The 57,671-nt window shown below is 46.4% G+C and carries 53 protein-coding genes, 1 tRNA gene, 1 rRNA gene and 1 riboswitch (1 of these 56 running past the window's edge); of the genes, 17 read left to right on the top strand and 38 right to left on the bottom strand.

Going from position 1 to position 57,671, the window contains the following annotated elements; all coding sequences use genetic code 11:
- A protein-coding gene (gene rpoE / locus MH117_RS25340) for a DNA-directed RNA polymerase subunit delta (protein WP_239333745.1) crosses the window boundary here: on the bottom strand, positions 1 to 131 show its beginning. The gene continues 424 nt to the left of window position 1, outside the view; 131 of the gene's 555 nt are visible here — the first part of the coding sequence; its start codon is at positions 129 to 131; the stop codon falls past the left edge of the window.
- Positions 132 to 519: 388 nt separating this feature from the next.
- On the opposite strand from rpoE, the gene MH117_RS25335 reads away from it, so the two are divergent.
- Complete coding sequence (locus tag MH117_RS25335; RefSeq protein WP_239333743.1) at positions 520 to 1,671, top strand: S8 family peptidase; 1,152 nt, start codon at positions 520 to 522, stop codon at positions 1,669 to 1,671.
- 165 nt (positions 1,672 to 1,836) lie between these two features.
- Here the strand turns inward: MH117_RS25335 and argS are convergent, their stop codons facing one another.
- Together argS and MH117_RS25325 are read right to left on the bottom strand one after the other, a co-directional pair.
- The gene (gene argS, locus MH117_RS25330) at positions 1,837 to 3,492 is read right to left on the bottom strand and encodes an arginine--tRNA ligase (protein WP_481857299.1); all 1,656 of its coding nucleotides are present in this window, start codon (positions 3,490 to 3,492) and stop codon (positions 1,837 to 1,839) included.
- Between the two features lie 38 nt (positions 3,493 to 3,530).
- Complete coding sequence (locus MH117_RS25325) at positions 3,531 to 4,040, bottom strand: YwiB family protein (RefSeq protein WP_239333739.1); 510 nt, start codon at positions 4,038 to 4,040, stop codon at positions 3,531 to 3,533.
- A 321-nt stretch (positions 4,041 to 4,361) separates the two neighbouring features.
- Between MH117_RS25325 and MH117_RS25320 the strand changes: the two genes are divergently transcribed.
- Together MH117_RS25320 and MH117_RS25315 are read left to right on the top strand one after the other, a co-directional pair.
- Positions 4,362 to 4,631, top strand: a complete 270-nt coding sequence (locus MH117_RS25320) for a hypothetical protein (protein ID WP_239333738.1) — start codon at positions 4,362 to 4,364, stop codon at positions 4,629 to 4,631.
- A gap of 275 nt (positions 4,632 to 4,906) precedes the next feature.
- Entirely contained in the window at positions 4,907 to 6,319 is a 1,413-nt protein-coding gene (locus MH117_RS25315; protein ID WP_481857298.1) for an alpha-L-fucosidase, read from the top strand.
- A gap of 231 nt (positions 6,320 to 6,550) precedes the next feature.
- On the opposite strand, the gene speB is transcribed toward MH117_RS25315, so the two are convergent.
- Together speB and speE are read right to left on the bottom strand one after the other, a co-directional pair.
- Entirely contained in the window at positions 6,551 to 7,420 is an 870-nt protein-coding gene (gene speB / locus MH117_RS25310; RefSeq protein ID WP_239333734.1) for an agmatinase, read from the bottom strand.
- A gap of 16 nt (positions 7,421 to 7,436) precedes the next feature.
- On the bottom strand, positions 7,437 to 8,264 hold the full coding sequence (gene speE / locus MH117_RS25305; RefSeq protein ID WP_239333779.1) for a polyamine aminopropyltransferase: 828 nt from the start codon (positions 8,262 to 8,264) through the stop codon (positions 7,437 to 7,439).
- 265 nt (positions 8,265 to 8,529) lie between these two features.
- On the opposite strand from speE, the gene MH117_RS25300 reads away from it, so the two are divergent.
- Positions 8,530 to 10,599 (top strand): transglycosylase domain-containing protein, encoded by a 2,070-nt coding sequence (locus MH117_RS25300; RefSeq protein ID WP_239333732.1) that lies wholly within the window; start codon positions 8,530 to 8,532, stop codon positions 10,597 to 10,599.
- Positions 10,600 to 10,730: 131 nt separating this feature from the next.
- Here the strand turns inward: MH117_RS25300 and MH117_RS25295 are convergent, their stop codons facing one another.
- Complete coding sequence (locus MH117_RS25295) at positions 10,731 to 12,953, bottom strand: MMPL family transporter (RefSeq protein ID WP_239333730.1); 2,223 nt, start codon at positions 12,951 to 12,953, stop codon at positions 10,731 to 10,733.
- 186 nt (positions 12,954 to 13,139) lie between these two features.
- On the opposite strand from MH117_RS25295, the gene MH117_RS25290 reads away from it, so the two are divergent.
- The gene (locus tag MH117_RS25290; RefSeq protein WP_239333728.1) at positions 13,140 to 13,763 is read left to right on the top strand and encodes a TetR/AcrR family transcriptional regulator; all 624 of its coding nucleotides are present in this window, start codon (positions 13,140 to 13,142) and stop codon (positions 13,761 to 13,763) included.
- Positions 13,764 to 13,995: 232 nt separating this feature from the next.
- Here MH117_RS25290 and MH117_RS25285 read toward each other — a convergent pair whose 3' ends face one another.
- Positions 13,996 to 14,196, bottom strand: a complete 201-nt coding sequence (locus tag MH117_RS25285) for a YwbE family protein (protein WP_239333726.1) — start codon at positions 14,194 to 14,196, stop codon at positions 13,996 to 13,998.
- A gap of 201 nt (positions 14,197 to 14,397) precedes the next feature.
- Positions 14,398 to 14,895, bottom strand: a complete 498-nt coding sequence (locus tag MH117_RS25280; RefSeq protein ID WP_239333724.1) for a YwhD family protein — start codon at positions 14,893 to 14,895, stop codon at positions 14,398 to 14,400.
- Positions 14,896 to 15,051: 156 nt separating this feature from the next.
- On the opposite strand from MH117_RS25280, the gene MH117_RS25275 reads away from it, so the two are divergent.
- The 3 genes from MH117_RS25275 to MH117_RS25265 all read left to right on the top strand — a co-directional run bounded on the left by MH117_RS25275 (position 15,052) and on the right by MH117_RS25265 (position 18,686).
- The gene (locus MH117_RS25275) at positions 15,052 to 17,034 is read left to right on the top strand and encodes a M1 family metallopeptidase (protein WP_239333722.1); all 1,983 of its coding nucleotides are present in this window, start codon (positions 15,052 to 15,054) and stop codon (positions 17,032 to 17,034) included.
- On the top strand, positions 16,998 to 17,855 hold the full coding sequence (locus MH117_RS25270; protein WP_239333720.1) for a carbamoyl transferase: 858 nt from the start codon (positions 16,998 to 17,000) through the stop codon (positions 17,853 to 17,855). Before MH117_RS25275 ends, MH117_RS25270 begins: the two co-directional genes overlap by 37 nt.
- Before the next feature lie 209 nt (positions 17,856 to 18,064).
- Positions 18,065 to 18,208: riboswitch (cyclic di-AMP (ydaO/yuaA leader) on the top strand.
- A gap of 4 nt (positions 18,209 to 18,212) precedes the next feature.
- Positions 18,213 to 18,686 (top strand): C40 family peptidase, encoded by a 474-nt coding sequence (locus MH117_RS25265; protein ID WP_239333718.1) that lies wholly within the window; start codon positions 18,213 to 18,215, stop codon positions 18,684 to 18,686.
- A gap of 708 nt (positions 18,687 to 19,394) precedes the next feature.
- On the opposite strand, the gene MH117_RS25260 is transcribed toward MH117_RS25265, so the two are convergent.
- Complete coding sequence (locus MH117_RS25260) at positions 19,395 to 19,961, bottom strand: hypothetical protein (protein ID WP_239333716.1); 567 nt, start codon at positions 19,959 to 19,961, stop codon at positions 19,395 to 19,397.
- 280 nt (positions 19,962 to 20,241) lie between these two features.
- On the opposite strand from MH117_RS25260, the gene MH117_RS25255 reads away from it, so the two are divergent.
- From MH117_RS25255 to MH117_RS25240, 4 genes are all read left to right on the top strand, one after another.
- On the top strand, positions 20,242 to 21,129 hold the full coding sequence (locus tag MH117_RS25255; protein WP_239333714.1) for an ABC transporter ATP-binding protein: 888 nt from the start codon (positions 20,242 to 20,244) through the stop codon (positions 21,127 to 21,129).
- 141 nt (positions 21,130 to 21,270) lie between these two features.
- A complete protein-coding gene (locus MH117_RS25250; RefSeq protein ID WP_239333712.1) occupies positions 21,271 to 22,005 on the top strand; it encodes an ABC transporter permease in 735 nt (244 codons plus the stop codon).
- Positions 22,006 to 23,211, top strand: a complete 1,206-nt coding sequence (locus tag MH117_RS25245; RefSeq protein WP_239333710.1) for a sensor histidine kinase — start codon at positions 22,006 to 22,008, stop codon at positions 23,209 to 23,211.
- Positions 23,208 to 23,813: a response regulator transcription factor gene (locus tag MH117_RS25240; RefSeq protein WP_239333708.1), complete on the top strand. Its 606-nt coding sequence runs from the start codon at positions 23,208 to 23,210 to the stop codon at positions 23,811 to 23,813. The genes MH117_RS25245 and MH117_RS25240 overlap by 4 nt, the downstream gene beginning before the upstream one ends.
- Before the next feature lie 164 nt (positions 23,814 to 23,977).
- Here MH117_RS25240 and MH117_RS25235 read toward each other — a convergent pair whose 3' ends face one another.
- The 11 genes from MH117_RS25235 to MH117_RS25185 all read right to left on the bottom strand — a co-directional run bounded on the left by MH117_RS25235 (position 23,978) and on the right by MH117_RS25185 (position 36,533).
- Positions 23,978 to 24,517: a GNAT family N-acetyltransferase gene (locus MH117_RS25235; RefSeq protein WP_239333777.1), complete on the bottom strand. Its 540-nt coding sequence runs from the start codon at positions 24,515 to 24,517 to the stop codon at positions 23,978 to 23,980.
- A gap of 283 nt (positions 24,518 to 24,800) precedes the next feature.
- The gene (locus MH117_RS25230; protein ID WP_239333706.1) at positions 24,801 to 25,820 is read right to left on the bottom strand and encodes an ABC transporter substrate-binding protein; all 1,020 of its coding nucleotides are present in this window, start codon (positions 25,818 to 25,820) and stop codon (positions 24,801 to 24,803) included.
- Between the two features lie 89 nt (positions 25,821 to 25,909).
- The gene (locus MH117_RS25225; protein WP_239333704.1) at positions 25,910 to 27,535 is read right to left on the bottom strand and encodes an ABC transporter substrate-binding protein; all 1,626 of its coding nucleotides are present in this window, start codon (positions 27,533 to 27,535) and stop codon (positions 25,910 to 25,912) included.
- A 77-nt stretch (positions 27,536 to 27,612) separates the two neighbouring features.
- On the bottom strand, positions 27,613 to 29,604 hold the full coding sequence (locus MH117_RS25220) for an AraC family transcriptional regulator (RefSeq protein WP_239333701.1): 1,992 nt from the start codon (positions 29,602 to 29,604) through the stop codon (positions 27,613 to 27,615).
- Positions 29,605 to 29,906: 302 nt separating this feature from the next.
- A complete protein-coding gene (locus tag MH117_RS25215; protein ID WP_239333699.1) occupies positions 29,907 to 30,431 on the bottom strand; it encodes a hypothetical protein in 525 nt (174 codons plus the stop codon).
- Between the two features lie 42 nt (positions 30,432 to 30,473).
- A complete protein-coding gene (locus MH117_RS25210; RefSeq protein ID WP_239333775.1) occupies positions 30,474 to 31,475 on the bottom strand; it encodes an ABC transporter ATP-binding protein in 1,002 nt (333 codons plus the stop codon).
- Between the two features lie 11 nt (positions 31,476 to 31,486).
- The gene (locus tag MH117_RS25205; protein ID WP_239333697.1) at positions 31,487 to 32,482 is read right to left on the bottom strand and encodes an ABC transporter ATP-binding protein; all 996 of its coding nucleotides are present in this window, start codon (positions 32,480 to 32,482) and stop codon (positions 31,487 to 31,489) included.
- A gap of 23 nt (positions 32,483 to 32,505) precedes the next feature.
- Positions 32,506 to 33,351, bottom strand: a complete 846-nt coding sequence (locus MH117_RS25200; RefSeq protein WP_239333695.1) for an ABC transporter permease — start codon at positions 33,349 to 33,351, stop codon at positions 32,506 to 32,508.
- Between the two features lie 5 nt (positions 33,352 to 33,356).
- Positions 33,357 to 34,307 carry an ABC transporter permease gene (locus MH117_RS25195; RefSeq protein ID WP_239333693.1) on the bottom strand — a complete coding sequence of 317 codons (951 nt, stop codon included), beginning with the start codon at positions 34,305 to 34,307 and terminating at the stop codon, positions 33,357 to 33,359.
- A 47-nt stretch (positions 34,308 to 34,354) separates the two neighbouring features.
- Complete coding sequence (locus MH117_RS25190; RefSeq protein WP_239333691.1) at positions 34,355 to 35,932, bottom strand: ABC transporter substrate-binding protein; 1,578 nt, start codon at positions 35,930 to 35,932, stop codon at positions 34,355 to 34,357.
- Positions 35,933 to 36,080: 148 nt separating this feature from the next.
- Complete coding sequence (locus MH117_RS25185; protein ID WP_239333689.1) at positions 36,081 to 36,533, bottom strand: MarR family winged helix-turn-helix transcriptional regulator; 453 nt, start codon at positions 36,531 to 36,533, stop codon at positions 36,081 to 36,083.
- A gap of 332 nt (positions 36,534 to 36,865) precedes the next feature.
- Here MH117_RS25185 and MH117_RS25180 point away from each other — a divergent pair, with 332 nt between their 5' ends.
- Both MH117_RS25180 and MH117_RS25175 read left to right on the top strand, forming a co-directional pair.
- Positions 36,866 to 37,438, top strand: coding sequence for a hypothetical protein (locus MH117_RS25180; protein ID WP_239333687.1), 573 nt, complete (start codon positions 36,866 to 36,868; stop codon positions 37,436 to 37,438).
- Between the two features lie 600 nt (positions 37,439 to 38,038).
- Complete coding sequence (locus tag MH117_RS25175) at positions 38,039 to 38,776, top strand: bleomycin resistance protein (RefSeq protein WP_239333685.1); 738 nt, start codon at positions 38,039 to 38,041, stop codon at positions 38,774 to 38,776.
- A gap of 340 nt (positions 38,777 to 39,116) precedes the next feature.
- On the opposite strand, the gene MH117_RS25170 is transcribed toward MH117_RS25175, so the two are convergent.
- From MH117_RS25170 to MH117_RS25150, 5 genes are all read right to left on the bottom strand, one after another.
- Positions 39,117 to 40,103: a BtrH N-terminal domain-containing protein gene (locus tag MH117_RS25170; protein ID WP_239333683.1), complete on the bottom strand. Its 987-nt coding sequence runs from the start codon at positions 40,101 to 40,103 to the stop codon at positions 39,117 to 39,119.
- A complete protein-coding gene (locus MH117_RS25165) occupies positions 40,087 to 40,659 on the bottom strand; it encodes a PadR family transcriptional regulator (RefSeq protein WP_239333681.1) in 573 nt (190 codons plus the stop codon). Before MH117_RS25165 ends, MH117_RS25170 begins: the two co-directional genes overlap by 17 nt.
- Positions 40,660 to 40,704: 45 nt before the next feature.
- Entirely contained in the window at positions 40,705 to 40,929 is a 225-nt protein-coding gene (locus tag MH117_RS25160) for a hypothetical protein (RefSeq protein ID WP_239333679.1), read from the bottom strand.
- A gap of 61 nt (positions 40,930 to 40,990) precedes the next feature.
- A complete protein-coding gene (locus MH117_RS25155) occupies positions 40,991 to 41,917 on the bottom strand; it encodes a sulfurtransferase (RefSeq protein WP_343224485.1) in 927 nt (308 codons plus the stop codon).
- 267 nt (positions 41,918 to 42,184) lie between these two features.
- Entirely contained in the window at positions 42,185 to 42,481 is a 297-nt protein-coding gene (locus MH117_RS25150) for a hypothetical protein (RefSeq protein WP_239333677.1), read from the bottom strand.
- Between the two features lie 235 nt (positions 42,482 to 42,716).
- Here MH117_RS25150 and motA point away from each other — a divergent pair, with 235 nt between their 5' ends.
- Both motA and MH117_RS25140 read left to right on the top strand, forming a co-directional pair.
- Positions 42,717 to 43,508: a flagellar motor stator protein MotA gene (motA, locus tag MH117_RS25145; RefSeq protein ID WP_239333675.1), complete on the top strand. Its 792-nt coding sequence runs from the start codon at positions 42,717 to 42,719 to the stop codon at positions 43,506 to 43,508.
- Positions 43,501 to 44,319 carry a flagellar motor protein MotB gene (locus MH117_RS25140; RefSeq protein ID WP_239333673.1) on the top strand — a complete coding sequence of 273 codons (819 nt, stop codon included), beginning with the start codon at positions 43,501 to 43,503 and terminating at the stop codon, positions 44,317 to 44,319. The genes motA and MH117_RS25140 overlap by 8 nt, the downstream gene beginning before the upstream one ends.
- 95 nt (positions 44,320 to 44,414) lie before the next feature.
- Here the strand turns inward: MH117_RS25140 and MH117_RS25135 are convergent, their stop codons facing one another.
- The gene (locus tag MH117_RS25135) at positions 44,415 to 46,745 is read right to left on the bottom strand and encodes an ATP-binding protein (protein WP_239333671.1); all 2,331 of its coding nucleotides are present in this window, start codon (positions 46,743 to 46,745) and stop codon (positions 44,415 to 44,417) included.
- Positions 46,746 to 47,096: 351 nt separating this feature from the next.
- On the opposite strand from MH117_RS25135, the gene tadA reads away from it, so the two are divergent.
- A complete protein-coding gene (gene tadA, locus MH117_RS25130; protein WP_239333669.1) occupies positions 47,097 to 47,642 on the top strand; it encodes a tRNA adenosine(34) deaminase TadA in 546 nt (181 codons plus the stop codon).
- An 84-nt stretch (positions 47,643 to 47,726) separates the two neighbouring features.
- On the opposite strand, the gene MH117_RS25125 is transcribed toward tadA, so the two are convergent.
- From MH117_RS25125 to rrf, 12 genes are all read right to left on the bottom strand, one after another.
- On the bottom strand, positions 47,727 to 48,794 hold the full coding sequence (locus tag MH117_RS25125; protein WP_239333667.1) for a hypothetical protein: 1,068 nt from the start codon (positions 48,792 to 48,794) through the stop codon (positions 47,727 to 47,729).
- A gap of 157 nt (positions 48,795 to 48,951) precedes the next feature.
- Complete coding sequence (locus MH117_RS25120; protein WP_239333771.1) at positions 48,952 to 49,797, bottom strand: YitT family protein; 846 nt, start codon at positions 49,795 to 49,797, stop codon at positions 48,952 to 48,954.
- 278 nt (positions 49,798 to 50,075) lie between these two features.
- Positions 50,076 to 50,240 (bottom strand): small acid-soluble spore protein P, encoded by a 165-nt coding sequence (locus tag MH117_RS25115; protein ID WP_239333665.1) that lies wholly within the window; start codon positions 50,238 to 50,240, stop codon positions 50,076 to 50,078.
- 24 nt (positions 50,241 to 50,264) lie between these two features.
- Positions 50,265 to 50,432: a hypothetical protein gene (locus MH117_RS25110; protein WP_239333663.1), complete on the bottom strand. Its 168-nt coding sequence runs from the start codon at positions 50,430 to 50,432 to the stop codon at positions 50,265 to 50,267.
- Between the two features lie 26 nt (positions 50,433 to 50,458).
- The gene (locus MH117_RS25105) at positions 50,459 to 50,803 is read right to left on the bottom strand and encodes a hypothetical protein (protein ID WP_239333661.1); all 345 of its coding nucleotides are present in this window, start codon (positions 50,801 to 50,803) and stop codon (positions 50,459 to 50,461) included.
- A 221-nt stretch (positions 50,804 to 51,024) separates the two neighbouring features.
- Positions 51,025 to 51,113, bottom strand: a tRNA-Ser gene (locus tag MH117_RS25100).
- A 78-nt stretch (positions 51,114 to 51,191) separates the two neighbouring features.
- Positions 51,192 to 52,472 carry a serine--tRNA ligase gene (gene serS / locus MH117_RS25095; RefSeq protein WP_239333659.1) on the bottom strand — a complete coding sequence of 427 codons (1,281 nt, stop codon included), beginning with the start codon at positions 52,470 to 52,472 and terminating at the stop codon, positions 51,192 to 51,194.
- Positions 52,473 to 52,641: 169 nt separating this feature from the next.
- A complete protein-coding gene (gene pdxT / locus MH117_RS25090; protein ID WP_239333657.1) occupies positions 52,642 to 53,235 on the bottom strand; it encodes a pyridoxal 5'-phosphate synthase glutaminase subunit PdxT in 594 nt (197 codons plus the stop codon).
- A 76-nt stretch (positions 53,236 to 53,311) separates the two neighbouring features.
- On the bottom strand, positions 53,312 to 54,193 hold the full coding sequence (gene pdxS / locus MH117_RS25085; RefSeq protein WP_028543409.1) for a pyridoxal 5'-phosphate synthase lyase subunit PdxS: 882 nt from the start codon (positions 54,191 to 54,193) through the stop codon (positions 53,312 to 53,314).
- A 114-nt stretch (positions 54,194 to 54,307) separates the two neighbouring features.
- The gene (locus MH117_RS25080; RefSeq protein WP_239333655.1) at positions 54,308 to 55,711 is read right to left on the bottom strand and encodes a D-alanyl-D-alanine carboxypeptidase family protein; all 1,404 of its coding nucleotides are present in this window, start codon (positions 55,709 to 55,711) and stop codon (positions 54,308 to 54,310) included.
- A gap of 112 nt (positions 55,712 to 55,823) precedes the next feature.
- Complete coding sequence (gene guaB / locus MH117_RS25075; protein ID WP_239333653.1) at positions 55,824 to 57,287, bottom strand: IMP dehydrogenase; 1,464 nt, start codon at positions 57,285 to 57,287, stop codon at positions 55,824 to 55,826.
- Positions 57,288 to 57,583: 296 nt separating this feature from the next.
- Positions 57,584 to 57,671: ribosomal RNA gene (gene rrf, locus MH117_RS25070) — 5S ribosomal RNA — on the bottom strand; the annotation flags it as partial.

Below are 57,671 nucleotides of genomic sequence, written 5' to 3'. Positions count from 1 at the left end.
GCAACTTCATTCATTAGATCGCGGTAGTAGAAAGGCGTGTTGGCTGCTTTCAATATCATAAAAGCTAAATCCACCATCGGCATTTCATGCACTTTGTCAGGATCTAGCTTCAAATCCAACGGTGTGCTCATACTTACACATCCTCTCACAAGTGTTCATTTACGGCATGTTTATCTACAAACATATCCATGTTCACACATAAGTAAAACCGATTTGCCGATAAAATGCAAGTTTTCTTCGCACACTTGTCCAACCTGAGTCCTGATTTACGCCTTATGTAGAAATTAAGAAACGCGAAGGGACCTCCTCCGCGTTCGACTGTATCCGCAATCGAAGACGTACAACGCCTTCGACCATGGCGTGCAGAGCCCTTCGCTGGCTCTACTCCATATTATGTATCCGCCCTCACTTTGACACGGAAGACGGCCTATCTTTATGAAAAAAGGCTGCTATACCAGTCCACCCTCATCGTGTACGCATACGATACTGCACAAGGAACTGTCGGGAGGGGACTCCACATTGGATGTATCTGCCTTTCTCCAGCTATTGCTGCAAGAGCTCTCTTCTGACGGACAAGACACATGCCCACATCTCATTCGCTTTCAGGAGCGCCACCTCTATGAACAATGCCGCGAAGGGCTGCGTATCACTTCATTAGATGAGCCGCTGCTTGCTCAAGTCCGTGATGAACCGCTGCTGACCGGCTTTCGCTGCATGCTTCCGACTCAATCACAAGAGAAATGGGCGTCATACGAACGTGAATTGTTCGTAGAAGAAGATATCCGAATTAACATGCATGCCGCTTCCCATAAGCCGGTATCTTGGGAACGCGGCATTCCTTGGGGAGTACGCCAGGTCAAAGCCCCCCAGGCTTGGAGCTCCACAACAGGACACCGTGTTCTTATTGGTGTTATTGATACAGGCGCGGACTACAAGCACCCCGACCTTCGTCATTCGCTGCTGTCTGGTATTAATCTGGTGCATCGTGGCCTGCCTCCTCGAGACGACAATGGGCATGGCACGCATATTGCTGGCACAATCGCCGCTTCCAACCAAATGTACGGTATCATTGGCATTGCGCCGCGCGCGCTCATACATCCGGTCAAAGCCTTCGATATAAACGGATCGGCATACGTATCTGATATCGTTGCAGGTATTGATTGGTGTGTCCGCAACAAAGTACAAGTGATCAACATGAGCTTTGGCATGAAGTCGCGCAGCAAATCGCTGCTGCAATCCGTCACAAATGCCTATAACGCAGGGGTTACGATTGTTGCTTCATCCGGCAACGATTCGAAGCGTAAATCAATCGATTACCCTGCACGTTACAGTCAGACAATATCGGTAGGCGCAACCGACCGTAATCGACATATTGCACCCTTTAGCAATCGTGGCAGCTTTGTAGATATATACGCGCCTGGCGAAAAGATTGTGTCTGCATGGCTAAAAGGCAAATACCATGAAATGAGCGGTACCTCTATGGCAACCTCACACGTCAGCGGTGCCATTGCGCTTCTGCTGGCGATAAAACCAGGATTAAAGCCTAATGAGATTAAAGTACTGCTAAAGCGTACCGCTAATCCGACCCGTTCCCGTACGAATAGGCAGAATGCCCTCCGTATCGCGGGGGAGATTGACATTGCTCGTCTTCTACGAGAGGCGAATGTATAAAATAGGCGATACTGCAACAAGACAATAACCAACATTAAACCAAAAGTAACGACATTTTGTGGGGCAGTGAATCTCAGATGTGCACACCTCATGATGTCTGTAACACTTGAACAGTACATAAAGGCCCCGTCTCTTATCTGAGACAGGGCCTTGTGTACTGTTCAATTACATACGATCCGGCGCAGATACGCCGACCAAACGCAGCACGTTCGCCAGCACCGTGCGAACAGCACCCAGCAACGCAAGACGCGCTTGTGTCTGTTCCGCGTCTTCCGTGATGACGCGTTCTGCTTTGTAGTAGCTGTGGAACAGCGAAGCTAGCTCGTATACATAACGAATCAAGCGATGCGGAGCATATTCACGTGCAGCAACGTCTACTTCATCCGGCAGTTCCCCCATCTTGCGGAGCAAAGCAAATTCATGTTCTGTCGTCAAGGCAGTGAGGTTCACCTCGCTAAGCGGCTTCACAACTACTTGCTGCTCCTCGGCCTGACGGAAAATGCTGCATGCGCGTGCATGCGCATATTGCACGTAGAACACCGGATTCTCATTCGAAGTAGATACAGCCAAATCCATATCAAAATCAAGGTGTGAATCCATTGAGCGCATCGTAAAGAAATAACGGATTGCGTCCACGCCTACTTCATCCATGAGATCTTCCATCGTCACAGCTTTACCAGTACGCTTGGACATTTTCACTTTCTCGCCGCCCTGGAACAGACTGACCATCTGAGCAATCAGTACTACTAGCTTGTTCGAATCATTGCCGAGGGCCTCCATAGCCGCTTTCATCCGCGGAATATAGCCGTGGTGGTCTGCACCCCAAATGTTAATCATACGATCGTAACCACGCGCGTATTTATCACGGTGATAAGCTACGTCAGGCGTCAAATACGTATAAGATCCGTCATTTTTCACGAGCACGCGATCTTTGTCGTCGCCGAAGTCCGTTGTACGCAGCCACGTTGCTCCCTCTTCTTCGAAGACTTTTCCGCCTTCTTTAAGTGCTTCGAGTGCTTTGATAACCTCGCCATTTTCGTACAAAGAAGTTTCACTAAACCATGAATTAAATTGAACATTAAATCGACCTAAGTCACGCTTGATCTTATCAAGCTCCTTATTCAAGCCGTAAGTACGGAAAAATTTAATCCGCTCATCGTCCGATAGCTGAAGCAGGCGTTCTCCTTCTTGAGCTACCAATTCCTGCGCAAAGCCCTTAATATCTTCGCCATGATATCCATCTTCCGGCATCTCAGCATCCTGACCGAGCGCCTGCTTGTAACGAGCCTCTATTGAATAAGCGAGATTCATAACTTGATTGCCGGCATCATTAATATAGTATTCGCGCGTTACTTCGTAACCGGCAAAGTCCAACACATTACATAACGCATCTCCTACTGCCGCGCCACGTGCATGTCCAAGATGAAGACTTCCCGTTGGGTTCGCGCTGACAAATTCCATTTGCACCTTTTGACCCTCACCAGAATTGCTGCGGCCGTAATCCGCACCTTGTGCGGCCACTTCACCCACGACGCCATACAAATAACTTTTATCTACACGGAAATTAATAAAGCCCGGACCAGCAATCTCTGCACTTTGGATGGATGCAGAAGCCTTATCCAAATTCTCAATGATAGCTTCCGCAATCTGACGAGGGTTACGCTTCGCGATACGTGTCAATTGCATCGCCACGTTAGTGGCCAAATCTCCATGTGTCTTATCCTTCGGCACCTCGATAACAAAGGCAGGCAATTCGTCCCGCGTCACTATACCTGACTTTAATATAGACTCCTCGATTGCCATCTTTACCGCAGCATTCATCTGTTCAATTACACCGTTACTCATGAAATGGTTCCTCCTCAATTTTCGTGCGCGGGTTCCAGCCGCATCTCAATCTCAAATTGCCCCGTACATTTTTCTTCTATATATAGATCATACGACCAGCTGATATAAGACGGAAACAAAGTCTCAGAGCCATCTGATAATCTTATAGGTTCATCCCTGCGTTCCATTCGACGTGTTCGAGTCTCCAGAGGAAAGCGTAGTACCTCAGATATATAAGTGCCTTGAAGCGAACGCTCCATTGCAAATGACATCTCCGATTGCACATTTCCTCGTCGTGACAGCTTCCACTCCTTGGCACTCAGTTTTAACATAACAGTCGTATCTGTCAATAATGCTGAAGGTTGAGAAGAGCCGCCTTGCCTCTTTGCCTGATTCTCTTCAGGGGCAGGTTCAATGTATCGAATATAGATACTGTTGCCTTTATGATACAAGTCACCATCAACATGCAGCTCAACACATTCATGCTGCTGCCTGCTCGTCACATGAATACGAACACGCTGCTTATCTGAACGTTGTCCTATCATCATTGCTACTCCCTATCTCAAGTAAAGTCTGATTCAACAATTATCTAGGAAAGGCGCTGCTTTTGCAACCTCTTTTGCCGCGTTGTTCCTTTAAAATAAAGCCCTATTCTCACTAATCAACTTTACTTACAATTTGGGCAGGCCACAGTTGTCGAGCCGCAAATTGCAGAAGCTTACAATATTGTAAGACACCTCAATAGTAAATCTATGGATGTTCTTCATGGTCTGCCTTATAATTTTAAATAGATAAAATGAAGTACCTAACATTTGTGCTTGCGTCACATTTGCTAAAGAAACTTGAACGGACGGGAGCTGACATCAATGCAATGGACTATGATTGTCTCATGGGTAACCCTTAATCAGGATATCCTACTGCTAACTTTACTTGGTCTTCACCTAGTATCCGTGTTATGGATCTTTGTGGACAGCATTCGCATTGAACGCTCGATACTGTTTACACTGATGATTACCCTTATCGCGGCAATTACGCCGGTTATTGGGCTATTTATTTATATGCTTATTCGCTATACAAAGCTTACCTCGCATGCCACAGCCTCTAGACGCACTCATTCTGCTATGCTGACAAGGTAAATATAAGGGAATTGCCACATGTTAGTGTCCGGCAACTCCCTTTTTTATTTTCTCCTATTTGACTAGCTTCATACTACATTTTGACTAGACGCCTCCTCTTCTAAATGGATCGAGCAAATCAATTTATGATTAAAAAATGATATCGATATCTAAAAGATTATCATTAGCACTATCATTTGAAAGCGCTTTTCTATTATAATAGAACTGTAAATTTGAGATACCGATAACTCATAATCGTTATGATGATGCTTGGATGATGATCACATCTCAGGAGGATGATTTACATGAGCGACGCAAATGCACAAGAAGTGCAAGCAGTAGAGGCTGGAGTGCATACCTTTAGCCAAGAAAGTGAATGGGTACGACCTGACAACCCGCAGCTCCTTGCGCAATTGGAATGGTTCCAAGATCAGAAGCTTGGTCTAATGATGCACTGGGGTACTTATTCTCAGCTTGGAATTGTAGAGTCATGGGCGTTAAGCGATGATGATGCAGATTGGGCCCGTGATGGCATCGATTGGGAACAAGACGGAGAAACATTTAAACAACAATACTGGGACTTGAACAAAACCTTTAACCCTATTCGCCTCCAGCCTGATGCCTGGGCAGAGCTTGCGTCTGATAACGGGTTTAAGTATTTAATCTTTACAACGAAACATCACGACGGTTATTGCATGTGGGATACAAAAACAACCGATTACCGCATTACCGGTTCTGAGTCGCCTTTCCGCAACCATCACTACGCGGATATTTGCCGGCATGTATTCGATGCTTTCCGTAACCGTGGGCTAGGGATTGCTGCTTATTTCTCTAAAGCGGATTGGAATACACCCTACTATTGGGCGCCTGATATGGAACGAAGCAATCCGACTTGGCGCGGGCCCTCCTATCATCCAGAGCAGCACCCTGAGCTGTGGGAGCAATTTGTGCAGTTCACACACGAGCAGATTATGGAACTTCTATCTGAATACGGACGCATTGACGTCTTGTGGTTGGACGCAGGCTGGGTATGTGCGGAAAGCCGCCGTATGCCGCAAGATATCCGGCTCGGTGAAGTCGTCGAGCGTGCACGCCAGACACAGCCGTGGCTGCTCGCTGCAGATCGTACGGTTGGAGGCCCTTACGAGAACATCATTACACCTGAGCAGACCGTTCCTTCAGCAGCTTTGCAGGTGCCTTGGGAAAGTTGTATTACCATGGGAACTTCCTTCTCCTATAAATACGATGATGAATACAAATCCATTCGCCAATTGGTACACCTCTTAATAGAAGTGGTCTCCAAGGGCGGCAACTTGGCCCTCAACGTCGGGCCACAGCCTGACGGACGGTTCCCCCAAGGTGCAATTCACTGCATCAAGGGCTTAGGAGAATGGCTGAAAGTGAACGGAGAAGCGATCTATGGCACGCGTATCTGTGCACCATATTACACAGAGCACTGCGCCTTTACTCGCAAAGGAGACACCGTCTACGGCTTCTATCGCTATCCATCCGATGATAGCGTTGTAAAGACGTCAGTAACACTTCCGTACTCAGGTGAAGTCGGCCGTGTTAATCTGCTTGGTTCAAGCGATCCCCTTCACTTTGAATGCTTAGAAGAGGGATTGCGGATACAGCTTCCTCCATCCGAGTTAAGCAACGATTCTGCACCGTTAGCGCATGTTTTCCGTATCCTAGCTGCTAATGAATAAGAATAACACAGTAGTGAATGATGTAATCATCATTTCAATGTCTTAATAAGGGGTCTCATAGCCCTCACACCTGTAACCCGCTTAGACCCAGATCATAAAGATATATAGAAAAAGTCCCTCAACACAAGAGGGACTCTTTTTCTTGCCCAACTAGAAACGCCTCTAGCTTTTTCAATAAAAAAAAGGGACTGCGCCACCTTCCAATGGAAGGTGTACAACAGTCCCTTATTCTTACTTTACAAATCCAAGCAGCATCTCGCGGATAATCTTACTTGCCGCAATCGGTGTCTGCTCCGTCGGATCATAGATCGGTGCAACCTCAACGAGGTCACATCCTACCACATTTACTTGCGAACCTGCGATTAGATGCACGGCTTCAAGCAGTTCCTTGGTTGTAATGCCGCCAATCTCAGCCGTCCCCGTACCTGGGGCACAGCTCGGATCAAGCACATCGATGTCGATCGTCACGTAAACAGGACGCCCTGACAAGTCTGGCAATACTTTGCGAAGCGGTTCAGCTACTTCAAACGGATAAAAATTGATGTTCTCACGCGCATATTCCCACTCCTCGCGCGAACCGGAACGGATACCGAACTGGTAAATGTTCTTGCTGCCGATCATCTCCGCCGCTTTACGAATTGGAGTGGAGTGAGAGAGCGGCTCACCTTCATAGTTCTCACGCAGGTCGGCGTGAGCATCAATATGAATAATTGCCAAATCCGGGTACTTCTTGTATACCTCTTGGAAGACTGGCCAGGAAACCAGATGCTCCCCGCCTAAGCCTACCGGGAATTTGTCGTCTTTCATTAGGCCTGCAATGTACTCTTGGATAATGTCCAAGCTACGCGCTGCATTACCGAAAGGCAGAAGCAGATCACCTGCATCAAAATATGTGATGTCCTCAAGACTTTTATCGAGATACGGGCTGTATTCCTCCAGCCCAACAGATGACTCGCGAATTCGACCAGGGCCGAAACGGGAACCAGGGCGGAATGATACTGTGTAATCCATCGGCATGCCATAAATGACAGCTTTGGAATTCTCGTAGTCGTCAGAGCTTAATATAAATACGTTGCCGGAATATCTTTGATCTAAGCGCATCTTGATGCCTCCCTGCTTATTTCGTCAAATCTTCCACGAATTTAGGCAGGCAGAACGCTGCATGATGCAACCGTGGAGAATAATATTTAGTTTCGATCTCAGCAATGCTGTCTGCGTCCACTTTTAACGGATCATATGTCTTACTGCCCATAGTGAACGTCCACAAGCCGCTTGGGTAAGTCGGAATGTTCGCACCGTACACACGCACGATCGGGAAGATCTCCTTCACATCGCGGTTCACTTGCTGAATCAGATCCGCTTTGAACCAAGGGTTGTCCGTCTGTGCTACAAACAAGCCATCTTCCTTCAGTGCCTCATAAATGCCTTGGTAGAAGCCGCGTTCGAAGAGCGGAGCCGCAGGACCTACTGGCTCTGTGGAGTCAACCATAATAACATCGTACTCGTTCTTGCTATTCAAAATGTGCATATAACCATCGTTAACGATGACTTCTACACGCGGATTATCAAGTTCGCCTGCGATCTCAGGCAAGTACTGCTTCGAATACTCAATGACTTTTCCGTCAATTTCAACAAGAACGGCCTTCTCAACGGACGGGTGCTTCATAATTTCACGGATAACACCGCCGTCTCCGCCGCCTACGACAAGCACATGCTTAGGGTTGGGATGAGTAAACAGTGCAGGATGGGCAACCATCTCATGATAGACAAATTCGTCTTTAACCGTTGTCATTACCATGCCGTCCAATACGAGCATGCGTCCAAATTCTTCGGTTTCCTGCATAACTAAATGCTGGAACGGCGTCTGTTCATTTACATACGTCTCACGGATCTTAGCCGTAATGCCGAAGTTCGGCGTTTGTTTCTCTGTATACCACAATTCCATAATAATCAACCTGCTTTCTTCCGGTGACCGGTGATGGTATCGTTGGTCCAGCGAAATGCTCGTAATGGTTCCTGTGTAACATTCGTAACACTTCTTCTCCATATTGCACCAAACAAATGTATTATATATAATCCCCCCCAAAATGCAACTATTTCACACAATAATTATTATTTTGTTTGGAATATCCTGTCGATTCCTTTTCCATACTGATGAGATAGAGCAACCATTTAACATTTGTCATTGGTTATAAAAGGAGACGGCGGGCATGAGCGACATACTCAAACGAGCAGCAACCAAAACCAAGAAGAAACGCTGGCGTACCGTTCTTAATATATTGGGAGTGTTTATTGCACTCGGGATCGGATCAGCCGCCTGCACGCTTGGTTACTTGTATATGACAGACCTGCCAGAATCCCAACTGCAGCAATCTTCGGAGCTGCTGGACCGTAGTGGCAAGCCTCTCGCGCTGCTAGCCTCAGGACAAACGCTGCAGCAATCTGTGAGCATCCAGGATATTGCGCCTGCCCTTGTTCAAGCCACGTTAGCGACCGAGGACCGCAAGTTTTACAATCATTTTGGGATCGATATCTATGGGATCGCAAGAGCGGCTGTTGTCAATCTGGAGCACCTTTCTACCAAGCAGGGAGCAAGTACATTAACCCAGCAGTTGGCCCGCAACATGTATTTGACACACGAACGAACTTGGAAACGAAAAGCGAAAGAAGCACTCTTTGCACTGCAGCTTGAAATGAAGCACAGCAAGGATGATATTTTAGCGATGTACTTAAACCAAATTTATTATGGCCATGGTGCGTATGGCATTGAATCTGCTGCCAGGATGTATTTTGGCAAGTCTGCGAAGGAGCTCGTGCTCGCCGAAAGTGCCATGCTAGCCGGCATACCGCGTGGTCCAAGTTATTATTCGCCCTGGATAAATATGAAAAATGCGAAGGATCGGCAAAAAATTGTGCTGCAAAATATGGTGGAGACAGGAGCCATTCAACAACACGAAGCCGATGTAGCTTACAACGCTACACTTCGATTTCGAACAAAGGAAGAACGCTCGGATACACTTGTAGCCCCTTATTTCCGTGACTATGTACGCAAGGAATTGTATGCACTTGGCTTAACGGAGGACGAGATCGAATCAGGCGGCCTCCGTATTTACACCACTCTGGATGCACGCGCACAAGCAGCAGCAGAGGCAGCCGTCGCCAAGAATATTCCATCGTCAGGCGATTTGCAAGCAGCCCTTGTCTCGATTGATCCACGGTCAGGCGATATCAAGGCAATGGTTGGCGGCAAAAACTATCGTGAGAATCAGTTTAACCGCGTATTCGCAAATACACGGCAGCCAGGATCTGCGTTTAAGCCAATCGTGTACTTGACGGCGCTTGAGCAAAAACAGCTCACGGCAGCCTCACGCTTTACCAGTCAGCCGACATCCTTCAGCTACGATGAAGGCCGCAAGACCTACAGTCCGAGCAACTTTGGCGGCAAATATTACGGAGATATCGATCTCCGTCAGGCAATTGCTGCCTCGGACAACATCTTTGCCGTGAATACGATTATGCAGATTGGACCAGACAAAGTGATAGAGATGGCCAAGCGCCTCGGCATTCATGCCGATATGAAGCCCGTGCCTTCCTTAGCACTTGGCACTTACCCTGTCAGCCCTTATGAAATGGCCTCAGTCTATGCTGTGCTAAGCAATGATGGCAATAAGATGATGCCTAGGGCCGTATTAGCCGTAACGGATCGGACCGGACGTGTGATCTATCAAGCAGCAACTTTAAAGCCTGTTCAAATTGTAGATTCAGGTACGACTTATGTATTAACCAACCTTATGGAAAGTGTATTTGAAGCAGGAGGTACTGGCAATCGTGTTTCATCGCTGATCAAACGGCCGGTAGCTGGCAAGACCGGTACAACAGACAGTGATTCGTGGATAGTAGGCTATACGCCAGAGCTGTCTACAGCAGTCTGGGTCGGATATGACAAGGGGAAGACGATTACGACTACAGATGCGCACCTATCGGCCCCAATTTTTGCCGAATATACCGAGAAAGCGCTGGAAAGTGTACCTCCTAAGCTCTTTACGATTCCAGACAGTGTCGTCAGTGTCTATATTGATTCCGATTCGGGCAAGCTCGCTGGTGAAGGGTGTGTAAACAAGCGTCTTGAGACGTTTGTTCGCGGCACGGAGCCCACAGAATGGTGCGGACTTCACCCTGGGGGCAATCCACCAGAGCAGAAGCAGCCTGAGGGCAAGCCAGCGGATGCTACAGAGAAGCAATCCTGGTGGAGACATTTGAAGCGCTGGTGGACTGGTTGAGGTAAAATGAGCCTGATACAAGCGAAGGCCGTCAAACATGAGCTGAACTAAAAGTTTAACTCTCGTTTGACGGCCTTTATGTTGTTATGGGAATTAGGTCAGACAGAGCAGTTTCCGTTTCATTTATGCCCTTAATCCGTTGCTGCGGATTGCTCCTCTACACGGCTAAGCTTGCCTGGCCAAAATGCTCGTCGTCCCAGTACCGCCGTTATGGCAGGAACCATAAAGGGACGTACAATAAACGTATCCAGCAGTACTCCAAGCGCGGTAACCGTGCCGAACTGCACCAGCACCTGAATAGGCAGCGTAGCCAGCACAGCAAAGGTTCCAGCCAATATGATTCCCGCAGAAGTAATCACGGAGCTAGTCTCGTTAACACCCTCACGGATCGCTTGCTTAATCGGCATTTCCTTGCTCTTCTGCCAGATGCGCGACACCATAAATATATTGTAGTCCTCTCCAAGCGCTACTAAAAATACAAACGCGTACAATGGGATCGCTCCTTGAATGGCCTCTACGCCAAACCCATAGTGCAGGATCAGCCAGCCTAATCCCAACGCGGAAAAATAGGAAAGTACAACAGTACCAATTAAATAGACGGTTGCCACGATAGAACGTAAATAGAAGAGCAGAAGCAGTGCGATTAAACCAATGACAACGGGAATGACAATGATCGTATCTCGGTCATTAACGAATTCCGTGTCGTATTGAGTGGCCGTCTGGCCGCCTATCCACACCTTTTGCTCCACGCCATCAATCCCTGACGCCAGCAAAGCAGCCTCCGCCGCTGCGCGGATTTCCGGGATATGGTTCATTGCTTCCAGCGAATACGGATTCAAGCTTAGTTCTACGCTATACGCTAACATATGCTCGTTGTTCTGCCCTTTCTGTGGGGCAGATACTTGATCGATGTAAGGCAGTGAATCCAGCTCATTTTGCAAAGAAACCTCTTTACCCTCTGTATCAATCATTATGTTCACAGGGGCCAGCTCCCCCTCGGAGAACTGATCTCCGATCACCTTAAACCCTTCTCTTGATTCCATCGTAGAAGGAAAAGAAGATAAGATGTCGTATGTGTATTGGATTCGCGTAGACAAACCCGCCAGCCCGCCTAACAGCAGAACTGTAATAGCTATTATCGTCCAAGGACGTGTCACCACAACCCGACCAATCCAGCCGGAAGATTTATTAGCCTTCTTATTCCGAACAGGTTTGCCTCTATGTTTGGCACGATCTTCTTCCATCTCAGGCGTCCGGGGAACGAACGGATAAAATGATGCTCTTCCAAAAATAGCAAGCAATGCTGGAACAAGCGTTAAGCTTGCGATGCCCATAATTAAAATAGATAAGCTAAAAGGAATAGCAAAGCGATAATAAGCGCCATACTTCGCCAGCAGCAGGACTAATAATGAGATCACAACTGTAAATCCACTCATCGCAATAGCGCCGGAAGAGCCCTTCAAGGCTTGCACTAATGCCTGTCGCTTATCGGAAACATGAGCTAGCAAATGTCGATAATGCGTCACTAAGAAAAGACAATAATCTGTTCCCGCTCCAAACAAAAGCACCGTCATAATAGAGATCGCTTGCGCATCAACCGTTATCCAACCCTGCTGCGCCATAAATCCGAGCATAGGTCCAACTGCACCATAGGCAAAGCCAACAGCAATAAGTGGTATTAGTGCCAGCATCGGCGAACGGTAAATTAGCAGTAAAATGACCAATACGAGCAGCACAGTTGCAATTAGCAAAGAAACGTCAGCATTCATAAATAGACCTGTCGCATCTATGGAAATACCAACAGGCCCAGTAACTCTGGCACTTAATGCTTCAGTCGAATCAACAGATTCACCAAATGGGTTGCTGCCAAATTGGGCGGCTGCCTGCTGCTTTAATTGTGCAACAGCTTCCTTGAGTTGTCCCACATCCGCTTCCTTACTGAACAAAACGGGAAGTACCAGTGTGCTCTTATCGTTTGATAACTGCGCTTGCAGCGCAGGGAGTGGCAGCTTATGCAAAGGCATGACCGCTGTCTGGTCAGGAAGCGGACTAGCTTCCCATTGCTTAGTCAGCGACTGCAAATCCTTCAGATCTTCCTGCGTTAATCCCCCTGCTCGCTTCCAGACAAGCAGAGCTGGTGTACCCGCTTTGCTAGGGAACTCGCGTTCCGCAACCAGAGTGGCTTGCACTGACGGGGTATCTGCTGCAAGATTGGCCGCACTATTTTGCTCCTGCGACTTTACGGATGGCCACACCCCATTCAACACGGCGACAATCATAATCCAAATGATCAAAGTGATCCATTGACCGCGCGGACCAGATACCCATCCGCTTATTCCGCGTTTCTGTTCCATCGTATCCTAATCCTCCTATATTCATTTCCCTTGAGAGAAAAAATTTATAATATTATATATACCGGAAGGTTAATTAATTGGCAATCCTTATTTTACATCTTTCATTAAACTATATGTGAATAGATACGTTACCAGTATAATAAACAGAGTACTGATGTTAACGTTATAAAGGAGCTTCGTATCGATATGAACTCGAAACGCCCACGCAGACCGGGTAGACCAAGATTGGATGACCATGGCACACCTCTGCAGACCGTGATTGTACAGACGGCAGCACGAATGTTTATGGAGCAAGGCTTTGAAGCCATCTCGCTGCAGCTTATTGCTAAAGCCTGCGCTGTCACAAAAGCTACTATTTATTATTACTATTCCAATAAAGCAGAACTGTTTACAGCTGCTGTCGTTCAAGTGTTAGAGAAGGGACATTATTTTACCCAGCAGCACTTGTTGGCGCCTGTTAGCTTCAAAGAACAACTTCAGGCTATTGCAGTATCCAAAATGCAACAGTCTCATGTGGATATGGAAACGATGATGCGTGAAGCCGAGGCTCAACTGTCTACCGAGCAGATGGAGCAAATCCGACAGGCGGAGCAGCATATACATGATCTGCTGGCCGAATATTTTGAGATAAGCATAGGCCAGGGGATTATTCGAGCCGGTAATGCAATGATGATGGCTCACGCCTTCTCTGCGCTTGTGATGTTAGGTAATCGAGACAGCGCCGTTCAATTGTACGCATCTAAGCAACAGCTGGCAGAAGCCGTTGTTGACATGTTCTGGTCAGGCATATCAATTCCTACGAATGGTTGATGGCCGATGCCCTGAGCCTTTTTGAAATTAGATCTCGTATCATGTAACCTTGTTGATGGTAGTCACGCCCTTTGAGCAATAACCGCACTTGCAGCTTTAATGAAAGAAGCCGTAAACACCACCTTCTAGTGGAGTTCACGGCTTTTTGAGCGTGGGTACTATGTACGCAGCGTGGCACAGCAGTAGCCCAAATACTGCAAGCTGCCTTCGACACTTACAAACGGAACGTGAATTACTTAGGCTGAATAATCTCCTGCACACGTCCAACCATCCCATTTGTAAGCTTTACCTTAATTCCGTGCGGATGCTGCGGGGAGTTGGTCAATATATCCTTTACAATGCCCCGCGTTCTTTTGCCTGTACGTTGATCCTGCTTTAGCACGATATCAACTTCTAGACCTGGCCTGATGTCAGCACGCAACTTACCACTCATGTTCATTTCACTTCCCATCATCTCATTGTCGACGTCTACAAGCTGTAAATATGGATAATTGAAGATGAGGTGTCTCCTGCATCAGACTACATCATCCGTTCTCTAATCCTCATATCAGCTTACCTCAAAAAAAGAAGGAGCCTTTGCATCGGCTCCACGACGCTCCAGCATCCCTCTTGTACGATATTACTTCTAGTATGACTACACTAGTGCCGCTTTAACCTCGTCAGATGTGTTAGTCCACCATTCCTCATTATGTGTTTGCAGCAGCTCGCGCAGTAATCCTAACTCTTCTTGGCCAAGCCCATCAAGCATAACACGGCGTTTCATGGCAGAATCCATCTTATTAACATGCTCCGCGAGCACTTTCCATCCACGTCTCGCTTCAGCATCCACCAGCATCTCGCAAGCTGTCAGCCCTGCATAAAATCCACCCTCGGCGTTGCGGTCAACTGCCACCCATACAATCCAGCATTGACGTCCGTTAGGCACATCTTCTTTGTTCATAGAGAACTTAATGCCGCGTTCCAGCTTACTCTTAGCGTGCATAGCGCCAATATCAATGTAGGCGCGTCCTCCTTCGATCATGACAGGAGACACATTATTCAGATCGATGCTGCCCGCACCGAAGCCTTTATGCTTACCACTGCTTACGACGTTAAGTGCAAGCGGCTTTTTTACCTTCTTTTCTTGTTCCATTATATTATTCTCCTTCCTCGCCCTCTCTATCGTTCCCATTCCTACCAGGAAACCAAGCCTAGGCTGGAATCAAAATCATTTTCATTTTAGCTAATATTCTGTAAAAAGCCAACATATACATGCTGTAGATGCTTGTCAACGGGAGGTAAGAATCGGATGACTCGAAGCAATGCCTATCGCTCACTCCTCTATTCACTCGTATTTATCACAGTTGGTATCCTGCTTACGCAATGGCTCACGCCTACACAGCCCTTGCCCTCCCTCGGTCCAGAAGTGACGCAGGGGAAGACCAAGATAAGTGAGCCGATTACGCCGCAGCAGATTCAAGCTGTCACACCAAAGGCCCGCAGTGAGCGGGTTTCGGAGTACCACATTGAGGTCCGATTGGACGAGACGTCCAAGACCCTTTATGCCACACAGACCGTCACATGGACCAACCCAGGCAAAAGAACGGTAAATGAGCTTTACTTCCACCTGTACCCAAATGCATTCGCTTCTGCGGATACCACCTTTATGAAAGAGTCCGGCGGCATGCTGCGAGAGGACCGTATGCCGCAGGATGGATACGGAAGCATGCAGATTACGTCGTTGCAAACGGTAGACGGGCTATCATTGATGAACCGTCTGGAGTTCGTTCAGCCTGATGACGGCAACATCAAGGACAAGACTCTGGCTAAGCTGCGATTGCCGCAGCCTGTCAAAGGCTTGGACAAAATTACGCTTAAACTCAAATTTGAAGTCAAGCTCCCTAAAGTCTTCGCTCGCATGGGAGCTACTAACCAATTTGTCATGGCTGGTCAATGGTTCCCTAAGCTGGCCGCGTATGAGAAAGCTGGTATTCGTGGACGAGCCGCGGAAGGGTGGAATCTGCACCAGTACCACGGCAACTCTGAGTTTTATTCCGACTTTGGTATTTTTAACGTCAGGATACAAGTTCCTAGCTCTTACATCGTAGCAGCAACCGGATTTCCAACCAAAACACCTGTATTCGGAGATGGAACCAAAACGTATCAATTCTATGCAGACGATGTGCATGACTTTGCGTGGTCGGCCTCTCCGAACTTTGTCTATGCGGAAGAACCGTTCTCATCAGCTAACGTGCCGGGTGTTCGTATTAAACTCTACCTTGACCCTAAACACGAACAGTTGAAAGAACGTTACTTCTTTGCCGCAAAAGCCGCACTCACCAAGTTTAGTGAATGGTACGGTGAATACCCATATTCAACGCTTTCCATTGTAGTCCCCCCAAAAGAGGCTAACGGGGCAGGTGGAATGGAATACCCGACACTGGTAACCGCATTCGGTGCAGATGATGAAAGCCCCGGTTATGACTTGGAACGAACGGTCGTCCATGAGATCGGACACCAATATTTCTATGGGCTGCTGGCGTCCAATGAATTCGAGGAGGCTTGGCTCGACGAGGGCTTCACCTCCTATGCCGAGGATAAGTTAATGGAGTCGGAATTCGGTGTGACACCTAATTTGGCGGTACAAGCAAGTTATATGACCGATCCCGCTCCACTCAAACAGCATGCGTGGCAATACAAAAATCAGAACCATTATGCCGAAAACGTATACTATCGCTCTAAGCTTGTGCTGCTTGCCTTAGAAAAGCAGGTTGGAGAAAAGACGATGCAGCGTATTCTGAAAATCTATACAACAAAATATCGCTTTAAACATCCGACCACAGCAGACTTTCAACGTATCGTAGAATTGGTGACCAACCGTAAATGGACCGACTTCTTTAATCAGTATATATACGGGCAGAAGATGGCTGACTTTTCCGTCGAGAGCATCCATACCCGCACCTTTAATGAAGGAGGAACGCCACGTTATGAAGCAACGGTAAATATTCAAAAGAACGGTGCTGACTACCCGAACGTACCGATCGTATTTCAATTTGCAGACGGAAGTACAACTCGTAAAGTATGGTCTGTGGAAGGCGACCGCATCCAATATAAGCTCAGTCATTCCTCCCCGCTCGCATGGGTAATGATCGATCCTCTCTATACGATCATGGTAGAGAATCGTCACATTAACAACTATATGCGTGCTCAAATTGAAGAACCGGTGCGCACGCGCGTTAATTGGGTAGCCGTCAAATGGCTGGAAGTGATAACAAACGTATTGGGGTGGTGATGGACATGAAGCTGCATATGCGCGCAGGGTGGGACTGGCTTAAAGACCATTTATACATCTGGATCATCCTATTTCTATATCAGTTATTGTGGGGATTTCTATTATTTCGCTTTATGGATTCCGTCATCATGCCAATACTTCGCCGGTATCCGAGCCCAGCTCCTACGGAGATGAGTTCACAACTCTTCTTATTGGAATCCCAGTTCCAATTAACTAAAACGTCTACCTATACACCGTACCTCTGGATCATAGTCGCTTTTATTGCGGTACGGATGCTGCTCACACCGATCATTCATGCTGGCATCTGCTATTCAATGGCTAATCACCGAACGGAATCGGGATTGACCTTTTTCAGGGGAATCGCAGCAGTGTGGAAACCTTTTGCTTTATTGTATCTTCTGGAAACGGCCTTGATGCTTGCTCCCGCCTATTGGGCCATCCCTTATCTGGCCGAAGTACTTGCTTCTAATCCAAGCTGGCAGATGCTATTAACTGGTGCTCTTCCTGTTAGTCTCGCTTGGCTGGTTGGAGGTTGGCTGCTTCATCATTTGTTTTTATTTCTGCAATTCGGCGCTGGGTCAGACATGTCGCTGTTGCATGCACTAAAAAACGGCATCGTTCACGTTCTGCCTGTCATTGGATTGTCGCTCCTATTTGTGCTTATCTCACTAGTATGCAGTACATTAGTGACAACCGCCGCCATGTTATGGACCGGCATGACCGCACTCATTTTACAGCAGGCATATCCTGCATTACGCGCATTTTTGAAATTATGGAGTCTTTCTAGCCGTTATCACGCATGGAATCATCGGAAACCGTAAATTTCGGCCTTTCTAAATATTTTTTCGCCAAAAAAACGCTTACTTAAGCCTTTTCTCGAGGTTTAAGCGCGTTTTTTTGGCGTTTCCGGACAAAAAGTGTTTGTCAAAGTAAAAAAGGTCTGCTAAAATAAGGCTTAGATTGTTACAACTTTGTCATGAAAGACACTTAGTTCTTGCAATTTTGTAATCAGAAGTAACGGAATCTGATGTGATCCAATAGGCCAAATTCCCGTACACATCCGGGAAGCGGGGGAACCATTAATACTGGGTGAATTGATCTTGCTTATGCAGAGATCATAGGGAACCTTCAACCGAACCCTCCAGCTAACCTCGCAGGCACGGAAGGAGCTTTTCCAATTGAAGAAGAAGTTGGTCACTGCGGTGGTCGGTCTGAGCTTACTGTTCTCGATCGGAACAGGTAGCGCATTCGCCGCAACGAAGATGGACAACACTATCCAAGATTTGATGGGTATCGACTACAAGTATGGTGGAACTACAACGAAGGGGTTTGACTGCTCTGGATTTGTAAAGTATGTTTTTGACAAATTCGATGTTGAATTGCCTCGTTCGTCTTCTTCCCAGTATGAAGTTGGCGACAAAGTAAAAAAAGACGAACTACGCCCTGGAGACTTGGTATTCTTCAATACTAGTGGCAGCGGAATCTCCCACGTCGGCATTTATGTAGGCAACGGTCAATTCGCCCACGCTTCGACAAGCAAAGGAACACGTGTCGACGATCTGAGCATGGATTATTATGAGAAGCGTTATGTTGGTGCTAAGCGCATTCTCAGCTCGAAGCAATATGATAGCTTTGCTTCTTACGAGAAATAATAGAATATTATACCGAAAGCCCGATGGATTGCCTCATGCAGCCTGTCGGGCTTTTATATTGCACTGTTCTATACACTGTATGCACGCCAAACTGAAACGTGCCAACTAAGAAGCCATGGTCCTGCACAAATTAATACAGGAAAAAGACGACAATTATAAACATAAATCTGTATAAAATGGGTTTACACTTGCCATGTTTCCCTGTTCTTCTGACTGCTATATGGGCATCTAGCTGAAGAGAAGCATGCTAACCATCATTCTCCCTGTCCATTCCCAGGTCTAGCACCCTTATATGATAATTAACACGTGAACCTGAAGATGAATCACGCTTCTTCTCTTGTTGTCCTAATCAGGAACTAGCTCCATCACCGTGATATCGATATACCTGCAATAATTAATTCTCTAACTTCCTAGTCACCACGCCACGCACATTACATATAACGATGGTGCCAACTCGTTTCTACTAGCCTTGAAAAGGGTGATATATCATTTCACTGTAGAGTCACCTTTCGTAAACCCTACTTACTACTTATCCTCAGATTTTGACAATGTAGGATATAACATTACATCCCCGCACGGCGTTTAACCCAAAGAGGCATGCTGGGCGTTCTTCCAACATGCCTCTACATCTTATTCACGACTACCAGCCTAAGTCCTCAAAATCCACGACAACTTAATGTCTCATGTACCACGTAGCTTGTGACTCCATTACTGCTGCTGTTCCCTTAACTTGCTCCCTGTATGTTCGGTATTCAAATGCTCCGAATTCACAACCTTTTTCTTCACTTGTTCCCTCATGTGTTGTTGAGGCCGTGCATGCTTATCGACATGTTTCTCGTGGAACATTTTGCCGTTACGTCCAACTATTTGTCGCAATTCATGACGTATTTGCTCAAATGTCTTGTTTTCGACAACAATACCATATTTCTGTGCAATCGATATAAGCTTCTTCTGCCGAAGCTCTTTTATCTGACTTTGGAGCTGTTCCTGCTCCTTGTTCAGCTGTTTCTTCTCTGTGTGATCTTTCTTATTTAATTGTGCCGACAAATTGCTTGCTTTCGAAGTCGCGGAGCTTGGCAGCAACGCTAGTACTCCGCCCTGTGATTCACTCTTGCGGGAAGAATCCGTGTCATCTCCTGATGCAAATACAACCCGCGCTTCAGGCGACTTCGCAAATGCAGCAGCGGCATGTTCGCTTTGCGCCGCTGCCGGAGAAGCAAGCAGCAGCATCATAGCTGTAGACCAGGCGACCGCCGATGATGTCGTCCATTTCATATTCTCACCTCCTTTCAAACTGCAATTTCTTCAGTATGAAGCCAGCACATGAAGACAAGCTGAATGAATACTTAATAATAATTTAAGTTCATTTGCTCATTCCGAATCAAATAAGCCTGTGTACGTTATTACGGTTTGGAACCGGGACAGTTTCCGATTCTGACATTTGTCATTAGCAGTTCATGACATCGTACACTAACGGACGATTACTCGTGAGACTACAATACAAATATAGCCACACGATAAACGGCACACATAATAAATCAAAGGGTGATGACAAATGACATACGCAATTGAGTGTACCAAACTTAGCAAGCAATATGGCAGCTTTCACGCTGTAAATGATATAAATTTATGTTTCAATCAAGGACAAATCAGTGCATTGCTTGGTCCAAATGGCGCCGGTAAGACTACTACCATATCTATGATTCTTGGTTTGCAGAAGCCAACCTCAGGCAGCATCAGCGTGTTGGGCATGCCCGCCGGGACTAAAGAAATTCGCCAGCGCATAGGAGCATTGATGCAGGATGTGAAAGCTGCTGATGGGCTGACTGTCAAAGAAGTGCTGGAATTGTTCCGCAGCTATTACCGGAATCCACTCTCATTAGCTCGCCTATTGGACCTCTCAGGGTTGCATCAAGAAGCCAAGCGCCGCGCATCTGCATTGTCAGGCGGACAGCGCAGAAGATTGGCTTTCGCCCAGAGTCTGGCTGGAAATCCTGAACTTATACTGTTGGATGAACCAACCGTAGGCATGGATATTGAAGCTCGCGGTCGCTTCTGGGATACCATCCGAACATTAGCCGCTGATGGCCGGACCGTCGTGCTGACCACGCACGACTTGACCGAAGCTGACGCGGTTGCTGACCACATCGCGATCATCGCTGCGGGGCGCATTGCGGCCGAGGGCACGCCCGCACAATTAAAGGCACAATCCGCACTGCGATCCATTTCATTCCGATCCGGATCCAGCTTGTCTGATGCTCAGCTCATGCAGCTTCCAGGGATCGTAAAATTCGAACGGCGGGCAGACAAAATTCATTTGTACGCTGAAGAAACGGATACATTAGTCGGAACACTACTCCAGGCAGACTGGGGCATATATGACCTGGAGGTTCAATCTGCCAAGCTCGAGGAAGCGTTCCGCATCATTACAAACCAACAGTAGGTTGCCAGAACACCTAAATATGAAGCGTTAATGCTATGAGGGTGTCATTTTATTCAGATCATTGTTCAGCTCTGTAAGGAATTTTCGTTCTAAAAAAGTAATATCCTACGCTACCCATACCATCTGAGGAGGAGTTCCATCATGTTACTTGCTCAAACCAAAGCCGAAAGTTTACGTATCATCCGCAGCCCATTCTTTATGCTGTTTTCCATACTAATGCCACTCGCGTTTTACTTTCTTTTTGCTAGCTTAAATGGGGCTGACAAAAGTATTGCCTCAACGACCTATGGTTCGTATTCGCTAATGTCGATGACCGCCTTCAGCCTCATCGGAACAGCGGTCAGCCAGTTCGGCATCCGACTGGCCTATGAACGCCGTGATGGCTGGGTACGCCTACTCAAACTCACGCCGCTGACACCATCTGTTTGGATCGGCAGTAAGCTAATCGCACATATGGGTATTCATCTGATCACGATTATTGTCATCTTCAGTGCAGCCCAACTCACTTACAGCTTTGACCTGACTCTTGCTCAATGGGTGTCTTGCGGATTATGGCTTTGGATCGGCAGCCTTCCATTCCTGGCTCTTGGCTCAATTTTAGGCACCATAAAAAATGCCGATGCCTCCATCGCCATTGGCAACATCCTGCATATGGGACTCGCTATTCTGGGGGGACTATGGATGCCGCTTAGTACGCTCCCCCAATGGATGCAATCCATTGGCCAATGGCTGCCCTCCTATCGCTTTGCACATGGAGCTTGGAACATGCTTGCTGGAAGTGCACCCGTAGTACTGGATTGGTTAATTCTCGTAGTTAGCGGCGTATTATTCATGGTATTATCAGGATATATACTGAATAGACGGGAAGCGATGTAAGTGAAATTGACAGCATGGCGGATGTTTCCTGCTGAAGAGGGATGGGCCCCTGCCGTATCACTCACCAACCTCTTAGTGGCCATTTATTTCGTATTGCAGGAACCTCCGTTTAAGCTGGCGGCTGGTCTCCTGCTCGTTTTATTATTTGCCGTTGCGTATCGTGAGATCTTTTGGCGGAGCCAACAAGCCCCGTTGCTGCTTGGATGCCAATTAGCTATCCTGCTTGTTCTCACTGCCTTTTACCATCCGATGTTTGCTTATATCGGTTTTCTCATGTCACTATCGCTAAGTCGACAAAAGCAGTCATTTATGGTGGGTATATCAGTTGTATTCGTGGTTGGTACCATACTTGCAGCTATTCCACACCTGAAAACAATGGGGCCTGTTATTTTGATTATGCTGCTGCCGCCTATTTTTGGGGTCGCAATCGTACCGTTCATTATGCGGGCCTCCGCTCGCTACAAACAGATGGCTGAAAGACTTCAGGCAGCCACATCTCAACTCGAACGTATGGCGCAGCAGGAAGAGCGCCAACGTATTGCCCGCGAGCTGCACGATACGTTGGGACACACTTTATCTTTAATTTCCTTGAAGGGAGAATTAACAGAGAAGCTGATTACCCGCGATCCTGACCGCGCTCTTACGGAAGCCCGCGACATCCGAGAGACAGCTCGAGCAGCGTTAAAACAGATGCGTGAGCTTGTTACCGAGATGAAAGTCGTTCGGCTGGTTGAGGAATATCAACATGCAAAGACCCTTTGTGCAGCAGCTGATATTCGCCTACAGTTCGAACAACATGCTGTAGGCGGCGAGGACTATGCGGGTAAGTACACAGAGGCGGACACCTTCCGCTCCGTTATTGCTGTAGTAGAGGCGCTGCCGTTGTCTCCCCTCCAGGAGACGATCCTTGCGATGTGCTTCCGCGAGGTGATAACCAATGTAGTCCGGCACAGTCAAGCCAAGGCTTGTACAGCTATCCTGCATATCGAAGAAGGCCAAGTACGACTTGCCGTTGAGGATAACGGTATTGGTCTTGACAAGAACGCCCAGTATCGCGCAGGCAGTTCAGGCATGACTGGCTTGAAGCAGCGGCTTGCACTTGTAGATGGCAGGCTGCAGATCGATTCCGCACCTCAGGCCGGAACAAGTATTAATCTTATTATTCCACGCGTATTACGAAGTGAACAGCGAGGTGAAGTCGGATGATACGAATCATCCTAAGTGAAGATCAGCGACTCCTGCGTGGCGCATTAGCTACCTTGTTGTCGCTTGAAGACGATATTGAAGTCGTTGGGCAAGCCGAGAATGGCGAAGCAGCGCTTGCACTTATACGTGAGCAGCAGCCCGATCTGGCTGTCCTTGATATTGAAATGCCGCTTAAAACAGGCTTGGACGTAGCAGAAGCTATTAAGCAAGAACAGCTCAATTGCCGCGTCATTATGCTGACTACATTTGCGCGACCCGGCTACCTTCAGCGGGCAATGGCCGCAGGTGTATCGGGTTACCTGCTCAAAGACAGTCCCAGCGACGAGCTGTCAGACGCCATTCGCAGTGTTCATGCTGGGCGTCGGGCCATTAGCCCTGAGCTGTCGCTTGCAGTATGGGATGACCCCTGCCCCCTGTCTGCACGTGAACGTGAGGTCATGCAGTTGGCCGCTCAAGGCTTGACTATGCAGGACATCGGCGCTAAGTTGTTCCTGTCTCATGGCACTGTTCGCAATTACATGTCGGAAGCGATCGGCAAACTTGGTGCCTCAACCCGCATGGAAGCCATTCGCATGGCGCAGGACAAAGGATGGCTGGAATAATAGACATCAGCCAGGAAGCGCTCCATTGAGACATTCCTGGCTGATATCTACATCATAATCATTGCTAGTTTACATCCTTATGTATCCCTTCCGGATCTGTCCCTTTCGCCTTTACAGCATCAAAATATGCATAAGCATCACGTCAGACAGGACAGAACGACTCATTAAACTCTGTCCTCTGTTGTAATGGCAAACAACGCATGATCTTCCCATACCCCGTTAATGTTTAAATATCGCAAGGCCAGCCCCTCTTGACGGAACCCCGCCTTCTCCAGCACACGTTTAGACGGTAGGTTCCTCGGCATCACACCAGCCTGAATTCGATGCAGTCCCAGTTGATCAAACGCATAGTTAACGCAGTAAGACACCGCCGCAGTGGCATATCCTTTACCGTTATGGTGTTGATCAAGGTAATAGCCTATATTAGCGTTTTGAAGCGGTCCGCGGGCAATGGCTGACAATTCAATTTTTCCAATCAACTGATGTCCCGCACTGGAAAAAATACCAAAAGCATACGCTTGACCAGCTTCCGCTGCTTTTACCTTAGAAGCAAGCAGCTTCTGCTGTTCCCCTAGAGTATAATGATTCTCCGCATGCAGCGGTTCGAAAGGCTGAAGAAATTGCCGATTACTCATCCTCAAATGAAGAAGCGATTCAGCATCATCTAAGGTTAAAAGTCTGATATCCATCTCTTTATGCAACATACCTCTCGATCCCCCAGTCTCTAAATGAATGCGATGACGTTCTCTCCACGCCTGTACAATCCCCATCCCCCCATCAATTTAAGGTTACGCGCATAACATTCCCTCATTTTACCATTAAGCGATGATATCGTGGAATGGTCTTAGGACGGAGCTGCCGCTCAGTCAAAGGTCGTAGTATAATCTCAAACAGGGGTTGGTGTCCGCTTAATGGCAAACAAAAGCGCTCCAGCATCCTGACCGCCACTTACGCAGCATTCGAATGTGAAGCGCCCTCTCGGATCATTTATTTAGCTGACTTCGTGAGCCACTCCGCTAGTTCCTCTGTCTGTGCAAGAACAGCGAGCGGGTCGTAGTACCAGGAACGCTCTTCTGGCCATACGTAGATATGCCCATTCTTGACTGCGGGCAGACTCGACCAGATCGTGTCCGCTTGGAAATCGGCTGCTGTCCGTTCGTTTGAGGTCATAATAATATAGTCGCCTGCATATTTCTCCAACAATTCGGCTGATATTTCAGCCCACTGCTTCTCCATAATCTCATCCGCAATTCCGGCTGGAGGCTTGCGTCCCAATGCCTGATAAGTTGGCTGTCCGCCCCGGCCAAAGTTATCTCCATAAACCAAAATCCGCTTGCCAGCGTCCTCCATGATCGAAAAAGATGCATCGGCAGGAATGACGGCATCAACTTTGGCCTTGGCTGCCATAATACGACGGTCGTAATCAGCCAGCCATGCCTTGGCTTCTTTTTCTTTGCCAAAGAGAGCTCCGAAGTAGGTTAGCTCCTCATGCACATTTTTTAGTTGGCCATAGGGGATCACTAGGGTTGGAGCGATTTTGCTAAGCATCTCGTAGACATCCTTGTTGCCGGTAATAATGAGATCCGGATTCAGACTCATAATGCTTTCAGCCGAAGGCTTGCCGTACACACCACTGTCTGCGACGCCAGCCAACGCTTCCTTAAAGTAATAATTATTGAGGGTTAGTCCTGGGGCCCCTACTGGAATTACTTGCAGGGCGATCAAGCTCCCCAAGTACTCTTCTGCTACAATACGCTGCGGGTGAACCGGGACTTCGATGTCACCGTTAACGGTAGAGATCGTTTTGATCTTCGCTTCTTTAGGTTCGACCGCTGTATCAGAACCTGATACCGTGCTGCTTGTCCCGCTTTCTGCCTGTTTCGTTCCACCAGCGTCACTATTTGATGACGACGTGTTACCGCAACCCGATAGTACGAGTCCTGTAAGAAACACAACTGATAAGATAAAAGCCAGGAAGCGTCTGCTGCCTTGCTGTTTAGTACGCAATGTAAATCCCCCTTTTGTATAAGTGATAATGATTATCATTATAACTTTACAACGGAGCAAGCGAATAGGCTATGCCTTAAAATGATATATCACTTTGTATTATTGTGATGTGTGCCACCAAGCACCTGTACTAGTTCGTGAAGCTGGGCAAGCGAGGAAAGTGGATCATACCCATAGAACAATTCTGCATCGTTTAATATGTACACCTGTTTCTGCTGTACAGCCTCTAGAACCTTCCATCTTGCCGACTCAAATAACTTATGTATCTGCTGCTGACCGTCCGCGCATGACGGCAGATCCGTTATAAAGATGTAGTCAGCAGGATAATTTGCTATAGCTTCTATTGTGGCCTCGACAAATCCTTTTGAAGCTATCCCTTCTTCCATCAGCTGTTCTGGCATACGAAAGCCCAAATCATCGTAGAGAATTTGACATCCTCTTCCGTAGCTGCTGCTAAAGCAATAGGCTGCGTTCTGACATACCTCCCATACGATAGCCGTACCCCGATCGCCTAGTTGGCGATCCAGTTGCTCGTTAATGCTGCTGACGAGATCGTCATATCGCAGCAGCCACTCTTCTGCGTGCTCTCGCCGTTCGACAATATCGGCTAGAAGACGGAACTGGTCGCGCCAACTCATCGTCATAAATGGTAATTCCACCACCGGGGCCAAGGGCAGTAAGCTCTTGTTCTCCACTGCAGTGTTATAACTAATGATCACATCTGGGTGTGAAGAGGCTACTGCTTCATAATAAGCGGCTGGTGTACTGACATAAGGATCCAGCATCTGTATCTTTCCCGGGGTGTTCTGCCGCCGTTCCAACCAGGGTGTATAGACACCAATCTCCGGGGTAATGCCTAGCGCCAGCAGACTAGCCGTATGATTCAGATTTAAAGCTGCGATACGCTTCTTCTTACGCTGATAATGTGTAGGGGAGAGTCCGACAGACTCTTTGAACTTCCGACTTAGGTAGGCCCCTTCTTTATATCCGACCTCCTGTGCCAGCACATGTAAGTTAGATATCCCGGTCAATAGCTGGCGCTGCGCACTTCGTATCCGAAGCAAGGTTAAGTAGGCATTAAAGGTACGACCCGTATACTTACGAAACATACGTGAAAAATGTTCAGGGCTTACGTCTGACCTATCTGCCATCTGCTCTCGCGTCAACTCCTCCCGATAGTGGGCCTCCATGTAACACAATGCTTGTTCAATCCATGAGTTGGAGGGTTCCTGTCTAGATGTTAACTCCTTGTGCAATTCCGTCAGCAGCTCTGTAAAAATCTGCTGCAATCTGAACGGCCCTCCCAGCTGCGGCTCCCTCCAAATGATTTCTAACTCTCCAGCTAGCCTCATGATGGCAGCTGGACAGCGATGTATCGGCACGGAATGATCCAATCCTCGCGTGCCAGAGGCATCATTGGAGATACAACAGTACTCTATTACAATACCGCGCAGCGTGGCGCCGGGCTGCCAGTATAGATGAGGCTGAGGCGCGGCATCACCAAGAAACACGCTGCCTCTGGACATTTGGTGTTCATGCCCATTAACACATAGTGTCCCTGTCCCGCCCCACACGATGATCATGCAGGCATCGTGCTGCACTTCATCCTGATTGCCGCAAAGGCTGATAGCATTCAATTTTTCCACTCGGATCGGCATATAAAAGCAGTGCGCAGCCGCAGACAATCTCGTGTTCGTAGTAGCAGACGTAAGCATCGTTCTATCTCCTGATGGGGTACAAATTTTTTAACCTTATAATTGGTTTATCATTCTATTTTCCATTGGCTAAAGCATCAGAGCTTAGTTTGAGTTGTCAGCCAGTCAGCAAGTTCCTCCATCTGCGATAGCAGTGCGATCGGGTCTTTGAACCAAGAGCGCTCCTCATTCCAAATGTAAACATGTCCTTTCTGGAATGCCTCTAGTTTCCCCCATATCGGATCAGCCTTGTATTGTTCTAAAGTCTTAGAGCTGGTCAACACAATGTAATCCCCAGCACTTTCAGCTAACAACTCTTTGGACAATAAAGTGTAATTAGACTTCATGATCTTGGAAGAGACTCCTGTTGGGGGCTTACGCCCAAATGATTGGTATATAGCTCTACTGCCCCTACCAGCATCACCTCCGAATATGTAAACCTCCTTTCCCTGATCCTCCAATATCGTAAAGGTTGCTTCCTGCGGGACAGCCTTGTCCACCTTTGCTTTGGCAGCAGCCACGCGCGCATCATAATCGGCAAGCCAGGCAGACGCTTTATCCTGCAAGCCAAGCAGTTCTCCGAAATAGGTCACTTCTTCATAAATCGAATGAAGTTGGCCGAACGGCACACTGACAGTAGGGGCTACTTTGCTATACTTTTCAACCTGTTCTTCTTTCGTAGATAACGTAATAATGAGATCGGGTTCCAGTTCCATTATTTTTTCGATTGAAGGTGGATCGCCCACATTCTCAACCCCCACAAGCTTATCTTTAATGTAAGGGTTCTGCATAATCCATTCTGATGATCCAACGGGAGTCACCCCAAGTGCTACCAAGCTGCCCAGATAATCTACCGCAACGATGCGCTGAGGCTTCACCGGAACGACCACATCTCCAAACAAACTCGAAACGGTCTTCGTTGTTCCATCTCCAACTGAGCCTTGGTGGCCACTAGACGTCAGGCTCTTGTTCCCTGCACCTGCAGGATGAACCTCTGTCTGCGTCGGATTACCCGCTTCTGCTGAGCTCCCTCCATTTGTCATATTACCACTCGTACCACAAGCACTAAGCAGCAGTGTCAGACACAGCAGAAAAGTAACTGCCATCGATGCTCTAGATCTTCTGTTTATGTACATCGTTAAATCCCCCTCTGTTTTATACTGATAACGATTATCATCATTAGCAATATATCGTCGGACGCCGTATTTCACAATGGGGATTTGTAACGTCTTCTTTGCACGAAGTTGTACATTTTCAGGAATGCGATTGCGATCTTTGTACTTGCCGGGAGCTACACCTGTGTACTTTTTGAACATCCGATTGAAATAAAAAAAGTCCGTATATCCCACGCTAAGCGCCACTTCTTGTAAAGAAGCGTCTGTCGTAAGCAGAAGTTCCTGTGCCTTTTCCATTCTGATTTGAATGAGAAACTGGATAGGGCTCTTTCCCATTTGATCCTTGAACTTCCGAGATAAATATTGTGGGCTGTAGTTAAGGATATCTGCCATATTTTCAACCGTCATGGTGTCCTGATAATGCTCCATCATGTAACGAATCACCTGCTCAGACAGATCAGGGGTATGTGTATCGGCACTTTGATACTTGATTTGCCATAACCAATCATAAATAAACTGATAAAATAACGACTTGGCGTGCAGTTTACCTAATGACTCAGGTTGCTGCCAGTTCTCATACATCCGCCTTACTTTCTCCAGCAAGTTGCCAGGGTACGGTGCCTTGCATACATAACACTGCTGAAATGGGTTATTTTTTGTCAGCAACAGCTGCTGCTCTAGTCGATGCGGATGAAGCAAAGCCGCTTTATACAGGATCAAATATCCTTCAAATAGGTCTCCTGCAACTATATTCAGAGAGATCCCTTTGCCCGCATGCAGCACATGGAAATGATGAACGAGATGAACTTGACCCTCCAGCCAAACCTGGGCTTCGCCCCGTATCGTACATATAAATGCACTAGAAGGAAGTCGATAATCAGTTAAATCGTCGTTTAGCTCCATCATGATATGACGTACATCTATAAGATGAATTACAGCCTGATTCCATAATTCAATATGATCATCTACATTCATCTACACTCGCTCCACCCTTTCTTATCATGTTACTTATCGTTCTAGAACCTGCATGTTCCTTCACTACAACTCCACTTATTATAAATGATAAACATTCTCACTCATAGCAAGAATATCCTACTCTACAAAAAAGAGCCCCATAATATTTATGGGACCCATAGAAAGAAGCCTGCCTACCAGAAGTACTGGCGGAAAAGCTTGATTACGTATTTCTTTTGACTAGGTATAAGGGTGGTACTCCTAAGTGAGGCATCCTTTCAATAACAAAGAGAGCTCACAGCAGTAAAAGCTTTCATCCATGTTTATTTCTGATATACGGCCGCTAGCTCCGACCGGATAACTAAGGTTAACGTTCGAAGCTCACCGGCTGCAGCTGATCGAATATCTGCATCGCTGCTGTCCGACTTCAACAGTTCTCGGTCTACAAGGTTGCCTTGCTCTATAATGACCCAGTTGTCAGCTAGTGTTGCACCTAGCAATCGGAGCTGTTCATTGTTCAGCCGGACTTGCTCCAGCCGCCCCGTAAACACTTCGAAATCCACCTTAGGCTCAAGGCCAAATCGTTCTTGCAACCATAGCTGCACCCCACCTGGGGTGTTGAACTTCATTTGATACCCATAGCGGACGGCGTCCTCCAACCGCTCATGATGGACACGAGCATAAATCACAAACTCGTCGTAGCTGTAATATTGAGCAGCAGCAACCTGTAAGGGGACTGTGTCACCTGTTGTAATACAAGCAAGTAGGACAGCGTCGGTGATGTTGAAGCGCCGTGCCCGCTCTAGCAAAATAGCGGTATGCTGCGAAAGTTTGATATTGGGGTTCATCTGATCCATTCTCCTTTTGGCCTTGCTGCTTTATTGTTAAGATTACTCATGCAAATGACAGGCCGTATAATGACCCGGGGCGATACGTTTAAGAACAGGCTCTTCTTCACCGCATCGGCGGGAAGCGTATGGGCACCGGGATCGGAACTTGCAGCCTATAGCAGAATCGATTGGACTTGGCAATTCACCTTGCAGCAGCCGATCGGTTGGCATTAAGACTTTCGGGTCCGGGATTGGAATTGCTGCAAGAAGCGCCTCGGTATAAGGATGGGCGGGATGAGTATACAATTCCTCACTAAAGGAGACTTCCACAAGCTTGCCCATATACATAACCCCGATGCGATTCGAAATATGGCGTACCATTGACAGATCATGTGCAATAAACAAATAGGTCAATCCCAATTCATGCTGAAGATCCTCCAGCATGTTGACCACCTGAGCCTGCACAGATACATCCAGTGCCGAAATCGGCTCGTCACACATCACAAACTCAGGACCCGAAGCAATAGATCTTGCAATGCTGATGCGCTGCCTCTGCCCCCCACTGAATTCGTGGGGATAACGATCCGCATGCTCACGCTTTAACCCGACTCTTTCCAACAGCTCGATAACTCGGTCGCGTCGATTGGATCGGCTGGAACCACCGTGAATCTCTAGTGGTTCACTAATGAGTTCCAACACGTTCATGCCCGGATTCAACGAAGAATATGGGTCTTGAAAGATAGCTTGCATTTTCTGTCGATAAGGCTTGAGCTGCTTCTCGTTCATTGGAGCCAAGTCGACCCCCTCATAGCGGATCTCGCCGGAGGTGACATCAAAGAGTCGAATGACACTACGCCCAGTCGTTGACTTTCCGCAACCCGACTCTCCCACGAGGCCAAATGTTTCCCCCCGATGAATATGGAAGCTGACATCGTCAACTGCTTTAAGCACCTTCGTTGTTCTCCCGAACAAAGACTTCTCAACGGTAAAGTGCTTCGCTAATCTACTAACTTCCAATAAAGGTATCTTGCCTGTCCTCGCTTGCCCACGTCCATCCAACATGCTGTTATCGCTCACTGCATTCCCTCCTGGCGTTCGCTATGTCGTACCGCCGCAAGCCAGCAGAGCGATCGGTGCCCTGGCTTCAATTCTACATATGGTGGTAGTATTAGGCACTCACCTGACGCATGTGGACATCTCTCCATGAATGGACAACCTGGAGGCGGATTAAGCAAGTTCGGCGGCGAGCCTTCAATAGGAACCAGACGCTCACGCTTTCCCTCGCGCATTCTCGGTATCGATCGTAACAGCCCTTGTGTGTAAGGGTGCTGCGGTGCCCCGAAGATGTCCTCCACTGTTCCCTCTTCCATAATCAGGCCACCATACATCACGATAACCCGTGAGCACACTTGTGCGACCACACCCAGATCATGCGTAATCAGCAGTACCGATGTTCCCGTTGTCTTGCACAGCTTTGTTACCAATGCAAGAATCTGCGCCTGAATAGTCACATCAAGCGCGGTTGTTGGCTCGTCCGCGACAAGCAAGTCTGGCTTGCAGGACAAGGCCATGGCAATCATAACCCGCTGACGCATCCCACCGCTGAACTCGTGCGGATACTGATCGATTCTAATCTCTGGCGAGGGAATGCCGACTTCCCTTAGCCATTCAATAGCTTCCCGACGTGCATCCCGTCTGCTCAACCTTTGATGGCGCCTCAGCACCTCAGTTAACTGCGCGCCTATCGTCAACACCGGATTAAGCGACGTCATCGGGTCCTGAAAGATCATGGCCACCTGATTACCACGGATTTTACGCAGCTTCTCTTCTGGCAAGCCAAGCAAATCCACTCCCCGCAGCTTCGATTGACCACCAACGATCTGACCGGAAGGCGGCATTAGGCGTAAGAGCGATTTGGCAGTGACACTCTTGCCGCTCCCTGATTCGCCTACAATGCCAATCAGCTCCCCCTCGTTGATCGAAAAGCTGACTCCCCTGACAGCCTGCACCTCGCCCTCACGAGTAAAAAAGGAGGTCCGCAATTGATGGACAGACAATAACTCAGTCATGGTCCTCACTCCATTAGTCATATTTATCGCCGGTTCACTTTCGGTTCAAAAGCGGCGCGAAACACATCTCCCAAATAGTTAAAGGCTAGCACTGTCGTTAAAATAAGCAGTCCTGGGAACAAAGCAAGCGTTGGATTTTCCCCGATATAACCCTTGGCGTTGTTTAGCATGCTGCCCCAAGAAGCATCTGGTGGACTAATGCCAAGTCCGAGGAAGCTGAGTGCCGATTCCATCATAATAACACCTGCAATATTAAGCGTAGCAGCGACCACAATTGTCGGCACAATACTCGGAATAATATGACGTAAAATAATACGGAAGGCGCTTTGTCCCGATACACGCGCGTACAGCACATACTCCCGTTCTTTCACTGAAATTGTCTCCGCCCTCACGATGCGCGAGATCGACATCCAGCTTAACAAGCCAATAATGAGCACAATTGTGACCACTCCTGGCTTCAAGTAAGCATTTAATATGAGCATGAGGAAGAAGGAAGGCAGCGACATCCCAATATCTATACTTCTCATCAGCAACGTGTCCAGCTTGCCGCCAAAATACCCGCTAATTGCCCCAATTATAGTCCCGATCGTAACCGACACCAGCATGGCGAGTATACCAACGCTCAGCGAGACTCTGGCACCATATAAAGCTCGTGCAAAGTAATCGCGGCCGTTATCATCCGTGCCAAACCAATGCTGTCCGCTTGGAGGCAGCAGCCTTTCATTCAGATGAATGGTATTGGGGTCGTGCGGCGCAAGTGGCGCAGCAAGCGCGGCCAACACATATACCCCTAGCATAATCAAGGCGATCAGAGCCGACTTTTGTGTCCTTAGCTGACTAACAAGCAGTGTCCATCTCATTCGGTTCATCTTGTTCACCTCATCGATTTAATTCGGGGATCAACCACACCGTACATCATGTCGGCCAGCAAATTGCCGAAAATAAGCAGGAACGACGACATCATCGTGATCCCCATAATCATCGGATAATCAAGACCAAAGACGGCATTGATACCAAGCGAACCCATACCAGGCCACGAGAAGATACTTTCCACAATAAAAGCGCCTGTCATAATCTCCGGCAGTGACAATCCTAAAATAGTAATAACCGGAAGAAGCACATTACGTAGTACATGTCGGAACAAAATAATCGTGCTTGTAGATCCGTAAGCATATTGGATATGCACATAGTCTTCTTCCAGTTGGCTAATTGTGCTTGAACGAATGTAACGCATAAATACAGCGATGCTCGTAATACTCAGCACGAGACATGGCATAACACCATGCAGGACCACATCCCAGGCAGAATTTACGCCGATGGTCCGCATCCCTAGGCTAGGCAGCCAATGAAGCTGAATCGAAAACACATAAATAAGAATCATAGCAAACCATAAACCAGGCAGTGATATTCCAATGTAAGATAAGAAGCTGAGCGCACGGTCTATCGGCTTATTTTTATTCAGTGCAGCGACTAATCCAAGCGTAATGCCAATAATTAACGAGAGCACCAAAGAGGAACCCATCAGCCCGAGCGTTGCTGGAATACGTTCTACTATAAGATCAAGCACAGGTCTATGATTGATCAGGGAATAGCCTAGATTACCTGTCAAAACATTTTGCAGCCAATACACGTATTGCAAATACAAAGGCTGATCTAGTCCCATGCTGGCTCTAATTCGGTCTATATCCTCGGGACTCATGTTTGGCGTGACAAACGACATGACAGGATCACCGGGAGCCAGTCGAATGAGCGCAAATGAGACTATTGAGATAAACAGAAGCATCGGAATAAGCTGAAGCAATCGTCGTAGTACATACTTTTTCAACTGTTACTCCTTCTGGACAGCGCTCCCTTCGCCCATCCGTTGTAGTCTTATTTCTGCTTGTATAGCTTGGCAAAATCATCAAACATCACTACGGGTTTCGCTCCAGCTTCTTCTATGCCAGCAAATCGGGAGTCAACGGCTATAATGGACTTTCCATAAGCTATTGGATAAGTGGTGATTTCCTGTGCTGACAACTCTTGAATTTGCCCATACAATTGTTCCCGTTTGGCGCTATCCGTCTCAACCGCTGCCTGCTGCCACCATTGATCGAACTGCTCATTTTTGTAGTGCGAATAATTGTAAGCCGCATCGCTTAAGTACAGCACTTTATAAGCGTCAGGCTCAAACCCCATACTGTAGCCACCAAAGGACATGTCATAGTCCGTATTGTCTTTGTTTAGCGCCTTCTTGCCAAGAGCCGCTCCATCCAGTGGAATGAGCTCTACCTGAATACCAACCTCTTTTAGTTTCTGTTGAAGGTAAAGCGCCATGTTGGTTTCCGGGGTGCTCGCGCTAAAGTAGGCAAATCGGATCTTGAGTCCTTCCGCTCCAGCCGCTTTCAGCAATGCCTTCGACTTGTCAGGATCATAATGGTAAGCTGGTAGCTCTTTCTTTATATACAAGGTGTCAGGCGAAAAAATAGATGGTGCCGGTTCTGCAAACTCCGTTGAGGAGAAGCCCGCTTGAATCAGTTCTTGCTTATCAAGCGCGTGCACGATGGCTTGACGCACTTCCTTCTGTTTCATAATGTCAATGTTCATGTTAAATACCATGGTGGTTACGCCACCCGACGGGAACATCAATAGATTCACGTTGCCCGCAGCTTTTACTTTGGCATAATCCTGCGGTTCAACACGCAGCATGTTAAGCTCGCCGTTCTGTAGCGCAAGCACAGCCGAATTATTTTCCTTGGCAATACGATATGTAATCGAATCTAGCTTGGATTTCTCGGCGAAATAAGTGTCCGCACGTTCCACAAGGACATATTCACCTGAGCGGTACTCTTTAAATTTGAATGGCCCTGAGCCGACAGGATTATAATTCTTCTCGCTCTTCTCCAAATCTGCTTCACCCTCGAATATATGCTTCGGAATTGGAATGATCTGGACAAGCGAGCTTTCAAACGCAGCCGATGCCTGCGGCAGCACAAACTCAATTGTTCGCTCGTCGATTTTGTTCACACTAATTGGCTTGCCGTCAAGAACAAACGAGCTGCGAAAATAGCTATGCTGCTTCTCATCCAGTATGCTGTTAAATGTAAATAGAACATCTTCCGTAGTTAACGGCTGTCCGTCATGCCAGACTAGTCCTGCACGCAGCTTCAGCGTGAATTTCTTTAAATCTTTCGAAGCGGCCAAACTTTCGGCCAATACGAATTTCTTCTCTCCGTTGTTGACGCTCAATAATGGTGCATACAATGCGTTATTAATCGTGAGTGACATACTGTCACCTGCATAGATCGGGTTAAATGTCTTCGGATCATCCTTAATCGCGATAATCAGGTTACCTCCCTCTCCCGACAAGCCTCCTCTATCATCAGTAACGACTTGATATGAACTGCAGGCACCGGCGAACAACGACACCAAAAGAAGAACAACAGCGCTTAGACTTCTTTTTCTCAACATAAACCTGCCTCCCTAACATTTAGTGGACCTAGATATGCACAGCATGATGGCTTAATACGCTAACTCAACATTTTAATTCTTATAATATTTATTTGTTTACTTGGTTATCTAGTTAAAAAAATTTGCACCCCCACTTCTACTGTCTGTGTTATTCCGTTTTTTCTTTAAGCACTTTTTCAAGCAATTGATCAAGCTTATTTAAGCCTATCAGGATATCGTTTAGATCCTCTCGGGATGAATGTTTGACAAACAGCTGCTGAAAATCGCTGACATTGGCCTTAATACCTCGCATTCGCTCTTGTGCTTTATCGGTTAGCTCAATCTTGACCACCCGCTGGTCATCCTTCATTCGGACCCTGCTAACCAGTTCCATATTCTCCAGTCGGGAACATACCGCAGACACATTACTATCTACCATATTCAGTACAGCGCCAATATCTCCTACTCTTAAAGGTCCTTCATTCTCTAGCAGCAGCAAAATGTTGATAGAAGGGCCAGTAAGATTCTGTGGTGAATAGAATTGATTGACGATCTTCGAGTGTTTAGTATCTATGACGCGTAGCAAACCACCAATTTGTACACAGGATTCAATGGGATCCATAAGTTCTCCTAGCTTGTCCGATATTTATTTATCGCAATAAATATTTCTACAATAATTAAATAGTAAACGGTTACGATTTCGCCGTCAATCATTTTCTGGAAATTTTTTTATTCCGATATCTTGCCGCCGCAATGCAACAAAAGGTCGCCTGCCTGGCAGGCTCTCATTCTTTTTCAAACTTTGAAAGTAATGACACCTTCACATATCAATGCATCCTTCGTAATAACATGAATACTGGAAACACCTCGTGCTGATTAGTTCACTATCCTCATTCTGACTGTGATAAGATGCACGTATCGCGTACAGAGATATTTTTCTTAGGAGGTTAGCTTATGAGCAAGCTTATGAAAGCATACTACGAGGCAAGCTGCAAACCTGCCTTGCTGATGTTTGCTTTGGCCTTATTGGCTCTCGTTTATCTCAACGCAGTTGATGGGCCCTATTCCATTGTCCGATTTAAACAGCTCCATGCAGGGCTTCCTCTGCTCGATCTTTTGTGGAACTACTCACCGAATCAAGTGTATGAAATGTTAAGTGGTTATGGTGAGCAAGGCAGAAACGATTACATAGCTAATCTAGCCGTCGTCGATATTTTGCTTCCCATTCTGTACGGATTAGGTATGGGGCTGTTGATGGCATGTCTAATCCGCAGATCCGTGCCCCAATTATTTGGATTACGACATCTCTCTTTACTGCCACTTGTTGCAGCAATAGCTGATTATGGCGAGAATATAACCATAGCGGTCATGCTGCAAGCTTACCCGGATCGAATCGACACTCTCGCTGTTACAGCCAACATCTTCACCATGATCAAAACCTCGGTATCATTAGTGAGTCTGGGTTTAATCGTGCTGTTTACTATTATTGCCCTGATCACACGACTGCTGTCCCGATCACGGAACTGAGGGACCTACTGCGTGTCATTCGGCAGCAAGTAACGATGCCGAATGATTGCTTCATACCTGCCTACAGCTATTCAAGGAGAGGCTCGTATTGTATACATAGACGATGCACGCTCATAGAAACTTCCACTGACGTGGAGTAATGGATACTGCTGCAATATCGTAGCTCGAACAAAGTTAGCTAACCTTGGTTATAAACATAGGTCAGCCCCCATCTACAAAGGTGGGGGCTGAGATTAGTTGTATTTGCACAGCAAATAATTAAATTAGATTTATCCCTATTCTCAATGCCTCTCTTTTTATTGGCGTCTGTTTTAATAATAAAAGCAAATTCCTGTACCTTGTCTTCCCATTTGTAACGCACCCGTGCTGATATTCAATTTCGCTGCTATACCAATACCGTTCATCTGAACTCCTTCCATAAACCTTCAAAATGATAATTAAACCATATGACGGGTTTTTATTATTAAATACTGTATGACAAGGATAAATTCGATTAAACTCTAGCATTTGCACTAATGATGTACGATAAGGGAGTAGGCGGATTTCACTAAAGAAATTGTAATTAAGCATGAGATTATTCGAAGCGTGGAGGCTGATCACTTGTCAACAAATCGGATTGGTGGAGCGATTCCTATCTTCCCTTGCAGGTCCATCGACGAACAGTTGGATTTCTATCAAGCACTGGGTTTTAAACTGACTTATCGGCAGGCCAAACCAAACCTATACGCTAGCGTCCAACACCGCATCATGGAATTACACTTTTTTGTTTTGAAACAATTGGAGCCATCCAACTCATACAGCATGTGCTATGTAAGCGTTCCCGATGTGGATGCCATATACAAAGAATTCTGCGAAAATCTAAAAAAGACTTATCAGAAAGTCCCCTCAAAGGGATTTCCCAGAATCACCAGGCTCAACAATCTTACAGAAGACCGCAGATTTAATCTTATCGATCCTGCCGGTAATCGCTTGCTGATTGGTCAGAAACATGCCTCTCCTGAGCCTATCCAGAGCGATCAATACGTTGTGCCTCACCCGTCAAGATTTACAAAAGCATTTGAATCTGCGTACCGATTGGCATATGCCAAAGACGAACCCGCAGAAGCAGCCAGAGTACTTGATCTTGTTTTTTCAAAAGCCGGAGAAGTATCAGCTGAGCTTCGTTACAAAGCTTATGTATTACGAGCAGATATCGCTATTTCAATGGATGAGCTAAATCTTGCGATGACTTTTATTAAAGAAGCAGGGAACTTAGCGTTATCTGATCAAGAGATAAAAGAAGTGATGGAAACGACCCAACGATTAGCCGAACTTAAAATGACTTTAGGGCAAACCTAATCTTCTTAGGTACCCCTGTGGCTGGATTAACCCGACGAAATCGCCAACAATGGGTATGAGAGCTCAACATACGAAGGCTGCTAGCATATTTGCAGCCACACTAAAAGAAACGGGTACGATAGCTCATAGAGAACAGGCTGCCGCAAAATCGGCAGCCTGTTCCGTAATTATAATAGCGAGTTTTCGAACTTCACTTCCGGAAAGCGACTATCCGGTCCTTTCATTTAAGATTCTGCCTTGGTCGAATTCGCTTTCCGAGTTCATAAACAAACACGGCTTACGCAGACCCTCTCCCTAATGTCGATTCAAAAAGAGTTCAGTTGCGAAACCATTTATAAAGTTAAATTGTCAATACAAACTCCATGGCTAATCGTTCTTTCTCCGCAATGTCGACTAGAAGCTCGGATGCAAGTCTTAGTTCCTGTTGATTTCCGGTTCTTCCCGCATTATCAATTGATGCCGAAACACCCTTCCACATCGGCGCGATTTCCGCAAACAGAATGTATGCCTGCTCTAATTTAGAGTCACCGAACAAATTCACGCATTCTTTTAGGAAATCTCTATACAGGTTTCGAAATAAGGCGCCGCCGGTTCCCGCCTTTTCCATCAATAAAGCAGTCAAACACAGATCTTTCTCTAAATCCTTGCTTCTAGAAGGCCAATTCAGGATTTCGCCGCTCATTTTTTTGATTCCTTTATTGCCCATATTGCGGATAGGTGGATTCAAATAGTTATGAGCATTGTTGATAAGGGATGATCGTATGGCGGGTACAAGCGGCGGAAGGGTATCCGTTTGCTCGATCGTAAAGGAGCGATTCTTGGAGCTCATGGGCCCCTTTGCGTTTCTTGCCATAGACAAATTCGACAATCGCGTTTTCACGAGTCCGCCTTGTTGGCTTGTATCTGCCATATAGGCATATTCGTCATCCATGCCATATATCACCGCATAGTGGGCTGCAAAGTGAATTTTGTTTGTAAAGTAATCTAAATAATACGAATCTAGTTTAAGCCCTACAGGAATTCCACGGTCTATGCAGCTTTGCACGTTCTGCCATGCTTTTGTAACAGACGAGGTTTCTTGCACCCTGATACTCAAATTGAGTCGGGAGGCTATGCAAGCAGACAGTTCATCAGGCTTTGCTCTACCCCCGATAAAAGGAAAGTCCATCCCCTTCGAATCCCAATAAATGAATCCCAAACCTTCCCCAATACCGAATAACATTGGCTCCGATAATCGAACACCTTCATGCTGAAGGAGATTGCCCATCGCTGTCGTCTCGCAGTGTTCTCCCCGAAAAAGAGCAAAATCTTCAATTATCATGGGCATGTACCTCCAGTTCCCCTGTTAGTTCACTGATCAGATTTGCGACAAATGTCTTTTCGTTCTCGATGAGACTCATCGGGTGAAGAAAAAGAGACCTAACGTGCAATGGCAATTGATTGCCGCCTTGCGATTCATATTTCTGACCTAAGTTCCTCAATGTCTCCTCTAGAAGGTTCTGTCGCTTCCGTAAAGCTTCCACAGCTTCATTTTTTTCGATAAAAGGGAGGGCCGCCAGTCCAAGATCGAAACGGTTATCCCGTTCCCGCGCAGAAGCTAGGCTTACGATGATTTCATTCCTTAATGCTTCTATCCCCGCTTCCATCATGACATAAGTAGACGGCACAGGTCCTTTGCCAGACTTATGGACGGAATCTTCGGATTGGATCAGTCCTTTGTCTTTCAGTTTCTGCAATCCGACGTAAATTGAAGTCGTACCTATATTCGCCCATTCCCTGTAGCCTCTAAGTTCTATTAACTTATTGATTTGATACCCCGACGCTTGTTTGGATTCCGCAATAATTTGCAGCAACATAAATTCCACGTTGGAAAGAGATTTCATTGCTTATGTCCTCTTCTTATTATATTTCATGCATGTAATATAACACTAGTGAAATATAAAATCAAGAAGATCTACCCTAGCATGACGGTCCGACTCTTGCTCCCAAGCCAAAGACACCGCGCACGTTTGTGGAAAGATATACTGGACGAGCTTTTCAACAGTAACCTGCCTCAATTGTAGAACCATGGCTGGCTCTGTGCCTGCTACAACAGCTTTCTCCGGTTTCTTGTTTGCAAGCTGTTGAACAAGAAAGCCCAAAGAGGGCCGCAACAGTCCGCCTCACGGTACCCTGTCGCAGCCCTCCAATCCGCGTCAGACGCGGCCTCAGCTTTTACTCTTCCCCTGTCGCAATCGGATTCTCGCTATACGAAATCCAATCGCTCCAGCTTCCTGCGTACAGCTTGGCGTTCGTATACCCCGCTTGCCATAGCGCTAGCACGTTCGGGCAGGCCGTGACGCCTGAGCCGCAGTAGACGATCACCTCATCTGCATCTCCTACGATGCTGCTCCAACGAGCTTGCTGCTCAGCCGCGGACCGCCAGCGCCCCGCTTCATCTAAGCTCTGCTGCCAGAACGTATTTACTGCACCAGGAATATGTCCGGCTTTCGGGTCTATCGGCTCTACTTCCCCGCGATAGCGGGGCGATTCGCGCGAATCTATGAGTCTTACGCGCGGGTTCCCCAGCTTGGACGCCACTTCTTCCATACTCGCTACAAGATGATCGCGTACACGGGGTGTGTAGATGCTCGTTTCTTTCGAACTTACTACTCCAGCGAGCCTATTATCGAATACGCTCCCCACTTCCTCCTGCTCCAGGGGGTAACCCTCCTGCTCCCAAGCCTGGATACCACCATCAAGCAGCAGAACTTCGCCCTCATGTCCCAGCCATTGCAGCAGCCACCATAAACGACTGGCGTTAGCACCGCCTTGTGCGTCATAAGCTACAACCACACTCTCGTGTGTAATACCAGCTTCTGTTAGCCGCTGCGCCAGCACCTGCGGCTGCGGCAATGGATGGCGACCACCATGCTCCGCTTTTGGCGATGACAAATCCCTGTCCAAGTCGAAATAAACGGCGCCAGGAATATGTCCCTCCTTATATGCTGCTTGTCCTCGTTCTGGCTCCATCAGCCAGAAGCGGCAGTCCACAATCGCTAATGTACTTGCTGTGATCTGCTGCTTGCGTTCTCCATCCATTTGGCCTGTTATTCTTTTGTAAAGTTCCTCTGCGCGTATGATCGGTGATAATAATGACATCCTCATATCCCCTTCCCATGCCCTACTTATGGCCTTCACACTTGATACCAGATTTGTTAGGTTAGCTGCTTGTATAGAAAGATTCTACTGTAATCCTATAGCACACTCATTTCAAAAAAAGAAATATACCGTATGCCTGCTGATCATCGTATCATTGCACTACTGAAAAACAGCATCCATGCGCCATAAAGATGATCATTTGCTACATCCGATCACCTAATTTATCTTATTACACAAATTATTTATAAGTCCTGACTAACTACTCCATTAGTCTACCAACTGCACCCTAGCAATGACCTCATTTTCTTTCATTACTTCAATAACATGAAATTGCCGATCATGCTGCGCGCTGCCGCTTCCGATAAATAAAATATTTTCCTGCCCTAGTCCATAAAACAAATCGTCTGCCAGCGCTTCCAACACCTCGCTGCGCTCCTCTGTACTCATCGCCTGCCAATCCCCCGATTCCATATCAAAAAAGGAATAGCTATCTGGAATCTGACCTACTGCTGCAGCTAATTCCTGCAAAATATCTTTATAGGGTCTAGTAAAAGGCATACCCATCCATATTCACTCCTTTATACTGCATTACAAATTACTTCGTATTGTAGCATAATGCCCTTCTTACACCAATGCGAAGTCTAACTTTACAGGTACGTTCAAGCAGGACGTCTAAATTTTTGGTCCTATTTTGCCGATAAATAGGATGTTGCATCATTTTTTCGATAATGACGGTGAATACCGTCGAAAGAGAGCGCAGGAAGCATCATTATACTCATGGATGAGGTGGATGTAGAACATGGAGAAATCAACGATTATAGGCATAGTCCTCGGGCTTGCTGCTGTCCTAGTGGGGATGGTTCTGAAAGGAGCCTCTCTCACAAGTTTGTATAACCCCGCAGCGTTTATGATCATTATTGTCGGAACTGCCGCCTCCGTATTTGTGGCATTCCCACTAAACGAACTTAAAAAAGTTCCGAAGCTATTTAAGCTGTTGTTCGTCAAGCAGCATCTTGTTGATCGCGTACAGTTAATTCAACTCTTTATGGAATGGGCATCGATTACACGCCGCGAAGGATTGTTGGCGTTGGAATCCCGCATAGATGAGATTGACGACGACTTTCTACGCGGCGGCATGCGGATGATTATTGATGGCAATGACCAGGACTTTGTGCGTGACGTGCTCATGGAAGACATTCACGCAACAGAAGAACGTCACCGTGGTGGTGCACTCATCTTCTCCCAAGCAGGCATGTATGCGCCGACACTCGGGGTGTTAGGCGCGGTTATCGGCTTGATTGCCGCATTGGCGGATATGTCCGATATGGGTAAACTTGCCCATGCGATTGCGGCAGCTTTTATCGCTACGCTCATGGGTATTTTCACTGGTTATGTGTTATGGCATCCAATTTCCAACAAACTTAAAAGGCTCTCCCATAACGAAATTCAAATTCGATTGATGATGGTAGAAGGACTCTTATCCATTCAATCCGGTGTGTCCACGATCGCGATCAATCAGAAGCTTTCTGTCTTCTTGACGCCTGCTGAACGTAATCGGATGAATATGAAGGAGGAGGCTGTGAGTGAGTAAGAAACCACGGAAAGAGCATCACGAAGAGCATGCAGATGAATCCTGGCTCATACCGTATGCCGATCTGATGACACTGCTCCTCGCCCTATTTATTGTCCTATATGCAATGTCAGCCGTTGATGCACAGAAGTTCCAAGAGATGAGTCAAGCCTTTAGCACTGCTCTTAACAGCGGCGGCGCAGGCAATGGCATTCTGGATAATAACGCCGTTATTCCTCAAGGCGGACGCAAACCAGAGGAACAAAGTGAGGAGAAGGATCGTAAATTCGAGACTGCTGCTGATAAAGCGCAAGAGCGCTTTGCACTCCAAGCTAAGCAAGAACAAAAGCAGTTAGAAGAACTGCAGAACAAGGTTAACGATTACATTTCCAAAAATGGTCTTACAGATCAATTAAATACAAAGCTGAATCATTCCGAGCTTAAGATAACGATTAACGACAGTGCCTTATTTGATTCCGGGAAGTCGGATCTGAAGTCGGGTGCAAAGCAGCTAGCCTTAACGATTGGTGATATGATCAAACAATATACCGGCTATCAGATCGTGATCAGCGGACACACCGATAACGTCCCGATCAAGAACAGCAAGTATGAATCGAACTGGGATTTAAGTTCAGCACGTGCGCTTAACTTTATGAAGATTGTGCTTGGGCGATCTGGTCTTGATCCGAAGTTATTCCAAGCTGTAGGTATGGGAGAGTATCATCCTGTCTCATCCAACAATACCAATACGGGCCGGGCACAGAACCGCCGTGTTGAGGTGTCTATTCTTAGAAAGTTCACGTCTAACAAACAACCCGCCGCAGGCTCTTAATGTCTCGGTCCACTTTAATGAATAACCAACAGAGGCTGCTTCAGCTGTAGGATACCCTACTGCGAAGCAGCCTCTGTTCTATTTGCCAATACACATTATCGAATCTTGATGTAGGCACGTTCTTCATTTATCTTATATGCTGTAACGTCCGCAGCCGGCAGCTTAATCGTAACCATAGTTCCTTCATGCAGCTTGCTCGTAATTTCCAGTGTTCCTTTATGATTATAAATGATGCGCTGACATACCATCAGGCCGAGCCCAGTCCCCTTCTCTTTATTGGTAAAGAACGGATCTCCTAATCTAGTCAAATGATCCTCAGGGATACCTATACCGTAGTCTCGAATGGTAATACGGACCTGTTCCTCCGCATATTGATCTACAGAGATGTCCATTTCCCCACCTTCAGGCATAGCCTCAATTCCATTTTTCACAATATTAATGAATACTTGTTTAAGTTGGTTTTCCTCACAAAGTACAAGTGGCACATCCTGAAACTTAGTGACAAACTCAATATTGTGCATCTGTGCATGGTTACCGAGGAACGACAATACGTCGTGCAGCACTTGACCAATATTCATCTCCTGAAAGCGAACAGCCTGTGGCTTCGATAAAATAAGAAATTCCCCTACAATCAAGTTAATCCGTTCTAACTCCGACAGCATCATGGACGTATGAACAGGATTCACTTTACTGGTCTGTAATTGTAATTGGATAAAGCCCTTTAATGTTGTGAGTGGATTACGAATCTCATGTGCTACACCCGCAGCCAATTGACCAACGGTTGTCAGCTTCTCAGATCGCCGCAGCAGTTCCTCCATACGCTTCCTGCTTGTGATGTCCCGTGTAATGCTAGCCCAGGCCATACATTGTCCTGATTCGTCCAGGATCGGTGATGTGCTCACACTGACATCCAGTATTCGACCATCCTTTGTCATACGAAGAGTCTCTTGAGCGCCTCCCGCTTTGCCACTGCTTAGGCTCTCTTCGATCTCCACATACGGCTTGCTGAGCTCAGACGGAATAGTAGGCAGCTTCTTGCCCAGCACTTCGTGCTCCTTCCATCCAAACATATCAACAAACGCCTGGTTCACCCGTTCTACATCGCCATGAAGATCCGTTACATGTATTGCATCGGTAGACTGATTAATAAAGGATTCCAAATGATGCTTCATCGCCCGATTCTCTTCATAAAGCGTTCTTAAACGTTCTGTGGACTGATAGAGATTGTCTGCCATCAGATTTATTCTGGATGCTAATACACCTAATTCATCATTACGTTTAATTCGTAAGGTCGTGTTAAACTGACCAATTGCCATCATATTTACTTTTTGTACAATATACTGTAGTGGACGGATTAAGAACCCCGCCAGGAAATAGCTCCCCACCAATACAAGTTCCAGCAGCACTAGACCAATCGCTATGCTTTGCATCAATTGCTCATGCAGTGTATCCAATAGCGGCTTGGCATCCATCACCACTGTCATGATGTACGGATTCCTACCTTCCGTAGCTGTAATATAACTTTTAACGACGGCTTCACCTTTAATATTGCTCTCAACAAATAATGAATGCCCGTCTTCTATTACTTGTGCGACTCGCTCATAGTCTTCAACTTCTGCATATTTGTAGCTGCCATACAAGATGGGCTGATCCTGCGAACGTACATATCTGATTCCGTTGACCCGCTTGGTAATGATGGGGGGCTTGCCGAATGCCTCTGGGTTAAATGCCGTTATTTCCAATACGTTCAGCTGCTTATCAATCGTCTGCTCAATAATCTTGTCTGGCTTCGTTAGTTGAAAGCTGCTCTGTATCCCGGCAGTGTCCTGAATAAACGGATTGATAATATAATTCCGTTTGCCATCGTAATAATATCCCCACTTATCAATATGGCTTGGATTAGAGGTGGAAATATCAAACGGGCCTGTCCAAAAATGCTTCTGGCCCCGCCCTTCTGCTATCCATACCTGCTTATACTCCAATAGCTGCTGAAACGCTGTAAACCAGAAGCCCCAGCCTTTTGTAGACATCCCAATCTCCGCGGGATCGGATGATCGCCGGATGACGATATCCTGGCCGTCTTCTGTCTTCTGCAACAACGATACTTGAGAAATGCCAACTTCATGACTTATCTGCTTAAGCTGTTCATTAGTAATGTCACGAATGTCGGTTGGAAGCCGACTCGCAGCGTATATAGAAGCCATGTGCAGCTTCTCTGCCAACAGGTCCTCTACAACATGGTCTGCATACTGAGACTGGCGCATGGAAATAGATATCTGTTGCGTAATGACTTCCATTCGTGCTTCCATTTCCTCTATTAACTTGTCCTTGGTTGTGTAATAATTCAGTACCATATGGAGAAGCAATACAATTAGGAGTGCGCACGAAATGGATATGGAAAGCTTGCCCTTAATGGATAATCGCATACATCACCTCTACCGTACCTGTAACGGGTTTGGCTTATTTTGGATCTAACTACATGATCATAACGAGTTCAATTGATTTTGTCTATTCATTTCCTCTACATATACACCATATTTTCCTTATCCTTCCGCAATTGATCAGTTATTGATAACACAGTTGAATTATATCGTTAAATTGCCTACAATTAAGCTAGTTTATCAACAGGTTATTCACAGATTGTGAGCAGTTATGGATAAGTTGTGTACAAATTTGTGAGTAACGCCCAACTTATCCACAGAGTTATTCACATCCTGTTAACAGCGAATATTTGTTCGAGGAATAACAGAACATGATCAATTATAAAGGAGTCTAGCATGAACCCTATCGATGACCTTACCCCCTGCTCCCCCGCTGAAGAGAGCAAGCATGAATACTGGATGCAGCAAGCAATTGCAGAGGCTCGCAAAGCGGAAGCCATTGGTGAAGTCCCAATCGGCGCTATTGTTGTACATCAAGATCAGATCATCGGAAGAGGATACAATCTTAGAGAGACGACAGCAGATTCTACCGCCCATGCAGAGATGATTGCGATCCGCGAGGCTAGCGAGCACCTCAGGGCGTGGAGACTGCTTGACTGCACCCTGTATGTAACGTTAGAGCCCTGTCCGATGTGTGCGGGAGCTATCGTGCAATCTCGCCTGCCCTATGTTGTATTTGGCACCCCTGATCCAAAGGCAGGTTGTGGAGGCACTTTGATGAACCTGATGCAGGAGCCCCGCTTTAATCATCGTGCTGAAGTGAGGGAGGGCGTGCTCCGTGAAGAATGCGCTGATCTGCTCGTTCAATTTTTTCGCCAACTCCGCAAACGGAACAAAGAACTGCCTTCACGAGATCTGGACTTAACACCAGAGCCCAGCTAACTCTCCCCTTACGTTACTGTTAGCAACGATAACATAGAAAGAGACCTGTCATCTGACAGGTCTCTTCATTATGCGGTTAGTGGTTTACATGCCGCCGCCATACATTTGCTCCAATTGGTCCATAGGAATAGCATCCTTTGGAACGCCAATCTTAAATTCTTGCTTGCCATTAATATTGCTTGTCTCCGTAGTCACACGAAGTGCTAGCTTTACATTCTCGTTAGCTTCGTTAAAGTCAAGGTTACCTACAAAAGTCTGATGTGCAGGGAAGCCATCTTTGTTGATTGCTGTCGTCACGCTCAGCTCATTTACCTTTAACGATTTCTTCATTTCTTCCAAGCCCTTTTTCAGTTCGCTATCAGAAGCTTTAAGCTCTGTTTTAGCCTTTTCTATCTCGGAAGCTTCCAATTGGAAGATTTTGCGATATTCTTCTTTAGACATCAAATCAAGCAATGCTGGAAGCGCATCTTTAACAAATGTTGTTGCTGCTTGATCAAAATTATCGTTATTAACTGCAAACTTTACAACTTGCTTTGCATCTACGCCTTCAGGCAAACCAGCATCTTTTACTGCAATATCCGTAAAGTAAGTTTTCTCATCGAATTTGCTAACCACTTCTTTGAAGAACTCATTGCCGAATTTTTGTGTTGTCTGGATGTTAGCTGAACTCATATCAAAAGACTGGCCCTGCTCTTCCGCAAGCTTCTTATAGTCGAGTTCAAGGAACTTACCGACCATCTCTTGTGGAATCATACCAGCAAGCATCGGAATGTTAGGTACTTTAACGTACATTTTCTCTTGTGTCATGGAGAATGGCAACGAGAATTTAAATGCCATATCACCTTTAATATCTACATCAAGCGTCGCTTCTACTTGAAGTGGCTCATTCTGAGCAACACCAGATATCGTTAACTCCGAATTCTTCAGCAAACCAGCCATCATTGCTGATTGTTGACCATCGAAGCTTGCTCCCGTTAATTGAAGATCATCCACTTTAACTGATGATTTGAATGCATAAGACTTCATTTCAAGCGACTTCGTATATGCCCCTTGAATGGCTTCCTTTGAACTTGTCTTGCTGCCACAGCCTGTCACAACTAAAGCAACAGCGAATAACATCACAATTGCGCCTTGGTACCATCTTTTCTTCACGATTGTCTCTCCCATCTTTTCCTTGAAAGTTCACCCATTAGATATTAACCTATATGGAGGATTTTGAAAATCCTTTAATAGCAGTTTTCTATAAAATTAGGCATCCATGCCTATACAAAACGTCCAATATTGTCGAATCCTGCTTATATAATCCCTGTTAATGGATATCTTTTTTCTTAAATCTGCCGCCTTTAACATCATGGATATTTCCGATTGCCAGAAAGGCTTGAGGGTCATGCTCCTCGACAATGGATTTCAGCTTCGCCTCTTCAAGACGTGTAATAACAGTGAAGATAACCTTTTTCTCATCGCCGGAGAATCCACCTTCACCCTTCATATAAGTTACACCACGTCCAAGACGACTTAACAGCGCATCACCAATCTCCTTATAATTATCGCTGATAACCCATACGGCCTTTGAGTCATTTAGCCCTTCAATCGTCACATCAATCATTTTAAAGGCAATATAATATGCAATTAAGGAATACATCGCTTTTTCAAAGCTAAATACAAAGCCTGCAACTAACATAATGAATAAATTAAAGAACATCACGATCTCGCCAACGGAGAAGGCTGTACGTTTGTTGAATAGAATGGCTACAATCTCAGTACCATCCAATGATCCCCCAAATCGAATAACGATACCGACCCCAATCCCCAGTATAACGCCCCCGTATACAACAGCTAAAAAGCTATTTGTAACAAAAGGAGGAACGGGATGAAGCAGAAACGTAGCTACCGACATAATACCGATCCCTAGTAAGGTGGACAATGCAAACGTCTTGCCAATTTGCTTATATCCGATAATGAGGAACGGGACATTGAGTAGAAATAAATAAAGTCCAAGCGGAGCACCTGTAACGTGGGATAAAATAATCGATATACCGGCTATTCCACCATCTGTCATTTGGTTCGGGACTAAAAATAATTCAAGACCCACGGCCATCATAACAGCACCAAGCGTAATAAAAATGATGCGCATCGCCAAGTTGCCCAAGCTCATCTTGGTATGCTTGACAGGCTTAAAGTTAGCCTGATTGATATCCATTGAAGTCTTCTCATCAATGGTATTTGCGTCTAGATCAGACAAGTTCTCTCACTCCTTCTGTCTATTCTTATCTTTATTATACCGGATATGTGAGCAAAGACATAGAATTCAATATTTTTGCACTAAAAAAGCCTCGCTCCAGTAGCCCTTTCCTCTTGTTGAGAAAGGGCTACTGAAGGAGACTTATTAGAATCGTAAAGACTCATTATTATAATGAAATTCAATTTTAAATGTTAACCTTGCGGATTGTTGTGACTCACATGGTTTTTACTTTTTACTTTCTTTGATCCTGACAATGGCTCCTGCTGCGCCCCGCCATCATTTCCGGCGTGGTGACGCTCCTGATTTTGATCAGCCTCGGGAACCGGGATGGCCTTCGACTTGCCTGCGTTGCCCATACATACATCTCCCTTTCTTAAGTATTATACCGAGTCTGACGCCTGATGGTCGTGATTCAGCGCATCCTGATGACGTCGATCATTATGATCCTGCTGCAATTGCTGAGCATGATGGCTGTTCACTGTCGCCTCGTCCAGGCTTTCGACTACGCTCGACAGGTTTTTATCTGCACTGCCCTTTGCTTTAGTCATCGTGCTACCTCCTATAATGTTGCCTTCTAGTCCGTAATATCCTGCAGCGCTTGAGCACACTCGTGGATATGACGAATATAGTTCTGTGTCAGCTCCTGAATCACTTCTGTGCGCTCATCCACTGTACGACCATCGCGCTCTACATCTACAAGCTGCACACGAACCTCATGCGGATCTACGTACGCACACTCGAAGTCAAAAGAATAATGCTGATGGCCTGCAGCATCGATATGAATGCGCAGTCCATTCTGAACGCCCTCATCCGCCAGTACAATTGCTTTGTCCGTCGGATTAAGCGTAGTCGGCAGCGTTTGCTGCCATGCTTGCACTAATTGCGCTTGGTCAATTCCCAAGCTTTCATTGTTGTGCATGAACCAACACCTCCACTATTCACAACTACAGTGTGTGGATGGGCGCAGACTTTTATACAGATGAATACAGATGAGCATTTTCTCTTAGCTCCAAACCCTATTCAAGTGAATATATGTTGGTGCAGCGCTGTGTTCCGTGCCACATGTTATTGCTACTCCTCAAGGCCTTAAATAAACTAAAAACCACATCACGACTGTGATGTGGTTGAATAATTAAATTATGGCGGAGAGGATGGGATTCGAACCCATGTGGGCTTGCACCCTAACGGTTTTCAAGACCGCCCCGTTATGACCACTTCGGTACCTCTCCATATGTGATTGCCGATCAAGAACAACTCGAGTCGGACAATCACGATTATAACAGCTATTTAAGTTTGACGCAAGCTGTTTATTTTTTTTCGATCATTTCCAGTCCACGCAAATAGGGACGCAGTGCTTCCGGTACAACAATGGACCCATCTTCTTGTTGATAGTTCTCAATAATTGCAGCTACAGTACGTCCTATAGCAAGGCCAGAACCATTTAGCGTGTGCACAAACTCAGGCTTGGACTTTGTATCACGACGGAAGCGAATATTAGCTCGACGTGCTTGGAAATCCTCAAAGTTCGAACAAGATGAGATCTCACGGTATGCATTGCTGCTAGGCAGCCATACTTCAAGGTCATACGTCTTAGCCGAACTAAAGCCAAGATCGCCTGTACACAGGGTCATCACACGGTAAGGCAGCTTCAGAAGCTGCAGAATACGCTCTGCTTGCGACGTCAGCGCATCTAACGCCTCGTAGGAATCCTCAGGCTTCACAATTTTCACAAGCTCTACCTTGTTAAATTGATGCTGGCGGATCAAGCCGCGTGTATCTCTACCTGCTGAACCGGCCTCCGAACGGAAGCAAGCACTGTGAGCCGTATACTTGCGCGGCAGATCATCGATGCTGATGATCTCTTCGCGGTGATAGTTCGTCACAGGTACTTCAGCTGTCGGAATCAAGTAATAGTCCGTACCTTCCAGCTTAAACAAGTCCTCTTCAAACTTAGGAAGTTGACCTGTGCCATATAAGCTGTCGCGGTTAACGATATATGGAGGCATAATTTCCTCATAGCCATGTTCGGTCGTATGTACGTCCAACATAAAGCTAATTAAAGCACGCTCCAGGCGGGCACCTGCATTTTTATAAAATACAAATCGTGATCCTGTTACCTTTGCAGCATTCTCAAAATCGAGGATACCCAGATCGGCAGCGATATCCCAATGTGCCTTCGCTTCAAAGCTGAATGAGGTCGGCTCACCCCATACACGTGTTAATACATTATCATCCTCAGATGTGCCAACCGGCACCGCTTCGTTCGGAATATTAGGAATGGCCAGCGTTAATTCATTCATCGCTTCTTCCACAATACGAATCTCGTCGTCCAATTCCTTTATGCGATCGCCAACTTGGCGCATCTCCGCAATTAGTTCATCAGCTGATTGGCCTGATTTCTTTAACTTCGCCACTTCCTGTGACACTACGTTGCGGCGATTCTTTAATTGCTCCGTATCTTGCAGCATCTCGCGACGCTTTGCATCCAACTGCGGAAATTCTGCAATTAACTCGGGCGATTTGCCACGATTCTTGAGCGCTTGCTCAACGCGCTCGAATTCATTACGTAAATATTTGATATCCAACAAAGGGTATCCCTCCTACAAGTAGAACAGGCTTGTCTCTCACATTGCTCTCATATCTCTATTATAAAGTCTGTGTCAAATAAAAACACCTTAACCCTACCCTAAATAAGGGCTCAAGGTCAAGGTGCTTCCGATGATGTCCGTCAACCAGCATAAAGCCTTGTAAAGAAACCTATCCTCGCTGCTGCATACTTTCACGCACCATATCCGCAAAGTATTGGTGAAGACGGATATCATCTGTCAATTCCGGATGGAAGGAGCACGCCAGCAAGTGGCCCTGACGCGCGGTTACCATTTCTCCGTTGGTCTCACAAATAACGTCCACATTACTTCCTACTTTATCTATAAGCGGCGCTCGAATAAACACAGCTCTTATCGGTTCATTAATCCCTTTAACCGACAAGTCAGCTTCAAAGCTCTCTCGCTGCCGCCCAAAAGCGTTACGCCGCACCTTCATATCCATCAATGCAAGATGGGGTTGTTCAGGACCTTGATTTCCTTCAATCTGTGTCGCGAGTACGATCAGGCCAGCACAAGTACCAAATATCGGTTTGCCTTGCTCAGAGAACTGCTGAATGGCTTCAATAAAGTCATACTTTCTCATGAGCTTGCCAATCGTTGTACTCTCGCCACCAGGTATAACAAGACCTTGTACATCCTCAAGCTGCTGAGGCCACTTGATAGCTACTGCTTCCGCGCCAGCAGCTTCTAGGCTGCGAACATGCTCTGCAACAGCGCCCTGCAGCGCCAATACTCCGATCTTCACGTGTCTGACCTTCCTTCTCACCAAGCTTCTTCGAAAGTTTAGCAATTATGAAAATAGCAGTATCGTGTCTTACTACCTACCAGCCACGATCCGACATGCGCTCAGACGGCGCAAGCTTCGAAATTTCGATGCCTTTCATCGGTGTGCCCAAGTTCTTCGATACTTCTGCTATTAATTTGTAATCTGTATAATGAGTGGTTGCTTCTACGATAGCACGCGCAAATTTCTCTGGATTGTCCGATTTAAAAATACCGGAGCCAACAAATACTCCATCTGCACCGAGATGCATCATCAAGGCTGCGTCTGCTGGCGTTGCTATGCCTCCTGCAGCAAAGTTGACAACTGGAAGCTTGCCATGTTGGTGAACATTAAGCAACAGTTCGTAGGATACGCCCAAATTTTTGGCTTCGGCATAAAGTTCATCTTTAGACAGGTTCTGCACTTTACGAATCTGGCTATTGATAAGACGCATATGACGTACAGCTTCCACGATATTACCTGTCCCAGGCTCCCCTTTGGTGCGAAGCATTGCTGCTCCTTCACCAATACGACGAAGCGCCTCTCCCAAATCTTTTGCACCACATACAAAAGGTACTGTGAAGTCGTGCTTATCAATATGGAATACTTCATCCGCAGGTGTTAATACTTCAGACTCATCGAGGTAGTCTACACCCAATGATTCCAGTACTTTAGCTTCTACAAAATGACCGATACGAGCTTTCGCCATTACCGGGATGGATACGACCTTCATAACTTCTTCAACAATCGTCGGATCTGCCATACGAGCCACGCCACCAGCGGCGCGAATGTCTGATGGTACACGTTCAAGCGCCATTACTGCTGTTGCACCTGCCGCTTCCGCAACTTTTGCTTGTTCCGCATTCATGACGTCCATAATAACGCCACCCTTTTGCATTTCAGCCATACCACGTTTCACTCGAGCTGTTCCTGTTTCCATCCTTGCCTGCCTCCCGCCATATCGTGCTCCACTTGCGGAGCTATCCTGATTTCATCCACTTATTGTACATGATGGTGTACATATACACAACCGCTATTGTCGGGATTATGTCACTTAGAACAAATCTCCGATCGATTTGAACAAATCAACAAAGAAATTTTTGATCGCACGGAAAAATAATCTCCACCAGCTGCCCTTTTCTACATCTTCTGACGCGATTAGGTTAACCGTTTGCTTCTGTTCGCCCGTCTTGCCCTTGAACGTGTAGGTAACCGTACCTACCTTCTGTCCATTTTTAATAGGCGCAACCAATTGATCCTCAGGAATCAACTTCACTTCATTCGTTAATGTTTTCTCATCAAATGCTGCACCCTTGTCCACAACAAAAGAAACATCTTTCTCCGTTACGGCACGAACATCTGTAGAAACACCCTTCTTAATAGGAGCAACCTCTTTGTCAGGTACAACCTGCTTGGAGGCAACTGCCTGCTTCACTTCTAAGTTATTAAATCCATAGTCCATCAGCTTCGCTGTTTCCGTAAAACGAGCCTCTTTGGATTTCGTTCCCATGACTACAGTAATCAGACGCATGTTGTCGCGCTTAGCTGTACCCGCAAACGTATACTGAGCAGCATCTGTGAAGCCTGTTTTCATGCCATCTACGCCCGGATAAGCATATCGCTTAAAGTTGGTCACATTTTTGTTGGCTTCCAGCATCCAGTTCAGATTATCCATTTCTGTCTTATCGCGTTCGCGGAATTTCTTCTTCTGAATGGTTGTAAACTGACTGAACTCTGGGTGATCCTGTACTATAGCTCGTACCAACTTTGCAACATCAATCGCTGACATCACAGTCTCATGTTCTCCACCTGGACGGAACTCTTCGGGCATATCCCGTTGCTCAAGCCCTGTTGCGTTAACGAAATAGGCCGTCTTCATATCGAGTCGCTTAGCCGTATCATTCATAAGCTTAACAAAATCCTGCTCTGTGCCTGCAATATGCTCTGCAAGTGCTACCGCAGCATCATTAGCCGATGCAATAGCCATCGCAATATACAGATCGCGCACAGTATGCGTATCATTCTCTGCTAAAAACACCCGTGATCCTTGTGTCAAAGCTGCATTCTTTTTGGTAGATACATTATCTTCCCAAGCCAATTCACCATTTTTTACTTTTTCCATTACGATATATTCCGTCATCATCTTGGTCATGCTTGCCGGAGGCAGTGCAACTTCCGAATTGATGTTGACGATAATTTGACCTGTGCTGGCTTCCATTAGTATAGCTGATTCAGCAACAAGACCAAGAGACTCTTTGGTAGGCGAAGCCGCTGCGGATTTGGTAGATTTAGTAGTGGTTGTCGTTTCCCCTTGCGCAACAAGCTTTGACGATGCCTCAGCAGCAACTATGCTTGCCGATGGCAGTAATGCAAAAGATAAAATTTGAAAGGCGGTCACAAAAGCGATCGCGCGCTTAAATTTGGTACGGGGACTTACTTGGTTGTTGTGTTTAAACACACGTACAACTCCTCTCTTGATGAATCCATCTGTCGTTATTCTATCACAGCCTGATAGACAAAAAAAAGACAGGTAGTGTTCCCTGTCTTTTCCTGTCGTTCTTATATGCTTCTTAGAAAGAGTAGTTAGGCGCTTCTTTCGTAATCTGAACATCATGCGGATGGCTTTCACGTAAGCCTGCACCCGTAATACGAACAAATTGTGTATCGTTCTGTAGTTCCTTAAGGGAGCCCGTACCACAATAGCCCATACCAGCCTTCAGACCACCAAGCAATTGATGAATAGTATCTGCCAGCGGACCTTTATATGCAACACGTCCCTCAATACCTTCAGGTACTAATTTCTTCTCATTACTGCTTTCTTGGAAATAACGGTCTTTAGAGCCTTGTTTCATGGCACCTAGGGAACCCATTCCACGGTATACTTTAAATTTACGACCTTGATAGATCTCAGATTCGCCTGGGCTTTCTTCTGTACCTGCAAACAAGCTGCCAAGCATTACCGCGCTGGCCCCTGCTGCAAGTGCTTTAGTAATATCACCTGAGTACTTAATACCACCGTCAGCGATAACCGGAATGCCTAGTTCACGAGCTACAGATGCACAATCGTATACGGCTGTAATTTGCGGTACACCAATACCTGCAATAACACGCGTCGTACAAATAGAACCAGGCCCAATTCCGACTTTAATGACGGAAGCTCCTGCTTCGATCAGATCACGAGTTGCTTCACCAGTTGCAACATTACCCGCAATGATAGTCAGATCTGGGTAATTAGCACGAATATCACGAACAGCGTTCAGGATATTGATATGATGGCCATGGGCAGAATCCACTACGATTACGTCGACTCCAGCTTGGACCAACGCTGCTACTCGTTCCGACGTATCACCGGAAATACCAACTGCTGCACCAACCAACAGGCGGCCTTGTACGTCCTTCGCTGCGTTAGGGTACTGTATAGCCTTCTCGATGTCTTTAATGGTAATAAGGCCTTTGAGCGTGTTGTCCTCGTCAACTAAAGGCAGCTTCTCGATCTTATGCTGCTGTAGAATAACTTCCGCTTGTTGAAGTGTAGTGCCAACAGCTGCGGTGACTAGGTTCTCGCATGTCATCACGTCTTTAATCTGAATATTAAAGTCATGCACAAAGCGCAGGTCACGGTTCGTTAAAATACCAACGAGCTTATTATTCTCATCTACAATAGGTACACCTGAAATGCGGAATTTGCCCATCAGCTTATCTGCCTCAGCTACTGTATGATCTGGGGATAAAGAAAATGGATTCGTAATAACGCCGCTTTCCGAACGTTTTACACGATCCACTTCTTCCGCTTGCTTCTCGATTGGCATATTTTTATGGACAATACCAATACCGCCCTCACGTGCGATAGCGATAGCCAATGGTGCTTCAGTTACCGTATCCATCCCTGCACTTATAAAAGGAATATTTAATTTCACATTATCACTTAAACGTGTAGACACATCGGTCTCACGAGGCAATACACTGGATTTACGTGGTACTAATAATACATCATCGAATGTTAACCCTTCTTTAACGAACTTAGACTCCCACACGAAGTAGTTCCTCCCTTTTCTATTCCAAATATTTTCTGTTTCTAATGAAAAAAATGTCTTGCGAGCAAGAACAAACCAACTACTTTGTCTATACCGCTTTTAGATATTATGCCGATTTTAGCAGAGCCCCCTTGACGTGTCAAGGACCTGACATGCACATCCTGCCATGAAATAGGCAGATTGTAGATACATCGTAACATCCGTTATGTATTATTGTTTGTTGGAAAGCTACATTATATGAACAATTGAGGTAAAAAATAAATAAAGCCCATCGACATAAGTCAATGGGCTTTACTGCTTGGCAACGTCCTACTCTCCCAGGACCCTGCGGTCCAAGTACCATCGGCGCTGGAGGGCTTAACGGTCGTGTTCGGGATGGGTACG

The sequence above is a fragment of the Paenibacillus sp. ACRRX genome (genome assembly GCF_022346885.1).
Taxonomy (GTDB): domain Bacteria; phylum Bacillota; class Bacilli; order Paenibacillales; family Paenibacillaceae; genus Paenibacillus_B.
This window is presented reverse-complemented; position numbering and strand designations above follow the sequence as displayed.

Excerpts from the sequence above, each read along its gene's own strand:
- argS (WP_481857299.1), bottom strand. The coding sequence starts at position 3,492 with ATGAATGCTGCGGTAAAGATGGCAATCGAGGAGTCTATATTAAAGTCA.
- MH117_RS25325 (WP_239333739.1), bottom strand. The coding sequence starts at position 4,040 with ATGATAGGACAACGTTCAGATAAGCAGCGTGTTCGTATTCATGTGACG.
- MH117_RS25320 (WP_239333738.1), top strand. The coding sequence starts at position 4,362 with ATGCAATGGACTATGATTGTCTCATGGGTAACCCTTAATCAGGATATC.
- MH117_RS25315 (WP_481857298.1), top strand. The coding sequence starts at position 4,907 with ATGATTTACATGAGCGACGCAAATGCACAAGAAGTGCAAGCAGTAGAG.
- speB (WP_239333734.1), bottom strand. The coding sequence starts at position 7,420 with ATGCGCTTAGATCAAAGATATTCCGGCAACGTATTTATATTAAGCTCT.
- speE (WP_239333779.1), bottom strand. The coding sequence starts at position 8,264 with ATGGAATTGTGGTATACAGAGAAACAAACGCCGAACTTCGGCATTACG.
- MH117_RS25300 (WP_239333732.1), top strand. The coding sequence starts at position 8,530 with ATGAGCGACATACTCAAACGAGCAGCAACCAAAACCAAGAAGAAACGC.
- MH117_RS25295 (WP_239333730.1), bottom strand. The coding sequence starts at position 12,953 with ATGGAACAGAAACGCGGAATAAGCGGATGGGTATCTGGTCCGCGCGGT.
- MH117_RS25290 (WP_239333728.1), top strand. The coding sequence starts at position 13,140 with ATGAACTCGAAACGCCCACGCAGACCGGGTAGACCAAGATTGGATGAC.
- MH117_RS25285 (WP_239333726.1), bottom strand. The coding sequence starts at position 14,196 with ATGAGTGGTAAGTTGCGTGCTGACATCAGGCCAGGTCTAGAAGTTGAT.
- MH117_RS25280 (WP_239333724.1), bottom strand. The coding sequence starts at position 14,895 with ATGGAACAAGAAAAGAAGGTAAAAAAGCCGCTTGCACTTAACGTCGTA.
- MH117_RS25275 (WP_239333722.1), top strand. The coding sequence starts at position 15,052 with ATGACTCGAAGCAATGCCTATCGCTCACTCCTCTATTCACTCGTATTT.
- MH117_RS25270 (WP_239333720.1), top strand. The coding sequence starts at position 16,998 with ATGGCTGGAAGTGATAACAAACGTATTGGGGTGGTGATGGACATGAAG.
- MH117_RS25260 (WP_239333716.1), bottom strand. The coding sequence starts at position 19,961 with ATGAAATGGACGACATCATCGGCGGTCGCCTGGTCTACAGCTATGATG.
- MH117_RS25255 (WP_239333714.1), top strand. The coding sequence starts at position 20,242 with ATGACATACGCAATTGAGTGTACCAAACTTAGCAAGCAATATGGCAGC.
- MH117_RS25250 (WP_239333712.1), top strand. The coding sequence starts at position 21,271 with ATGTTACTTGCTCAAACCAAAGCCGAAAGTTTACGTATCATCCGCAGC.
- MH117_RS25240 (WP_239333708.1), top strand. The coding sequence starts at position 23,208 with ATGATACGAATCATCCTAAGTGAAGATCAGCGACTCCTGCGTGGCGCA.
- MH117_RS25235 (WP_239333777.1), bottom strand. The coding sequence starts at position 24,517 with ATGTTGCATAAAGAGATGGATATCAGACTTTTAACCTTAGATGATGCT.
- MH117_RS25225 (WP_239333704.1), bottom strand. The coding sequence starts at position 27,535 with ATGCTTACGTCTGCTACTACGAACACGAGATTGTCTGCGGCTGCGCAC.
- MH117_RS25220 (WP_239333701.1), bottom strand. The coding sequence starts at position 29,604 with ATGAATGTAGATGATCATATTGAATTATGGAATCAGGCTGTAATTCAT.
- MH117_RS25215 (WP_239333699.1), bottom strand. The coding sequence starts at position 30,431 with ATGAACCCCAATATCAAACTTTCGCAGCATACCGCTATTTTGCTAGAG.
- MH117_RS25210 (WP_239333775.1), bottom strand. The coding sequence starts at position 31,475 with ATGTTGGATGGACGTGGGCAAGCGAGGACAGGCAAGATACCTTTATTG.
- MH117_RS25205 (WP_239333697.1), bottom strand. The coding sequence starts at position 32,482 with ATGACTGAGTTATTGTCTGTCCATCAATTGCGGACCTCCTTTTTTACT.
- MH117_RS25200 (WP_239333695.1), bottom strand. The coding sequence starts at position 33,351 with ATGAACCGAATGAGATGGACACTGCTTGTTAGTCAGCTAAGGACACAA.
- MH117_RS25190 (WP_239333691.1), bottom strand. The coding sequence starts at position 35,932 with ATGTTGAGAAAAAGAAGTCTAAGCGCTGTTGTTCTTCTTTTGGTGTCG.
- MH117_RS25185 (WP_239333689.1), bottom strand. The coding sequence starts at position 36,533 with ATGGATCCCATTGAATCCTGTGTACAAATTGGTGGTTTGCTACGCGTC.
- MH117_RS25180 (WP_239333687.1), top strand. The coding sequence starts at position 36,866 with ATGAGCAAGCTTATGAAAGCATACTACGAGGCAAGCTGCAAACCTGCC.
- MH117_RS25170 (WP_239333683.1), bottom strand. The coding sequence starts at position 40,103 with ATGCCCATGATAATTGAAGATTTTGCTCTTTTTCGGGGAGAACACTGC.
- MH117_RS25165 (WP_239333681.1), bottom strand. The coding sequence starts at position 40,659 with ATGAAATCTCTTTCCAACGTGGAATTTATGTTGCTGCAAATTATTGCG.
- MH117_RS25155 (WP_343224485.1), bottom strand. The coding sequence starts at position 41,917 with ATGTCATTATTATCACCGATCATACGCGCAGAGGAACTTTACAAAAGA.
- MH117_RS25150 (WP_239333677.1), bottom strand. The coding sequence starts at position 42,481 with ATGGGTATGCCTTTTACTAGACCCTATAAAGATATTTTGCAGGAATTA.
- motA (WP_239333675.1), top strand. The coding sequence starts at position 42,717 with ATGGAGAAATCAACGATTATAGGCATAGTCCTCGGGCTTGCTGCTGTC.
- MH117_RS25135 (WP_239333671.1), bottom strand. The coding sequence starts at position 46,745 with ATGCGATTATCCATTAAGGGCAAGCTTTCCATATCCATTTCGTGCGCA.
- tadA (WP_239333669.1), top strand. The coding sequence starts at position 47,097 with ATGAACCCTATCGATGACCTTACCCCCTGCTCCCCCGCTGAAGAGAGC.
- MH117_RS25120 (WP_239333771.1), bottom strand. The coding sequence starts at position 49,797 with ATGAGCTTGGGCAACTTGGCGATGCGCATCATTTTTATTACGCTTGGT.
- MH117_RS25115 (WP_239333665.1), bottom strand. The coding sequence starts at position 50,240 with ATGGGCAACGCAGGCAAGTCGAAGGCCATCCCGGTTCCCGAGGCTGAT.
- MH117_RS25110 (WP_239333663.1), bottom strand. The coding sequence starts at position 50,432 with ATGACTAAAGCAAAGGGCAGTGCAGATAAAAACCTGTCGAGCGTAGTC.
- MH117_RS25105 (WP_239333661.1), bottom strand. The coding sequence starts at position 50,803 with ATGCACAACAATGAAAGCTTGGGAATTGACCAAGCGCAATTAGTGCAA.
- pdxS (WP_028543409.1), bottom strand. The coding sequence starts at position 54,193 with ATGGAAACAGGAACAGCTCGAGTGAAACGTGGTATGGCTGAAATGCAA.